51 protein-coding genes and 1 pseudogene (1 of these 52 running past the window's edge) are annotated in these 56405 nt (G+C 74.0%); 22 read left to right on the top strand and 30 right to left on the bottom strand.

The genetic code is table 11. The annotated features are described in order from the left end of the window. Positions 1-745 carry the 5' portion of a hypothetical protein gene (locus tag HN013_RS10385; RefSeq protein ID WP_171165453.1) on the bottom strand. Its footprint begins 317 nt before the window's first position, so only the first 745 of its 1062 coding nucleotides appear in the window; the start codon lies at positions 743-745; its stop codon lies off the left edge, out of view. 404 nt (positions 746-1149) lie between these two features. Between HN013_RS10385 and HN013_RS10380 the strand changes: the two are divergent. Together HN013_RS10380 and HN013_RS10375 are read left to right on the top strand one after the other, a co-directional pair. Further along, positions 1150-1629 (top strand): annotated as a pseudogene (locus HN013_RS10380) (L,D-transpeptidase); the annotation flags it as partial. A gap of 116 nt (positions 1630-1745) precedes the next feature. Beyond that, positions 1746-3371, top strand: coding sequence for a long-chain-fatty-acid--CoA ligase (locus tag HN013_RS10375; RefSeq protein ID WP_171165450.1), 1626 nt, complete (start codon positions 1746-1748; stop codon positions 3369-3371). Between the two features lie 20 nt (positions 3372-3391). Here HN013_RS10375 and HN013_RS10370 read toward each other — a convergent pair whose 3' ends face one another. The 4 genes from HN013_RS10370 to HN013_RS10355 all read right to left on the bottom strand — a co-directional run bounded on the left by HN013_RS10370 (position 3392) and on the right by HN013_RS10355 (position 6371). Beyond that, a complete protein-coding gene (locus tag HN013_RS10370) occupies positions 3392-3844 on the bottom strand; it encodes a DNA-binding protein (RefSeq protein WP_249374903.1) in 453 nt (150 codons plus the stop codon). Between the two features lie 76 nt (positions 3845-3920). Further along, entirely contained in the window at positions 3921-4553 is a 633-nt protein-coding gene (locus HN013_RS10365; RefSeq protein WP_171165446.1) for a pyridoxamine 5'-phosphate oxidase family protein, read from the bottom strand. A 103-nt stretch (positions 4554-4656) separates the two neighbouring features. Further along, positions 4657-5286 carry an MBL fold metallo-hydrolase gene (locus HN013_RS10360; protein ID WP_171165444.1) on the bottom strand — a complete coding sequence of 210 codons (630 nt, stop codon included), beginning with the start codon at positions 5284-5286 and terminating at the stop codon, positions 4657-4659. Further along, positions 5286-6371, bottom strand: coding sequence for an S-(hydroxymethyl)mycothiol dehydrogenase (locus HN013_RS10355; protein ID WP_171165442.1), 1086 nt, complete (start codon positions 6369-6371; stop codon positions 5286-5288). The genes HN013_RS10360 and HN013_RS10355 overlap by 1 nt, the downstream gene beginning before the upstream one ends. A 161-nt stretch (positions 6372-6532) precedes the next feature. Here HN013_RS10355 and HN013_RS10350 point away from each other — a divergent pair, with 161 nt between their 5' ends. Next, positions 6533-7477 (top strand): hypothetical protein, encoded by a 945-nt coding sequence (locus HN013_RS10350; RefSeq protein ID WP_171165440.1) that lies wholly within the window; start codon positions 6533-6535, stop codon positions 7475-7477. An 18-nt stretch (positions 7478-7495) separates the two neighbouring features. Here HN013_RS10350 and HN013_RS10345 read toward each other — a convergent pair whose 3' ends face one another. Further along, positions 7496-8737: an MFS transporter gene (locus tag HN013_RS10345; RefSeq protein WP_398979120.1), complete on the bottom strand. Its 1242-nt coding sequence runs from the start codon at positions 8735-8737 to the stop codon at positions 7496-7498. 196 nt (positions 8738-8933) lie between these two features. Between HN013_RS10345 and HN013_RS10340 the strand changes: the two genes are divergently transcribed. After that, a complete protein-coding gene (locus HN013_RS10340) occupies positions 8934-10160 on the top strand; it encodes an FAD-dependent monooxygenase (protein WP_171165438.1) in 1227 nt (408 codons plus the stop codon). Between the two features lie 63 nt (positions 10161-10223). On the opposite strand, the gene HN013_RS10335 is transcribed toward HN013_RS10340, so the two are convergent. The 7 genes from HN013_RS10335 to HN013_RS10305 form a co-directional block, all read right to left on the bottom strand. After that, positions 10224-10643, bottom strand: a complete 420-nt coding sequence (locus tag HN013_RS10335) for a cold-shock protein (RefSeq protein ID WP_171165719.1) — start codon at positions 10641-10643, stop codon at positions 10224-10226. A 95-nt stretch (positions 10644-10738) separates the two neighbouring features. Further along, the gene (locus HN013_RS10330; protein ID WP_171165436.1) at positions 10739-11677 is read right to left on the bottom strand and encodes a zinc-binding dehydrogenase; all 939 of its coding nucleotides are present in this window, start codon (positions 11675-11677) and stop codon (positions 10739-10741) included. A gap of 4 nt (positions 11678-11681) precedes the next feature. Continuing rightward, positions 11682-12845, bottom strand: a complete 1164-nt coding sequence (locus HN013_RS10325) for a glycine amidinotransferase (protein WP_171165434.1) — start codon at positions 12843-12845, stop codon at positions 11682-11684. A 35-nt stretch (positions 12846-12880) separates the two neighbouring features. After that, entirely contained in the window at positions 12881-14197 is a 1317-nt protein-coding gene (locus tag HN013_RS10320; RefSeq protein WP_171165432.1) for a peptide ligase PGM1-related protein, read from the bottom strand. After that, entirely contained in the window at positions 14194-14739 is a 546-nt protein-coding gene (locus HN013_RS10315; protein WP_171165430.1) for a MaoC family dehydratase, read from the bottom strand. Before HN013_RS10315 ends, HN013_RS10320 begins: the two co-directional genes overlap by 4 nt. A gap of 11 nt (positions 14740-14750) precedes the next feature. Beyond that, entirely contained in the window at positions 14751-15980 is a 1230-nt protein-coding gene (locus tag HN013_RS10310; RefSeq protein ID WP_171165428.1) for an aminotransferase class I/II-fold pyridoxal phosphate-dependent enzyme, read from the bottom strand. Then, complete coding sequence (locus HN013_RS10305) at positions 15977-16888, bottom strand: CoA ester lyase (RefSeq protein WP_171165426.1); 912 nt, start codon at positions 16886-16888, stop codon at positions 15977-15979. The genes HN013_RS10310 and HN013_RS10305 overlap by 4 nt, the downstream gene beginning before the upstream one ends. A gap of 312 nt (positions 16889-17200) precedes the next feature. On the opposite strand from HN013_RS10305, the gene HN013_RS10300 reads away from it, so the two are divergent. Further along, positions 17201-18754 carry a hypothetical protein gene (locus HN013_RS10300; RefSeq protein ID WP_171165424.1) on the top strand — a complete coding sequence of 518 codons (1554 nt, stop codon included), beginning with the start codon at positions 17201-17203 and terminating at the stop codon, positions 18752-18754. 89 nt (positions 18755-18843) lie between these two features. Next, entirely contained in the window at positions 18844-20070 is a 1227-nt protein-coding gene (locus HN013_RS10295) for an aromatic acid exporter family protein (RefSeq protein WP_171165422.1), read from the top strand. Between the two features lie 59 nt (positions 20071-20129). On the opposite strand, the gene HN013_RS10290 is transcribed toward HN013_RS10295, so the two are convergent. Further along, on the bottom strand, positions 20130-20990 hold the full coding sequence (locus HN013_RS10290; protein ID WP_171165420.1) for an oxaloacetate decarboxylase: 861 nt from the start codon (positions 20988-20990) through the stop codon (positions 20130-20132). Positions 20991-21358: 368 nt separating this feature from the next. Further along, entirely contained in the window at positions 21359-21901 is a 543-nt protein-coding gene (locus tag HN013_RS10285; protein WP_171165418.1) for a DUF4232 domain-containing protein, read from the bottom strand. Between the two features lie 373 nt (positions 21902-22274). Between HN013_RS10285 and HN013_RS10280 the strand changes: the two genes are divergently transcribed. Further along, complete coding sequence (locus HN013_RS10280; RefSeq protein WP_249374901.1) at positions 22275-23858, top strand: M28 family peptidase; 1584 nt, start codon at positions 22275-22277, stop codon at positions 23856-23858. Positions 23859-23988: 130 nt separating this feature from the next. Then, a complete protein-coding gene (locus HN013_RS10275; RefSeq protein WP_171165416.1) occupies positions 23989-25074 on the top strand; it encodes a branched-chain amino acid aminotransferase in 1086 nt (361 codons plus the stop codon). Positions 25075-25108: 34 nt separating this feature from the next. Here the strand turns inward: HN013_RS10275 and HN013_RS10270 are convergent, their stop codons facing one another. Continuing rightward, a complete protein-coding gene (locus tag HN013_RS10270; protein WP_171165414.1) occupies positions 25109-26605 on the bottom strand; it encodes a cell wall metabolism sensor histidine kinase WalK in 1497 nt (498 codons plus the stop codon). Further along, positions 26602-27273, bottom strand: coding sequence for a response regulator transcription factor (locus HN013_RS10265; protein ID WP_171165412.1), 672 nt, complete (start codon positions 27271-27273; stop codon positions 26602-26604). The genes HN013_RS10270 and HN013_RS10265 overlap by 4 nt, the downstream gene beginning before the upstream one ends. A 193-nt stretch (positions 27274-27466) precedes the next feature. Between HN013_RS10265 and HN013_RS10260 the strand changes: the two genes are divergently transcribed. Then, a complete protein-coding gene (locus HN013_RS10260) occupies positions 27467-29092 on the top strand; it encodes a glycosyltransferase family 39 protein (protein WP_312018557.1) in 1626 nt (541 codons plus the stop codon). Positions 29093-29122: 30 nt separating this feature from the next. Here HN013_RS10260 and HN013_RS10255 read toward each other — a convergent pair whose 3' ends face one another. Together HN013_RS10255 and HN013_RS10250 are read right to left on the bottom strand one after the other, a co-directional pair. Then, positions 29123-29662: a hypothetical protein gene (locus HN013_RS10255; RefSeq protein ID WP_171165407.1), complete on the bottom strand. Its 540-nt coding sequence runs from the start codon at positions 29660-29662 to the stop codon at positions 29123-29125. A 72-nt stretch (positions 29663-29734) separates the two neighbouring features. Beyond that, positions 29735-30148, bottom strand: coding sequence for a hypothetical protein (locus HN013_RS10250; RefSeq protein ID WP_171165405.1), 414 nt, complete (start codon positions 30146-30148; stop codon positions 29735-29737). 272 nt (positions 30149-30420) lie between these two features. On the opposite strand from HN013_RS10250, the gene ftsH reads away from it, so the two are divergent. Continuing rightward, a complete protein-coding gene (gene ftsH, locus HN013_RS10245) occupies positions 30421-32340 on the top strand; it encodes an ATP-dependent zinc metalloprotease FtsH (RefSeq protein WP_171165403.1) in 1920 nt (639 codons plus the stop codon). A gap of 45 nt (positions 32341-32385) precedes the next feature. Here ftsH and HN013_RS10240 read toward each other — a convergent pair whose 3' ends face one another. Further along, positions 32386-32676 carry a dsRBD fold-containing protein gene (locus HN013_RS10240; RefSeq protein ID WP_171165401.1) on the bottom strand — a complete coding sequence of 97 codons (291 nt, stop codon included), beginning with the start codon at positions 32674-32676 and terminating at the stop codon, positions 32386-32388. Positions 32677-32963: 287 nt separating this feature from the next. Between HN013_RS10240 and HN013_RS10235 the strand changes: the two genes are divergently transcribed. Continuing rightward, on the top strand, positions 32964-34577 hold the full coding sequence (locus HN013_RS10235; protein ID WP_171165400.1) for an adenosine deaminase: 1614 nt from the start codon (positions 32964-32966) through the stop codon (positions 34575-34577). Positions 34578-34757: 180 nt separating this feature from the next. On the opposite strand, the gene HN013_RS10230 is transcribed toward HN013_RS10235, so the two are convergent. The 4 genes from HN013_RS10230 to HN013_RS10215 are packed head-to-tail and all read right to left on the bottom strand — an operon-like array spanning position 34758 to position 38357. Continuing rightward, positions 34758-35741, bottom strand: a complete 984-nt coding sequence (locus HN013_RS10230) for a CapA family protein (RefSeq protein WP_171165398.1) — start codon at positions 35739-35741, stop codon at positions 34758-34760. A gap of 56 nt (positions 35742-35797) precedes the next feature. Then, positions 35798-36460, bottom strand: a complete 663-nt coding sequence (locus tag HN013_RS10225) for a methionine ABC transporter permease (protein ID WP_171165395.1) — start codon at positions 36458-36460, stop codon at positions 35798-35800. Continuing rightward, positions 36457-37482 carry a methionine ABC transporter ATP-binding protein gene (locus tag HN013_RS10220; protein WP_171165392.1) on the bottom strand — a complete coding sequence of 342 codons (1026 nt, stop codon included), beginning with the start codon at positions 37480-37482 and terminating at the stop codon, positions 36457-36459. The genes HN013_RS10225 and HN013_RS10220 overlap by 4 nt, the downstream gene beginning before the upstream one ends. A 5-nt stretch (positions 37483-37487) precedes the next feature. Further along, positions 37488-38357 (bottom strand): MetQ/NlpA family ABC transporter substrate-binding protein, encoded by an 870-nt coding sequence (locus HN013_RS10215; protein WP_171165385.1) that lies wholly within the window; start codon positions 38355-38357, stop codon positions 37488-37490. A gap of 447 nt (positions 38358-38804) precedes the next feature. Here HN013_RS10215 and HN013_RS10210 point away from each other — a divergent pair, with 447 nt between their 5' ends. Then, positions 38805-40151, top strand: a complete 1347-nt coding sequence (locus HN013_RS10210) for a hypothetical protein (RefSeq protein ID WP_171165384.1) — start codon at positions 38805-38807, stop codon at positions 40149-40151. Between the two features lie 65 nt (positions 40152-40216). Here the strand turns inward: HN013_RS10210 and HN013_RS10205 are convergent, their stop codons facing one another. Then, positions 40217-41017 carry a bifunctional 2-polyprenyl-6-hydroxyphenol methylase/3-demethylubiquinol 3-O-methyltransferase UbiG gene (locus tag HN013_RS10205; RefSeq protein WP_171165382.1) on the bottom strand — a complete coding sequence of 267 codons (801 nt, stop codon included), beginning with the start codon at positions 41015-41017 and terminating at the stop codon, positions 40217-40219. A 321-nt stretch (positions 41018-41338) separates the two neighbouring features. On the opposite strand from HN013_RS10205, the gene HN013_RS10200 reads away from it, so the two are divergent. The 3 genes from HN013_RS10200 to HN013_RS10190 are packed head-to-tail and all read left to right on the top strand — an operon-like array spanning position 41339 to position 45288. Next, positions 41339-42082, top strand: a complete 744-nt coding sequence (locus HN013_RS10200; protein WP_171165380.1) for an HAD family phosphatase — start codon at positions 41339-41341, stop codon at positions 42080-42082. Further along, on the top strand, positions 42079-44466 hold the full coding sequence (locus tag HN013_RS10195; RefSeq protein ID WP_171165377.1) for a glycoside hydrolase family 65 protein: 2388 nt from the start codon (positions 42079-42081) through the stop codon (positions 44464-44466). Before HN013_RS10200 ends, HN013_RS10195 begins: the two co-directional genes overlap by 4 nt. A gap of 42 nt (positions 44467-44508) precedes the next feature. After that, positions 44509-45288, top strand: coding sequence for an SDR family NAD(P)-dependent oxidoreductase (locus tag HN013_RS10190; protein ID WP_171165375.1), 780 nt, complete (start codon positions 44509-44511; stop codon positions 45286-45288). Positions 45289-45303: 15 nt separating this feature from the next. Here HN013_RS10190 and HN013_RS10185 read toward each other — a convergent pair whose 3' ends face one another. Next, positions 45304-46863: an FAD-dependent oxidoreductase gene (locus tag HN013_RS10185; RefSeq protein ID WP_171165373.1), complete on the bottom strand. Its 1560-nt coding sequence runs from the start codon at positions 46861-46863 to the stop codon at positions 45304-45306. Between the two features lie 165 nt (positions 46864-47028). On the opposite strand from HN013_RS10185, the gene HN013_RS10180 reads away from it, so the two are divergent. Both HN013_RS10180 and HN013_RS10175 read left to right on the top strand, forming a co-directional pair. Then, entirely contained in the window at positions 47029-48234 is a 1206-nt protein-coding gene (locus tag HN013_RS10180; protein WP_171165371.1) for a zinc-dependent alcohol dehydrogenase, read from the top strand. Continuing rightward, on the top strand, positions 48231-48914 hold the full coding sequence (locus HN013_RS10175; RefSeq protein WP_171165369.1) for an HAD family hydrolase: 684 nt from the start codon (positions 48231-48233) through the stop codon (positions 48912-48914). Before HN013_RS10180 ends, HN013_RS10175 begins: the two co-directional genes overlap by 4 nt. Positions 48915-49004: 90 nt before the next feature. On the opposite strand, the gene HN013_RS10170 is transcribed toward HN013_RS10175, so the two are convergent. Next, positions 49005-49160 (bottom strand): hydrophobic protein, encoded by a 156-nt coding sequence (locus HN013_RS10170; RefSeq protein WP_171165715.1) that lies wholly within the window; start codon positions 49158-49160, stop codon positions 49005-49007. A gap of 209 nt (positions 49161-49369) precedes the next feature. On the opposite strand from HN013_RS10170, the gene HN013_RS10165 reads away from it, so the two are divergent. Together HN013_RS10165 and HN013_RS10160 are read left to right on the top strand one after the other, a co-directional pair. After that, a complete protein-coding gene (locus tag HN013_RS10165) occupies positions 49370-49876 on the top strand; it encodes a DUF6328 family protein (protein WP_171165368.1) in 507 nt (168 codons plus the stop codon). 109 nt (positions 49877-49985) lie between these two features. Further along, positions 49986-50309 carry a plasmid stabilization protein gene (locus tag HN013_RS10160; protein ID WP_171165366.1) on the top strand — a complete coding sequence of 108 codons (324 nt, stop codon included), beginning with the start codon at positions 49986-49988 and terminating at the stop codon, positions 50307-50309. A gap of 41 nt (positions 50310-50350) precedes the next feature. Here the strand turns inward: HN013_RS10160 and HN013_RS10155 are convergent, their stop codons facing one another. Next, positions 50351-51349 (bottom strand): SMP-30/gluconolactonase/LRE family protein, encoded by a 999-nt coding sequence (locus tag HN013_RS10155; RefSeq protein ID WP_171165364.1) that lies wholly within the window; start codon positions 51347-51349, stop codon positions 50351-50353. A gap of 166 nt (positions 51350-51515) precedes the next feature. Between HN013_RS10155 and HN013_RS10150 the strand changes: the two genes are divergently transcribed. From HN013_RS10150 to HN013_RS10140, 3 genes are all read left to right on the top strand, one after another. Then, positions 51516-52046: a DUF1360 domain-containing protein gene (locus HN013_RS10150; RefSeq protein WP_171165362.1), complete on the top strand. Its 531-nt coding sequence runs from the start codon at positions 51516-51518 to the stop codon at positions 52044-52046. Between the two features lie 82 nt (positions 52047-52128). After that, positions 52129-53094 (top strand): SDR family oxidoreductase, encoded by a 966-nt coding sequence (locus HN013_RS10145; protein WP_171165360.1) that lies wholly within the window; start codon positions 52129-52131, stop codon positions 53092-53094. Positions 53095-53745: 651 nt separating this feature from the next. Continuing rightward, positions 53746-55065, top strand: a complete 1320-nt coding sequence (locus HN013_RS10140; RefSeq protein WP_171165713.1) for an MFS transporter — start codon at positions 53746-53748, stop codon at positions 55063-55065. Between the two features lie 206 nt (positions 55066-55271). On the opposite strand, the gene HN013_RS10135 is transcribed toward HN013_RS10140, so the two are convergent. After that, entirely contained in the window at positions 55272-55499 is a 228-nt protein-coding gene (locus HN013_RS10135) for a DUF6480 family protein (RefSeq protein ID WP_171165352.1), read from the bottom strand. Next, on the bottom strand, positions 55496-56405 hold a 910-nt coding region (locus HN013_RS10130; protein ID WP_171165350.1), incomplete at its 5' end, for a glycosyltransferase family 9 protein. The genes HN013_RS10130 and HN013_RS10135, both read right to left, overlap by 4 nt.

The following is a 56405-nucleotide window of genomic DNA, read 5'->3' as shown; positions in this document are numbered from 1 at the left end:
GCAGCAGCGCGTCCGAACGGGCCTGCGTCCGCGGGTCGGCGGCCTGCCGCCGGTGCAGCTCGGCGTACGCGAACAGCGGCAGCGCCAGCAGCGCCGACCCGGCGGGGGCCCACGACGCCACCCAGCGGGCGAAGTCGACGGCCGACACCGAGGCCGCGGCGCCGGCGGTGCACGCCTGGAAGAACTGGAGCATCCGGTGGAACGCCTCGCGGTTGCACTGGTCGCGTTCCCAGATCCGGGACAGCAGGCCCCACGGGCCCGGCGGCAGCATGATCTCCCACGGCTGGAGCTGGTGTTCCGGCCGCTCCTGGCGCTCGTCCAGCGACGCCAGGGTCAGCAGGCAGATCCACGGAACCGGGTCGCCGGGCGCCGCCTCGACCGCCAGCCGGCACGCCTCCCGGGCCTGGTGTTCCAGGTGGGGGGTGTCCGGATGGCCCTGGCGGTGCGCCCGCTGTGCCCGCTGCACCATCACCCGGGCCCACATCACCCGTGCGTCGACGCTGTGGCCCTCCTCCGCCGCCCACGCCTCCACGATCGTCGACCCCGCGGCGACCGCGCCGAGCACCTGTGTACGGGCCGTGCGCAGCGACCAGTCGGGGCCGGTCTGCGCCAGCAGGTCGCGCATCGCCATCCAGCGCCCCGCCCACACCTCCTCGACCGCGATCCGCAGGGCGTCGTCGAGCCCGGCCGGATGGTGCACGGGACGGAAGCCCCCGCCGGCGTGGGGGGCGGCCTCGCGCGCCATCAGCCCACCCCGTCGTGGAGGACCGGCCGGGACGCGGGCGGGCGGTGGGCGGTGGTCCGGGTGCGCGTGCGGGAGGGGCGGATGCTCGGTGGGCTGACAGCGCGTGGGGGGACGGCTGCTTCGGACATCAGGGTCACAAGGGGTCCTGGGCTGGAGAGCGAGATGATACGGGAGGACATGGGGAGAACGGACAAAAGCCGGACTGTGCACGGGAGTTCACGGCACGTGTCGGCATGAGAGTAACCCCCTGTCGACGGCTGGTCGACCGGGGGGCGGGGGAAGATCGCGTTCCGCCGGAAGAGCCGTGTGCGGTATGCAACCAAGTGGGGATTTCGGTGGTCTTACCGTGCATGACAAGGACACACACCCCTCTCCGGACACGGCTCGGCGTCCTCCTGGGCGCCGCCGGCCTCGCCGTCCCCCTGGCCGTGGTGGCCGGCGGGACCGCCCAGGCGGCGCCCGCCAAGGCCCCTGCCAAAACCGCCCCCGCCAAGGCCTCCGCGAAGGTCACCTGCCCGACGAACAAGGGCAGGATCGCCTGCGTCGACCTGACCCGGCAGGTGAGCTGGATACAGGACGGCAAGAAGGTCAAGTACGGCCCGGTCCACATACGCTCGGGCAGAAAGGGCTTCGCCACGCGCACCGGCCTGAAGAAGGTCTACTGGCGCGACAAGAACCACGTCTCCTCCCTCTACAACGTGAAGATGCCGTACAGCCAGTTCTTCGACGGGGGGCAGGCCTTCCACGCCATCAGCGGCAGCGTGTACTCGCCGCCCGGCTCCCACGGCTGCGTCAACATGCGGACGAAGGACGCTCAGGCGTACTGGAACCTGCTGCGCAAGGGCGACGACGTCTTCGTGTACGGCCGCAAGCCCGGCACCTGACCGTCCCCGCACCGACGGGCCGGGGGAGACCGGGGGAGAGAAGTCCCGGCTCGTCCCGTTCCCCGGCCCGCCGCTGCGCCGGTACGCTGCCCGGAGCCTCGACCGGGGGGAACGGGATGACCGCACCGCTCGCACAAGGTCCGCGCCTGCTGCACGAGTTGCCCGCCCACTGGGCCGCCCGCTCACCGGACGCCGAGGCCCTGGTCTCCGGGGCCGACCGCCGGACGTGGCACGAGCTCCGCTCACGCGCCGACCGCCTCCGCGGCGCCCTCCGCGCCGCGGGCGTTGGCCGGGGCGGCCGGGTCGCCGTCGTCGGCCGGAACAGCGCCTCCTGTCTGGAGGCCGTCCTCGCCGCCGCCGGCGCGGGAGCGGCCACCGCCGTGCTGAACTGGCGCCTCGCGCCGCCCGAACTCGCCTACGTCCTCGCGGACTCCGGCGCCGAGGTGCTGTTCGCCGACGCCGCACTGCTCGACCCCTTACGGACGGCCCTCCGCGACCTGCCCGCCCCGCCCAGCCTCGTCGTGACCGGAACCCCGGACGCGCCGGTGACCGGCGGAGCCGTCGCCTATGAGTCGCTGATCGAACGGGCGGAGCCGCTGCCGGCCCTCGACGGCCTCGACCCCGACGACACCTGCGTCATCCTCTACACCTCCGGCACCACCGGCTTCCCCAAGGGCGCCGAACTGACCCACCGGGGCCTGCTGGAGCAGGGGGCCGCGCTGCTCGCCGTCCTGCCCCTGGGACCGGAGGACCGCAGCCTGGCCGTCCTCCCGTTCTTCCACGTCGGCGGCGTCTGCTACGCCATCACCACGATGCTCGCCGGCGCCCCCACCGTCGTCCTGCGCGAACCGGCCCCCGACGCCATCTGCCGGGCCGTCGCCGACGGCGTCACCCACCTCGTGCTGGTGCCGGCCATGCTGCCCGGCATCATGCGGTCCGGCCCGGAGGCGGTCGCCGCGTTCTCCCGGCTGCGCCACTGCCTCTACGGGGCCTCTCCGATGCCCCTGCCGGTGCTGCGCCGGGCGCTCGACCTGTTCCCCCGCACCCGGTTCCTCCAGTTGTACGGCATGACCGAGGTCTCCGGCGCCGTCACCGCGCTGGCCCCCGAGGTCCACCGTGACCCCGCCCAGGCGCACCGCCTCACCTCCGCCGGGCGCCCGCTGCCCGGAGTCGAGACCCGCGTCGTCGACCCCGCCACCGGGGCGGCGGTCCTCCCGGGCCACCGGGGCGAACTGTGGCTGCGGACCCGTCAGCGGATGAAGGGCTACCTGGGGAACCCGGCCGCGACGGCGGAGACCATCACCGAGGACGGCTGGCTGCGCACCGGGGACCTGGCGCGCGTCGACGAGGACGGCTTCGTCTTCGTCGAGGACCGGCTGAAGGACCTGATCATCACCGGCGGCGAGAACGTCTGCCCCGCGGAGGTCGAGCGGGTGCTGGCCGAACACCCCGCCGTCGCCGAGACCGCCGTGATCGGCGTGCCCGACGAGAAGTGGGGCGAGTCGGTGCACGCCGTCCTGGCACCGGCTCCCGGGGCCCGGATCAACGCGGCGGAGCTCCGGGCCCACTGCCGGGAGCGGCTGGCCGGGTACAAGTGCCCCCGCTCGGTGGAGGTGGTGGAGGCGCTGCCGCGCAACGCCACCGGCAAGATCGACAAGAACGCCCTGCGGGCCGCCGCGCCCGGACCGGACGGCACCCCTCCCGAGGACGCCCGCCCCGGAACGGCCTCCGCCACCGGATGATCCGGGCGGGGCCCCACGTCCTACAGCTGCTCCCCGTCGGCCGCCGTGCGGTCGGCGAGCCGCTCGTAGCGCTGCCGCGCGGCCTGGGGCGTGCCGAGCCCGAGGCCGAAGGCGATCTCCGGCCAGGTCATGCCGCGCCCCCGGGCCATCCGGAGAAGCCCGGCCTCCAGCTCGTCCATCTCCCCGCGCATCAGCGGGACGAGGCTCAGAGCGGCCGTGATGTCGGCGCGGTCCACCTCCGGCTCGTCCTCCTGGAGCAGGGCGGCCCCGCTGAGCAGGAACGACACGAGCCGGACGGCCTCGTGCGGCCCGATGACCGAGGGGTGCGCCTGACGCCGGCGCTGGGTGTCCGTGGCCGCGTGCCGCTCGGCGATCCGGAACAGGGACGCGTGGACGCGTTGCGCCCGTGCCTGATCGGGGTCCGGGGGCGAGAAGGGGTCGGCCGTGGGGGTGGGGTCAGGGGTTGTCGCCATGTCCGCAAGCATGCGTTGGCGTATGACAGGGCGTCAAGGTGTTGTTGTGAACAGATTGTTTGCTCGCTGTGCGCGCTCAGCCGTAGAGGTGGTCGGCGTACCGCGGTCCGTAGTAGCGCTCCAGCTCCTCCATGGAGTCCTCGGGCCGCTCCAGGGCCTTGGCGATCCGTGCCCGCGGCGGGGTCTTCTCCGGCTGCCAGGTCTCCGGCTTCCACAGGTCGGAGCGGAGGAACGCCTTCGAGCAGTGGTAGAAGACCTCCTCGACCTCGACCAGCAGGGCGAGCAGCGGGCGGTGGCCCTTGACCGTCATCCGGTCGAGGAAGGGCGCCTCGCGCACCAGCCGGGCCCGGCCGTTGACGCGCAGGGTGTCGCCGCGGCCGGGGACCAGGAAGACCAGGCCGACGTGCGGGTTGGACAGGATGTTGTGGAAGCCGTCCATCCGTCGGTTGCCGGGGCGTTCCGCGATCGCGAGTGTGGTGTCGTCGAGGACGAGCGTCAGGTCGCCGGCCGGGTCGCCCTTGGGGGAGACGTCGCAGTTGCCGTCCGCGTCCGCGGTCGCCACCAGGCAGAACGGCGACTGTGCCAGCCACTGCCGGTCGAGGTCGCACAGTTGCGGCCGGACCTTGTCCCGGACGCGGGGCAGTGGTTCCCCGAGCAGTTCCGTCAGCTGGCCCGCGTCGGTGATCTCGACCAGGTCCGTTGTGTCCACGATGATTCCCCGCCCTTCGGTCCTGCTATGTGACCATTCGATCCTACGTGCGCCGACCGCTCCGGTCACGGGTCGGCCGGCGCACGCCGCGAGGAGGTCCGGCTCAGTGGCCGCGGGCGATCCACTCGTCGAGGTGGGGCGCTTCCTCGCCGATCGTCGTCGTCGCGCCGTGGCCGGTGCGGACGACCGTTCCGGGGTCCAGGGCGAGCAGCCGGTCGCGGATCGACGTGACGATCGTCGGGAAGTCGGAGAACGATCGTCCGGTGGCGCCCGGGCCGCCCTGGAACAGGGTGTCCCCGGTGAACACCGTGTTCAGGGCGGGGGCGTGGAGACAGACGGCGCCGGGCGCGTGCCCGGGGGTGTGCAGGACGGTCAGTTCGACGCCGGCCACCCGCAGCACCTGGCCGTCCGCCAGCCCGCCGTCCGGCGCCCGGCCGGGGTGGGTGAGGTCCCACAGGGGGCGGTCGTCCGGGTGCAGCAGGACGGGGGCGCCGGTGCGGGCGGCCAGGGCGGGGGCCGCTCCGATGTGGTCGTCGTGCGCGTGGGTGCACACGACGGCCAGCAGCCGGCGGTCGCCGAGCGCCCGCGCGATCGCGTCGGCGTCGTGGGCCGCGTCGATGACGATCGCCTCGCTGTCGTCGCCCACGATCCAGACGTTGTTGTCGACCTCCCACTCCCCGCCGTCGAGGGAGAAGGTGCCCGAGGTGACGAGGTGCTCGATCCGGGCCGGCATCAGAAGACCACCACCGAGCGCAGCACGTCGCCCTGGTGCATCCGGTCGAAGGCCTGCTCGACGTCGTTCAGGCCGATGGTCTCCGTCACGAAGGCCGCCAGGTCGAGCCGCCCCTGGAGGTGCAGGTCGACGAGCATGGGGAAGTCCCGGGACGGCAGGCAGTCGCCGTACCAGGAGGACTTGAGCGCGCCGCCGCGGCCGAAGACGTCGAGCAGCGGCAGGTCGATCCGCATCTCGGGGGTGGGGACGCCGACCAGGACCACCGTGCCGGCCAGGTCGCGGGCGTAGAACGCCTGCTCGTACGTCTCGGGGCGGCCGACCGCCTCGATGACCACGTCGGCACCGAAGCCGCCGGTCAGCTCCCGGATGGCCTCGACCGGGTCGGTGGTACGGGAGTTGACCGTGTGGGTGGCGCCCATGTTCCGGGCGGTCTCCAGCTTGCGGTCGTCGATGTCGACGGCGATGATGCGGGCCGCCCCCGCGAGCCGCGAGCCCGCGATCGCCGCGTCACCGACGCCGCCGCAGCCGATGACCGCCACCGAGTCGCCGCGCCCCACCTGACCCGTGTTGATGGCGGCGCCGATGCCCGCCATCACACCGCAGCCGAGCAGCCCGGCCACGGCGGGGGAGACCGCGGGGTCCACCTTGGTGCACTGGCCGGCGGCGACCAGGGTCTTCTCGGCGAACGCGCCGATGCCCAGGGCGGGGGTCAGCTCCGTTCCGTCGGGCAGGGTCATCTTCTGCCGGGCGTTGTGCGTGGCGAAGCAGTACTGCGGCCGGCCGCGCAGACAGGCACGGCACTGGCCGCACACGGCACGCCAGTTGAGGACGACGAAGTCGCCGGGCGCCACCTCGGTCACGCCCTCGCCGACCGCCTCGACCACACCGGCCGCCTCATGGCCCAGCAGGAAGGGGAAGTCATCGTTGATGCCCCCCTGCTTGTAGTGCAGATCGGTGTGGCACACGCCGCACGCCTGCACCTTCACCACGGCCTCGCCCGGTCCCGGGTCCGGCACCACGATGGTCTCCACCCGCACCGGCTGGTTCTTCCCCGGCGCCACCACGCCCCGGACTTCCTGTGCCACGGCACTGCCTCTCTCTTGATCATTATGTCTCGGACCACTCTCGCTCACGCGCCGTCCGGCGTCCAACGAACCGCCTCCGCGGCGCCGGGCTTGACCCTCTCACCGTGGCAGGCCCTGGACTGGGGGCGTCCCGTTCACCACCGGCCCATCGGAGGCCCCGCATGATTCCCTACGCCGGATCCGGCCCCTACTGCTACACCCACTCCCTGGTGATGCTGATCGGGCCGTCGGCCCCCGCCCCCGCCGTCGTCGAGACGCTGACCGGCTCGCCCTTCGGCGTCCAGCTGATGCCCGACGGCCTCCCGTTCTTCGACCCCTACGGCTGGGACCCGGAGACCGGCCTGGACGCGGCCGTCGACCTGCTGGGCCTGACCTGCGAGCACAGCGCCGGAGGCACCCCGGAGGAGGCCGCCGAGCGGTTGCGCGAGGCCTGCGCCCACGGGCCCGTCCTCGTGGGCCCCGTGGACATGGGGCTGCTGCTCTACCGGCCCGGCACCCCCGTCGTGGACGGCGGGGACCACTACGTGGTGGTTCTCGCCGTCGAGGACGGCACCGTGCTCCTCCACGACCCGCAGGGCCACCCCTGGGCCACCCTGCCGGTCGCCGCGTTCCTCGACGCCTGGCGGGCGGAGACGATCGCCTACACCGACACGCCCTACGGGCTGCGCACCGGCTTCGTCCGGGAGCGCGAGGTCGCCCCGGACGAGGCGCTGCGACGCTCCCTGCCCCGGGCCGTCGACTGGCTGGCGGGCCGCGACGACCTGCCTATGCCGCCCGGCTCGCTCGGCGGGGCCGCCGCGCTCGAGGCCCTGGCCGCCCAGGTGCGCCGGGGGCTCGACCCCGGGATCCGCGCCATGCTGGGCGACTTCTGCATCCGGGTCGGCGCCCGCCGCCTCGGGGACGCGGCCATCTGCCTGGACGCGCTGGGGCTCCCCGACGCGGCGGCCGTCGCCGTCCGGCAGTCCCGGATCCTGGGCAGCCTGCAACTCCCGCTCAGCACCGGGGACGACCCGGCCCTCGCCGACGGGCTGCTCCGGCTCGCGCCGACGTACGAAGAACTGCGCCTGGTCCTCGCGGCGGCGGTGGGCGCGGAGCGCCAGGCCTGAACCACTCCCCGGCGGCCGTCAGCGGCCGGAGCGCCGGACCCCGGGGCGTTCCGGCTCCGGCCGCGCGGCACCGCCGGCCCGTCCTCCGGCGACCGCCTCGGGCATCGCGGGCTCGCGCAGGGTGCGCAGCAGGAGCCAGCCGACGGCGGGCAGCGCGATCAGCGGCGTGAGGGCGACGCGCAGGCTCGTGGCGTCGGCGAGAGTACCGATGAGCGGGCTCGCGACACCGCCGACGCTGACGGCCAGCCCCAGGGTGACGCCGCTCGCGGTGCCCACGCGCCGGGGGAGGTAGTCCTGGCCGAGCGTGACGTGCAGCGAGAACGGCACGTAGAGCCCCGCCGAGGTGAGCGCCACGAACAGGTACAGCGGCGGGCCGGGAACGAGGACGACCCCGGCGACGGCGAGCACGGCCAGCGCGTACGACCACCGGACCACCGCGATCCGCCCGTACCGGCCGGCCAGCTTCCCGCCCGCCACCGTGCCCACCGCCCCGCCGAGATAGAGCACGAACAGGGCCGCCGTCCCCGCCGGTTCACCTCCCCCGGTGCGCTGCCGCACGTGCAGCGAGATGAACGTGCTCAGCCCGACGAAGACGACCGAACGGCACATGATGGCCCCGGACAGCCGGACGAACGACGCCCAGTCGTCCTCCCCTGCGGCCCGGCCCGCGGAGGCGCCCGCCGCGGCCGTCCCGGTGGCCCGGACCGTGCGTAGCGCCGCCGCACACAACGCCGCGCCCGCCACGGCGGGCAGGACGAGCAGCGGAGTGGCGCGCAGACCGCCGGTGGCGACGACGGCCGCGACCAGCAAGGGGGCGACGGCGAACCCGATGTTGCCGCCGAGGGAGAACCACCCCATCGCCACATGGCTGCCCCGACTGGCCGCGCGCGCGACGCGGGCCGCCTCGGGGTGGTACGCCGCGACACCGATCCCGGACACGGCGACGGCGGCCAGCGTGAGCGCGTAGGACCCGCCGACCCCGCTCAGAGCGACACCGACACCGCCCACCAGCGCGCTCACCGGCAGCAGCCACGGCATGGCCCACCTGTCGGTGAGCGCCCCGAACAGCGGCTGCACCACCGACGACAGCAGCGACGCGGCCAGCACGATGCCCGAGGCGGCGGCGTAGGTGTACGCCCGCTCGGAGACGAAGAAGGGGACGAGGGCGGCCACCGCTCCCTGGTAGACGTCCACACAGGCGTGGCCCGAGGACATCAGCGTGACGGTGCGGGGGCGGGGAGCGGTTCGGTTCTTCGGCACTCTTCGATCGTGACGACTCCGTCGCATGTCGCGCTTCCGATAATGTGCCAATCTGTGCCGGATTTCCGCCGTGTGCCAAACCTCGTCCGGATACCGCGCGCACGGCCACCGTCCGGAATGCGCCCCTATGCGCGCCGATGGGCCGGTCGCTACCCTCGGGGATCCGGGCGGGTCACGTCGTGCGGGAGGAGCGGGCATGGCCGGAAGACGGCCGCGGATCGCTGTCGTCGGCGGGGGGATAGGTGGCCTGGCCACCGCTGCCGCGCTGCGGCGGCAGGGTGTCGAGACCGTTGTGCACGAGCAGACGCCGGAGCCGGCCGCCACCGGCGCGGGTGTCGCGATCGGTGCCAACGGGCACCGCGTACTGCGCGCCCTGGGCGTGGACGGAGCACTCGCCGAGTCGGCCGTCGCCCCGCTGCGTATCGACTTCAGGCACTGGCGCACGGGCCGGTCGATGGCGGGGCTCCGGCTGCTCGGCTCCTACGAGGAGCGGTTCGGCGCTCCGTTCTGGCATCTGGAGCGGGCGGCTCTCCAGCGCGCCCTGCTGAGGAGTGCGGACGGGGTGCCGGTGCGCTTCGGCGCCCGTTGCACCGGCGTGGACAGGACCAGGGACGGCGTCGTGCTGCGCTTCGCCGACGGGTCCGAGGCCGAGGCGGACGCGGTGGTGGGGGCCGACGGCATCCACTCCGCGGTGCGGGGCGCGGTCTTCGGTCCGGACGGGGCGGTCTTCTCCGGCGCCAGTGGCTACCGGGCCCTCGTTCCGCTGGAGCGGCTGCCGCACCTGCCCGAACTGGCCGAGCCCGTCCTGTGGTTGTGGCTCGGCCCGGGCCGTCATGTGGTGGTCTACCCGGTCGCGGGCGGGCGGCTGCTCAACTTCCTGGCCGTGGTGCCGGACCCGGCGTGGACGGTCGAGTCCTGGGTCGCCGAGGGGAGCACGGCGGATCTGCTCGCGGCCTTCGAGGGGTGGCACCCGGCCCTCACCAGCATCCTGGCCGCCGCCGACCGCCCCGGCCGCTGGGCCCTCTACGACCGCGAGCCGCAGCGCGTCTGGACGCGCGGCCGGGTGACGCTGCTCGGCGACGCCGCGCACGCCATGCTGCCGCACCACGGGCAGGGGGCGAACCAGGCGCTGGAGGACGCGGCCGTGCTCGCCGCGCTGCTGGCGGGGGCCGACCCGGCGGACACGGACGGCGTGCCCGCGGCGCTGCGCCGGTACGAGCTGGTGCGCCGCCCCAGGACCCGGCTGATCCAGGCAGGTTCCCGGCAGAACCAGAGCTGCCTCCAGTTCCCCGACGGCCCGCGGGCCGACGCCCGGAACGCGGAACTGGCCTCGCTCCCGGACCGGCTCGCCTGGATCCACGGCCACGACGCGCTGGACGATCTGCGGGATCCGCGCGACGGGACCGCCGTCGCGTCGGGCTGACGCACGGACGCGCCGGCACCGCACCCCTCGGTGCGGCACCGGCGCGTCCGGCACTTCCCGCGGCTACGCCTCGACCCAGCCGTGGCCGGCGGCGAGGCGCACCAGGCGCTGGCGGACGAGCAGGATCTGCTCGGCCGTCATGGTGGGCGCGGCGCTGAGCAGCAGCTCGGTCACCTCGTCCAGGAACTCCTTCGAGGACAGCACGTCGCAGTCGCCGTCGTCGCCCGACGGGCCGAGGCCGAAGACCTCCGCCGTGGACTCGGCCGGGCGGGCCGACGGCCGGTCCAGCAGGCGGACCTGGGAGGCCTTGAGGCCCCGGTCGCCCTCTTCCACCGTGAACTCCACGAACGCCCCGGGGACGATCAGGCGCTTGTCCGCCTGGACGTCGTTGACGTGCACGAACACGTCCTCACCGCCGGTGTCCGGGGCGACGAACCCATACCCCCGGAATTCGTCGAACCGAATTATTTTACCCGTGACCACAGACAATTCCCCACCTACACCACGTGACATCAACGGCCCTGTCGCGGGCCCGTTGGGACCCTATCCAGCGTTCGCTCCAGGGCACAATCCCCCTGTCAACCCCTCCGAAGGAGGTCAATGAGCACCTTTCCCGTCGTCTCCCGCGCCGCCACGGCCTCGTGCGCCCGCGCCGTGCCGTCCAGCGGCACCACGCGGTCGACGTGCGGGACGAGCCGGCCCTCCCGGGCGAGGGCGAGGACCCGTTCCGCCACGTCGGCGAAGAGCCCGGGGGCTTCGAGGACCTGCTGCATCCACAGCGTCACCACACCGAGGGAGCGCCGGGTGAGCGCGTCGACGGCGACGACGGCCGGTTCCTCGCGGTGGCCGATGGAGACGATCCGGCCGAAGGGGGCCAGCGCGGCGAGGGCGGCGTCGATCCGCGGCCCGCCGAGGGAGTCGAGGTAGAGGTCAACCCCGTCCGGGAGGACGTCCGGCAGCTCCTCGGGGCCGCCGACCGCGTGGTCGGCGCCGGTCCGGCGGACGAAGTCCCGCTTGGCCGGGGACGAGGCCGTCCCCGCGACCACCGACGCGCCGAGCGCGCGGGCCAGTTGGACCGCCAGGTGCCCGACGCCGCCGGCCGCGGACGCCACCGCCACCCGCTCGCCGGGCCGCAGCCGGCCGGCCGTGACCAGGGCGGCGTACGCCGTGCACCCCTGCTCGACCAGGGCCGCCGCCGTACGGTCGTCGAGGTCGTCCGGCAGCTCCACCGTGTACGCGTCCCGCGCCACGGCCACCTCGGCGTAGCCGCCGCCGTCGCGCAGCAGCGCCGCCACTCGTCGGCCGTCCCGCCGCCGCCGGCCGACGACCTCCGCCCCCGGCACCGCGGGCAGCCGCGGCGGCCGGTAGATGCCCGCACGTACTTCCAGATCACCGTAGTTGACCCCCGCGAGGGTGACGTCGATGACGGATTCCCCCGGACCCGGGACGGGTTCGGGCAGCTCGGCGGTCTCCAGGACGTCCGGGCCGCCGAAACGGCGCATCACCACCGCCCGCATGCGGTCAGCCCCCCAGGTAGTCCTCGGGCGCGGAGCCCTCGCGGACCGTGTCGAGGGTGAAGCAGTGCAGCCCGCCGCCGAAGAGCCGGCGGTGGCGGTGGCGCACCGGCACCACGGTGAAGCGGTGGGCCTCCAGGGTGCGGATCAGCTCCGGGCAGGCGGAGTTGACGAGGACGGTGTCGGGGGCGACGGACAGGACGTTGAGGTCGATGTAGCGGCTGGTCAGCACCAGGTCCTCGTCGTCGTAGACGGGGAAGTTGTTGTCGCGCGGCTCGGGCGGGAAGATCATGTCCCAGGACCGGAGCTGCTTGGGCAGCCGTTCGGCGATCTGCGGGGTGCGCACCAGCAGCAGGCCGGGGCGGAGCGGCAGCACCGTGCTGTCGATGTGGCTGTCGGCCAGGGACTCCATCCGGTGCACCCGGAACCGTCCCTCCAGGTGGCGCTCCAGCCAGTCGCAGCCGAGGGCGTGGTTGGCCGTGGAGACGTTGACGAAGACGTCCCGTCCCAGCCGCAGGCACTGCGCGCCGTCGATCATCATCTCGTGGCCCACGTCGTACGGCGACGGCGTGGGGTCGGTGATGGGCTCCATCAGCTCACCCGGGGCGCTCTGCGCGGTGACGTAGGAGAGGTCGAAGGAGGCGTCGGTCATCAGCGGCCGGGGCATCACCGTCCAGCGCGCCCCGCGCCGGAAGTACTCGGCGAACACCGGCTTGAGCAGCTGCGTCTCGAAGTAGCGGGCCCGCACCTGCGGAGCCGTCTCGACGACCTCGTCGCCGAACACGATGCTGTTGTCGCGGACGTTGAGGGCCGGGATGACGGCCGCCCGGAAGGTGGGGGTGCGGACCTCCATCGCCTCGGCGAGCGGCGCGGGCCGGTGCACGGTGACGCCGAGGGAGGCGAGGGTGTCCGCGATGCCCTCGACGTCCTCCTGGAGCTCCTCGATGTAGCGCCGCTTGATGGGGCTGCGCCGGGCGCCGGTGTCGGTGCTGTCGGCGGTCTCTTCGGCGCCCGGCGCCCGGTGGCGGGGGTAGTACATCCGGCTGTACGGCATCTCGTCGTGGAAGAACAGGTCGAAGGAGAGCTCCCGTTCGTGGGAGGAGTAGTTCTCGGCCGAGCCGACGACCACTTCACGCAACGGGGACCAGCTGTCGAAGCTGTTCAAGGACATGGCGCGGCCTTTCGTTCGAAGAGAGGGAGAGAAGGTCAGGCGCGGACGGCGGCGAACAACGCCGGCAGGGAACTCCGCACGGCCCGGGCGGCGGGGCGGTCGGGGGCGATCACACAGGGGATCACCGTGCCGTCCGCCGGTACGAGGTCGCCGACGAGGACGACGCCCGTCCGGGTGTCGGGGTCGAAGGCGAGCCCGGCGCGGTCCAGCGCGTCGAGGGCCGCGCGGAAGGAGGGGACGGGCCAGGCGCCGGTCTCCAGGAGGACCCGCCGGGACCGGAGGCGTTCGCCCACCAGCCGGGCGGCGAGGGCGGTGTGGAGGTGGGACGAGCCCGTGAGCCGGCCGTTGGTCTCGCTGAACAGCAGCTCACCGGCGGGGGTGAGGATGGCGTCTGCGCTGATCGTCCCCCGGTAGCCCACCGCCCGGTACGCCTCGCAGAGCCGGCGTCCGCCGGCGGTGAGCCGGCCGAGGACGGCCGGTGGCAGGGCGGCGGGGACGGTCTCGCCGATCACCACGGGGTCCATGAGCATCTCCCCGTGGCCCGACAGGACGACCCCGGCGTCGTCGACCTCGAACTCGGCGTACACGGGCAGGGAGTCGGGGTGGTACCGCTCGACGACCGGGCGGTGCCGTCCGTCCGACGACAGCCACTCCCAGCGGTCGGTCACATGCTGCCGGGCGGCCTCCGGCCCGGACAGGACGACCGTGCGGGGCGCCCCCAGGGGCCTGACGTCCGGATCGGCGGTCAGGATCTCGTTGCCGAGGCCGCCACAGTGGAACTCCCGCTTGAGGACGGCGCAGTGGCCGTCGGCGAGCAGGCCCACTGCCGCCTCGGCCGCCGCCTCCGCCGTACTGGCGACCGTACCGGCGGGTACGGGCACGCCCGTCCCCGCCGCCACCGCGCGGAACGCCGCCTTGCTGTTGACCAGGGCGCTGCCGCCCTGCGCGTGGAACGCCCAGCCGGGCAGCGCCTGTTCGGCACCGAGCCGGCGGACGAGATCCGTGACGGCGGTGTCGGCGTACACCGGCACCACCCGCTCCACGGGCCGCCCGGCCAGGGCCGTACGGAGGGCCGCCACCGTTCCGGGGTCCGCGCGGCCAGCGGCCAGGACGTTCGCTCCCGCCGTGGTGACGAAGGTGAGGGAGTCACGGCGGGTGCCGGTGAGGCCGGTGACGTGGTCGAGGTAGGCGTCGTCCGGCGCGGTGGGCAGGAGCAGGACGTCGCCGTCCCGGGCCCACCAGAGGAGCCGCTGGGCGCCCCGGGCGGCGCGTTCCCGGTCCCTCGCGGAGCCGGCGTCCTGGCCGCCGGTCATCTCGGCGGCGCGGTTGTTGCCGATGAGCAGGGCCGTCATATGGACTCCCGCGGCGCTCCGGGACCGCCGGGAGCGGCGTCGCGGCAGGGGACGAGAAAGCTGCGTTCGAAGACGAGCACGACCTCTCCGGTGGACTTGGTGCCGGTGGTCCGGCAGGAGACGATGCCCTCGCCGGGGCGGCTGCGGGAGAGCCGTTTGCCGAGGATCTCGCTGCTCGCGTAGAGCGTGTCCCCGGTGAACACCGGGTTCGGCAGGCGGATGCGGTCCCAGCCCAGGTTGGCCAGGGCCTTGCCGCTGGTGCTGCGGGCCGTCATACCGCCGACGATGCTCAGGGTGACCAGACTGGACACCAGCGGGCGGCCCCAGACGGTGTCCGCGCAGTAGGCGGCGTCGATGTGCAACGGCGCGTCGTTCATCGACAACATGCTCATCAGGACGTTGTCCATCTCGGTGATCGTCCGGCCGGGCCGGTGCTCGATCACATCGCCGACGGTGAACTCCTCGTAGAGGAAGCCCACCACTTCCCGGTAGTGCTGCGGGCCCAGCCGTTCGTAGCCGCTGGGCGGGGTGTCGTCCGCCATGGGTGCCGTCCTCAGTCCGTCGCGGTCAGATCCTTGATGTGGCCGATGAACTCGTCGAGCTTCTCCCGGGACAGGTCCGCCCTGATCATGATGCGGAGGCCCGCCTCGCCCTTGGGGACGATAGGGAAGAAGACCGCGGAGCAGTAGAAGCCCTGCTGGAACATCTCGGCCGAGAGCTTGACGGCCGCCTCCGGCTCGCCCACGGTGATGCGGCGTACGGGCAGCCCGTTCCCGGCGAAGGAGGTGGGGAAGGCGCGGTCGAAATAGGCGATGTTGTCCTGCAGTTGCCGCTGGAGCCGTCCCAGTTCGGGGGAGCGGTGGATCTCCGCCGCCGCGAGCGAGGCGCCGACGAGGGGGAAGGACATGTTCTGCGACCAGCCGACCGGGCCCGCGTGCCGGTGCAGGAACTCGAACATCTCCCGGCTGCCCAGCATGGCGATGCCACCGCCGGTGCCGAACGCCTTGCCGAGGCTGGCGGTGATGACGGTCAGCTCGTTCATCTCCAACTGGGAGCGGGCGAAGCCCTCCCCGTGCTCGCCGAGGATGGAGAGCGAGTGCGAGTCGTCGAGGTAGAGGAAGAGGCCGTACCGGTCCTGGAGCCGCCGCAGTCCGTCCAGGGCCGCGGCGCCGCCCATGGAGTAGGCGCCGTCGGCGACGTAGGCGACCCGCGGGTACGTCCGGCAGATCTCCTCCAGCCGGTCGAGGTCGTTGTGGTCGCAGGTGAGCACCAGGCTCTCGTCGCCGCAGACGGGCTTCATATAGGACATGCAGAAGTGGCAGAAGCGGTCGAAGACCATGACCCGCGGCTCGCCGTCCGAGAGATGGCCGGAGGCGATCAGCGGCAGGATGCCCGCGGTGAGCGCGCTGCACGAGGCGCCCGGCAGGGCGTGGGCGCCGAAGAGCTCGCCCAGTTCCTCCTCCAGCCGCGCGAGCAGCCGGTGCCGCACCCGGGTGGTCGGCATGACGAGGGACGTGGCGCCGGTCTCCCGCAGCGCGTCGACCGCGCCCTGCACCACGGCCGGATGGTGGTTGAGCCCCAGGTACGAGCAGGAGCACATGTTCACGAACTCGTGCCCGTCGGGGGTGACGAGGTGGTTGTTGGCATCGGGGGAGTCGGCCACGACACCGATCAGTCCGGCCTGCGCGGCGCCCATCCAGGCCGGGTCGGCGGACTTGATCATCGTGGCGCTGTTGCGGTAGCGGTGCGGTCCGACGATGTCGAGCGGGGGTGTCTCGGTCACGGTTCCCTCTCCTGGGTCGCGGTGGTGGAGCGCAGGGCGTCGGGGCGCGGGTTCGGGGGGTGCGGCGGCGCGTTGCCGAACTCCTCGACCAGCCGCTGGGACGCCTCGAAGAACGGGAGGCCGACCATCACGCCGTCGACCAGGGTGATGTCCCGGCCGTTCGCCCGGCCGGCGGCCACGATCCGGCGGGCCCGGCGCAGCGTGCCGTCGTCCGGGGAGAACGCCTCGTTGATCAGCGGGACCTGCCGGGGATGGACGGCGATCTTGCCGCTGAATCCCATGTCCTTGGCGAGGGCCGCCTCGCAGCGCAGCGCGCCGTCGTCGTGCACCTCGAACAGGGGGGCGTCCATGACCTCGATCCCGGCCGCCCGCGCGCTGTTGACCAGCGTGGCCCGGGCGTAGGCCAGGGCGTCCCAGGTCAGCCGGGCCCCGGTGGCGAAGGCGTAGTCGGCGGAGCCGAAGACCAGGGCCCGCAGCCGGGGCGAGGAGGCCGCTATGGCACCGGCGTCGGTCAGGCCGCGCGGGGTCTCCACGACGGCGAAGTACTCGGTGTGCGGGCACTCCTGGCCCAGGACGTGTTCGACGATCTCGATGTCGCGCCGGGACTCCACCATGGGGATCAGCACGAGGGGCGGCTTGACCGCGTACTGGCATAACGCCAGCAGATCGCGCAGCCCGTCCGGCCCGTTGATGGCGTTGATGCGCACGGCGCAGCGGGCGGCGGCCGCGGAGGACGCCGTGAAGAAGCCCTCCGCGAGGCGCCGGGCCTCCTCCTTGCGCGCGGGCGGGACGGAGTCCTCGAGATCGACCATGGAGATGTCGGCGCCGGAGCGGTGGCCGGCGGCGTAGCGATGGACGGCGGTGGCGGGGGTGGACAGCAGGGACCGGCAGTAGCGCGAGTACTTCATGGGATCTCCGACGAGGGTCGGCAGACGAACAGGGCACGGCGACGTCGGTGATCCGCCCCCGTGGTTCCATCCCTACCGCACCCGCGCTGTTCGAGACCGGCTCGCGCGAAGTGAACAAGCAATTCAGAACAACGCTGAATAAACAGGATTGGTCATTCCCGATCGGGATGTCACTGTCGAATTGACGGAATTAATAGTGTTGTTGGCCATTACCCGACCGTTACGGTGCAGACCGACCCTTCGTTCGGTCGCTCCGCACCGCCGTCCGCCCCGCGTCCGGCACCGGACGGCCACGGCCGGAAAGGCAGGGCAGTGCCACGACAGGAACGACCCCTGGACCCGGGGGACAGCCCCTTACTGCGCTTCGCCGCCGGCCTGCGGGCCCTGCGCGAACGGGCCGGCGGCCCCACCTACCGGCAACTCGCGTTGCGCGCCCACTCCTCGGCGGCCAGCCTCTCCGTGGCCGCGGGCGGCCGAAGACTCCCGTCCCTCGCCGTCACCACCGCCTACGTACGGGCCTGCGGCGGCGACGTACGGGAGTGGGAGGCCCGCTGGCACGCCGTGGCCGCCGCCCTCGCCGACCCCCGCCGGCCCCCCTACGCCGGCCCCGCCGCGTACGCCCCCGCCGACGCCGACCGCTTCTTCGGCCGCGAACGGCTGGTGGACGCCCTGCTGGTACGGCTGCGCCGGGACCGGGTGGTCACTGTCACCGGGGCCTCCGGCGCCGGCACCACCTCGCTCCTCCAGGCGGGGGCCGTGCACCGGCTCACCACCGCCCCCCGGCCCCCGGCGGTCGTCACCTGCGTCCCCGGCACCGACCCCGTCCGTGACCTCACCCGCGGCCTCGCCGCGCTCCGGGACCCCGACGGCGTCCTGGTCGTCGACCAGTTGGAACGGCTCTTCACCCACGGCACGTCCGCCACCGAACGCACCCGGTTCCTCGACACCCTCCACGCCGCGCCCTGCCGGCTGATCCTCGGCGTCCGCACCGACGCGCACGACCGGTGGGCCGGCCATCCCCTGTTCGCCGGGGAGCCGTTGTCCGTGCCGCCACTGACCCCCGAGGAGGTCTCCCGCGCCGTCGCGGCCCCCGCCGCCCGGGCCGACTGCACCGTGGAGGAGAGCCTGCTCGGGGTGCTCGTCGCGGGCGCCGACCGGCAGCCCGGAGCCCTCCCGCTGCTCTCCTCCGCACTGCTCGCCGCCTGGCGCCACCGGGACGGCAACCGCCTGACCCTGGCCGGGTTACGCGCCGCCGGCGGGTTCGAGGGAACGCTCGCCCGGACCGCCGAGGCCGCCTGGGCGGAGCTCGGCGAAGGCCAACGGCGGCGCGCCCGGGACATCCTGCTCCGGCTGGCCGAACCCGGCGACGCCGGGGTCCCGCGCCCCGTCGACCGACGTGAGCTGGGCGAGGGCCCCGACACCGCGGCGGTGCTCGAACGGCTCGCCGCCGCCCGGGTGGTCACCCTCGACCACGGCCGGGCCGCCCTCGCCCACGGCGCCGTGCTCCACGGCTGGCCGCGCCTGGCCGCCTGGACCGCCGAGGACCCCGAGGGACTGCGCCGCCGCCACCGGCTCACCCGGGCGGCCCGCGCCTGGCAGGAGTCGGGCCGGGACCCGGCGGCGCTCTGGCAGGGCCGGCGCCTGGCCGAGGAACGGGCGGCCGGCTCCCCCGCCGGCCACCGGCCCGGCCCCTGGGAAAGGGCGTTCCTCGACGCCGGCACCGCCGCCGAACGCGCCCGCCACCGGGAGGACGCGGCCTGCCGGGCCAGGCTGCGCGTCCAGCGGTGCCTGATCGCCCTGCTGACGGCGCTCGTCGTCTCGCTCTCCGCCGTGGTCGCCGCCACCGTCCCGTTCGCCGTCCGCTGACGGCCCGGCCGGGTGCCGGGCCGCCGACCACCCGAGTGGCGTGCCTCACCCCGGGGTCTGCCACGCGAGTGATCGGGAAAGCGTCTACGGTGCGTGATCTCACCGAACCCCTGACCACCCTGGTCCGACGTGGCAGAGAGCCCGCGGTCGCGCAGACGGTGCGTTCCACGGCCGCCGCCGTCATCGCCTACGCGGTGGCCCTGACGCTCAGCAGCGAACCGGCGCCGCTGACCGCGCCGCTCACCGCCCTGCTCGTCGTCCAGGTCACCCTCTACTCCACCCTGACCACCGGCATCCGCCGGGTGAACTCCGTCGTCGCGGGCGTCCTGATCGCGATCGGGTTCAGCGTCCTGGTGGGCCTCACCTGGTGGAGCCTCGGGCTGATCATCCTGGCCTCGCTGGTCATCGGCCGCTTCGTCCATGTGGGGGAGTTCGTCCCCGAGGTGGCGATCAGCGCCATGCTCGTCCTCGGCGTCACCCGGGTGGCGGAGACCGCCTGGGACCGGGTGCTGGAGACCGTGATCGGAGCGGTCGTCGGACTGCTCTTCAATGTGCTGCTGGTGCCCCCGGTGTGGGTGGAACCGGCCGGGGACGCCATCCAGGACCTGGCCCGCCGGATAAGCGCCCTGATGCGGCACCTCGGCTCCGAGGTCGGGCGGCACACCCCGGTCGCCGAGGCCGCCGCCCGGCTGCACGAGGCCCGCAGACTCGACCACGACGTCGCCCAGGTCGATGTGTCGCTGCGGCAGGCGGAGGACAGCCTCCGGCTCAACCCCCGGGTCAAGGAGGGCCTGCTCTCCCGGATCGTGCTGCGGACCGGGCTCGACGCCCTGGAGATCTCCGCCGTCGTGCTGCGCGTGATGTGCCGCTCCCTCACCGACCTGGCCCGGGAGCGCACCGACGAACCGCTCTTCCCCGAGGACGTCGCCGCCGCCCTGACGGACGTGCTCCACCACCTCGCCCGCGCCGTGGAGAGCTTCGCCGTCCTGATCACCAGCCAGGTGAGCGCCAACGCCGAGGAGGCGGAGACCCGACTGGTCGAGGACCTGACCGTCGGCCGCCAGAGCCGCGACCGGGCCGCCCACCTCCTGCTCGACAAGGTCCGCGAGCACCCCCGCCAGTGGCAGCTGCACGGCTCCCTGCTGGCGGAGATAGACCGGATCTTCGACGAGCTGGACGTGGAGAAGCGGACCGAGCGGCTGACGGAGGAGCTCGACCGGCACTCACGGGCCCTCCGCGAGCGCTTCCCGCTCTTCCACCGGCTCAAGCGGCGGGTGATCCGCAGCCGCTTCGGCAGCCGGAGCACCAAGGCCTGACGGTCCCGCGGAAAGCGGAGACCCGCCGCACCCGGCCGGTGCGGCGGGCCCCTGCCGGGTCAGCCGACGGGCTCCTGCGCCCGGTCGTGGTGCCGGGAGATGTTCCTCTCCAGCAGCGCCAGGCACTCGGCCACCCCCACGCTGGACGGGGTGAACTCCGGCAGCCGCCCGTCGTCCCGCTTCAGCCCGGCCAGCGCCTCGTCCATGGCGGTCTGCGCGGCGAACAGGCACGGCGTGCTGTAGATGGCCACGTCCACCCCGAGCTCCGTCAGCTCCGGCAGTGACAGCCGGGGCGACTTGCCGCCCGCGATCTGGTTGAACAGCAGCGGCTTGTCCCCGATGACGTCGCGCACCTTGCGGATCCAGTCGACGCTGCGGACCCCGTCGACCAGGACCACGTCGCAGTCGGTCGCCGCCAGGGCCTTGGCGCGGCGCAGGATCTCGGGCTCCTCCGTGGCGTCGGTCCGGGCCACGACGACCATGTCGCGGCGCGCCTCCAGCACCATGGTGAGCTTCTCCAGGTACTCCTCCAGCGGCAGGATCTGCTTGCCGTCGACGTGCCCGCAGCGCCGCGGGCGCTTCTGGTCCTCCAGGATCACCCCGGACGCGCCGACCTGCTCCAGCGACCGCACCACGTGGCAGGCCGTCTCCGGGTCCACATAGCCGTCGTCGATGTCCACGAGCAGGTGCTGCGCGGGGAACGCCTGGCGCAGCCGCTGGACGAAGGAGACGAGGTCGGGCCAGGCGATGAAGCCGATGTCCGGCAGGCCGTAGTGGGAGGCGGCGAAGCCGAACCCGGAGACGAACATGCCGTCGTAGTGCCGGGCCGCCACGGACGCGGAGAACATGTCGAAGACGCCGATGAGGGGGGTGGTGCCGTCGGCCGCTATCGCGGCGCGTAGCCGATTCGGGTGGTTCACGGTACCCTCCGGGGTGAGTTGGGCAACGCGCCGGCCGACCGCTGCCGCCAAGCTCGTGACCGGCTGTCGCGCGTTGCTGGCCAGGACCCGGGTACCCGCCGTCGGAGAGACGGCGTGCCCGGGTTCTGCTGTGTGGGCGCACGGTGCACGTGATGTTGCCGTGTGATGCTGTGGTGCCGTGATGCTGTGATGCCGTGTGCGCCCGGAACCGGGCATCGCTCAGCGGAGCGACGCCCCTCACTTCTGGATCGGAGGTTAGTCAAAAGTTGGTCATGGAGCAATGCGAAAACGGCAAAGTCCCGGGCGATGCAATGCTTTTGCGCCGAAAAGCGTTCGCACCGCCCGGGACGGGTGACTGACGGGACGCGTCAGCCGCGTACCGGGACCTTGTGGGCCACGGCCGTGACGTGCAGCTCCCCGAAGTCCACCGCGTCATCGAGGGCGATGGTCCGGTGGGTGCGGGCGGCCGGCGGGGTGACTTGCAGATACGAGCTCTGCCGGGCCTCCGAGCCCGAATGGGTCCAGGCCACGTTGGCCTGGGCGGCCTGACCGGGCTTCAGATATATGAGCTGGTTGCCCGGGTCGTCGGCGTAATAGGTGCTGCCCCGGACGGTGTGCGTGGGCAGCGGCGTGTGGCGGGCGTCCTCCAGGCCCAGCCCGGGGTAACCGCGCAGCGCACAGGTCCCTCCGGACGTGTTCTTCAACTCCAGTGTGCCGCCCGCGTGGTTCATCCCGCCGCCCAGTCGTTCGGCGAAGGAGATCCGCAGGTCGGAGGTGCCGCACGTCGGAGTCCCGAGTGCGGTCTCCGCTCCGTCCCGGTCCGCCTGGGCCGTCCCGGAGGCGGCGATTGCGAGCGCGATGCCTGTGGCGGCGGCGGCGCTCACGAACCGTGTGGCGGTAAGGCGTGTCACGAGCTTTCCTTTCCCCGGATGTCGCTTGCGGTCATGCGCGTTGCGCCTACCCGGCGCGTGCGCCGGTGAACGCGCCGGAGCGAAGGGAACCGGCCACACCGTCGGCCGGAAATCCCTTCTGGTTCCCCCGTGTTGTCCTCCCGCGGAAATGCCCGGGAAACCCCCGGTCACGTGCGGATGGACAAGGCGTTCCGATTCTTGTGGCCCCCATGGGGGCGGTCAATCGGCGGGAAGAGGGAGGGCCGAACAGTACCTGTACGTACGGTACTTCGGCCCAAAACCGCCGCTCGGGACCTTGCCCGCCCCAACAGTCGCGTTAGGCTGCCCCGCCACATGCGGTTCAGGCTGTGTACCGGTACCCGGGGGGCTCCAGATGCCTTTGCGACGAATGCGATGGACGGCTCGACGCGCTCCTCACGGCGCCGCGCCCGCACCGGGAACAGCCGGCGGCCCACCGCCCGGCACGGCCCGCGCGCTGTGGCGCGCGGTCCTGACCAGGACCCCCCTCCGGACGGCGGCACTGGCCGGCGCCGCGCTCCTCGTGGCCACGGCGGCGCCCGCCACCGGAGCCACCGGATCCGCCGCCGGCCCGACGGCCGTACGGGAGGACGCCGAGCGGCTGGCCGGACGGCTGGCCGCGGACGTCACCGCGGCTGGCGCCTGGCGCCACCTGGAGGCGTTCCAGCGCGCGGCCGACGCGCACCACGGCGTACGCGCCGCCGGCACCGAGGGGTACGACGCCTCGGCCCGCTATGTCACCCGGCGGCTGACCGAGGCCGGGTACCAGGTCCGCGTCCAGCGCTTCTCCTTCCCCGACAGCGTCCCGGTGGCCGAGACCGCCGAGGTGACCGCACCCGAACGCCGCACCCTGCACCCGCTGCTGGCCCGGTTCGGCGCCTCCACGCCGGAGGGCGGCTGGCGCGGCCCCCTCGCCGTCCTGCCGCGGAACGCCTACGGGTGCGACCCCGCCGACTACACCGGCCCGGACATCCGCGACCACGCCGTCCTCGCCCGGTACGGCGGCTGCGACCTGGCCCGCAAGACCGAGCTGGCCGCAGCGGCGGGCGCCGCCGTCCTCCTGGTCAACGTCGACCAGCAGCCGCCGGCGATGAACATCCGGTCGACCGTCCGCCCGCCCGCGGTGGCCCGCGTCCCCACCGCCAACCTGCCGCGCGGCGAGAGCGAACAGCTCGCCGCGGACGCCGCCCGCGGGCGGGTCGAGCTCTCCCTCGACCTGCGGGGCCGCGCGGTCACCACCGAGTCGTACAACCTGCTCGCCGACACCCCCGCCGGACGCGCCGACCGCACCGTCGTGCTCGGCTCCCACCTCGACAGCGCCACCGAGGGCCCCGGCCTCAACGACAACGGCAGCAGTGCCGCCATGGTCCTGGAGACCGCCCTGCGGATGGCGCCCCACGGGCACGAGGTCCGCAACCGGGTGCGGTTCGCCTTCTGGGGCGCCGAGGAGGAGGGGATGGTCGGCTCGGGCCACTACGTGGACCGACTGACCCCGCGGGAACGCCGGGAGACCGCGCTCGTCCTCAACTTCGAGACCATCGGATCGCCGAACTACGCGCGCATGGTCTACCACGGCACCGGCGCGGTACCGCCCGGCACCGACACCATCGAGAAGGTCTTCACCGACCGCTTCGCGCGGCGCGGACTGCCCACCGTCCCGCTGGAGTTCGACGGCCGGTCCGACTTCGCCCCCTTCATGGCCGCCGGCATCCCCGCGGGCGGCGGCTCCGCCGGCTACAACCACCTCAAGACGCCCGAGTGGCAGCGGCTGTTCGGAGGAGTGGCCGGCGAACTCACCGACCCCTGCTACCACCAGACCTGCGACACGGTCTCCCACCTCGACCGGACGATCCTCGGCCAGTTCGGCGACGCGATGGCCTGGGCCACGGGCCGGTTCGCCGTCGACGTCTCCGACGTCGGCGCGGCCCGCGCCCGTTGACGTGGCCTGATACGGCGGCGGGCCGCCGAAGCGCGGGCCCGCCCGGCGTGAACGGCCATTAACATGACGGAACGGCCCGGCGGGCGGCGGGTGCCCGCCGCAGGGACCGTCCCAGCGTGAGGAGTTGGCCATGAGCACCGCCTTTCCCCTGTCCCGGACGACGAGTCCCGTGCCCGCGACCGAGCGCGCCGCACGGCTCGCGGCCCCGGGATTCGGCCGGTACTTCACGGACCACATGGCCTCGGCCCGGTGGACGCCGGACGCCGGGTGGCACGACCGCGGGATCCGCCCGCTCCAGCCGTTCACCCTGCACCCGAGCGCCGCCGTGCTCCACTACGCGCAGGAGATCTTCGAGGGCCTGAAGGCGTACCGCCACGCCGACGGCAGCGTCTGGCTGTTCCGCCCGGAGGCCAACGCCCGCCGGTTCGCCCGCTCCGCCCGCCGCCTGGCCCTGCCCGAGCTTCCCGAGGAGGACTTCCTCACCGCCGTCGAGGAGCTCATCCGTGCCGACGAGCCATGGGTCCCCGTCCCCACCGGCGAGGAGAGTCTTTACCTGCGTCCCTTCATGTTCGCCTCCGAGGCGTTCCTCGGCGTGCGGCCCGCCGCGGAGATCACCTATTCCGTGATCGCCAGCCCCGCCGGCCCCTACTTCCCCTCCGGCGTCACCGGAGTCACCCTCTGGGTGAGCGACCGGTACAGCCGCTCCGCCAAGGGCGGCACCGGCGCCGCCAAGTGCGGCGGCAACTACGCCGCCGGCCTGGCCGCCCAGATCGAGGCCCAACAGCACGGCTGCGACCAGGTCATGTACCTGGACAGCGCCGGCGAGGGCACCCTGGAGGAGTCCGGCACGATGAACCTCTGCCTGATCACCTCCGACGACGAGCTCGTCACCCCGGCACTCGGCACCATCCTGGAAGGCGTCACCCGCGACACCGTCCTCACCCTGGCCGCCGACTTCGGCCTCACCCCCGTCGAGCGGCCCGTCACCCTCCACGAACTCCGCTCCGCCGCCGCCGAAGGCCGCGTCACCGAGACCTTCGCCGCCGGCACCGCCGCCGTCGTTACCCCGATCGTCGGCTTCAAGGGCGACGGCTACGCCCTCACCGTCGGCGACGGCGCGCCCGGCAAGAAGACCCTGGCCCTGCGCGAGCACGTGCTCGACGTCCAGTACGGCCGCGCGGAGGACAAGCACGGCTGGCTCCGGCGGGTGCTCTGACGCGGCCCCGGCGACACGGGGACGAGCCCTTCCCTCACCGAAGCGCCGGAAGCCGCCCCACCGCCCGCGCTCCCCGCACCGCGTCCGCGAAGTGCAGTGTCCCCCCGTGCAGATGCGCGATCTCGCGGGAGATGGCCAGGCCGAGACCGGAGCCGCCGGACGACCGGGCGCGGGCGTCCTCCAGGCGGCCGAACCGCTTGAAGACGTACTCGCGTTCGGCGGCGGGGACACCGGGGCCGTCGTCGGTCACCTCGACCAGGACGGTCCCGGACGGGTCCGGACGCACCGTGATCCCGACGCCGGTCCTGGCGTGACGGCAGGCGTTGTCCAGCAGGTTGCGGATCAGCCGCTCCAACTGAACGGCGCTGCCGCGCACCACGGCCGGGTCCTCGCCGGTGGCGCAGTGGATCCGCAGCGGCCGCTCCCGGCGCCGGTGGCGGTACTCCTCGGCCAGGTCGTGGACGAGGCCGGCGAGGTCGACCGCCGCCTCGCCGGGCGGGACGCCCCCGTCCAGCCGGGCCAGCAGCAACAGGTCCTCGCTCAGCCGCTGCAACCGGACGACGTCGTCGAGCGCACTGCGGACCGCGGCGGGCCAGTCGGCCTCGCCGGGGTGGGCCAGGGCCGCTTCGAGCGAGGTGCGCAGGGCCGTGAGCGGGCTGCGGAGTTCGTGGGAGGCGTCGGCGACGAAACGCTGCTGGAGCTCGGCCGCGTTCTCCAGCCGGTCCAGGATCGCGTTCGTCGTCAGCGCCAGCCGCGTGATCTCGTCGCCCGACGGGGGCACCGGAACCCGGCGGTCCAGCGAGCGGGCCGTGATGTCCTCCAGCTCCCGGCGGATCGCCTCGACCGGGCGCAGCGCCCGTCCGGCCGTCGCCCAGGCGGCGACGGCGAGCAGCGCGGCGGCGACCGGTGGCCAGATGAACATGCCCCAGCCGAGGGTGGACGGGTAACCGGCGTCGTTCTGTCCCATGTGGGACTCCCACCACAGGCCGCACGGCAGGACGAGCGCGGTCCCCGCACCGGCCGCGAGCGCCAGCCGCCCCCGCGTGGACAGTGTCCGCCAGGAGGGCTCCGCCGCCGTCCAGGCCGCGACGGCGACGACCAGGGCGATGACGGGAGCGGCGAACAACAGCCCCCACAGGGCGGCGAACCGGGCGGTTCCCTGAGGGTCGCCGTGGTTGTACTGGCGGAGCCAGCCCGTGTGCGCGTGCAACTGCCAGGCGGTGAGGATCCCCGCGGCGACGGCGGCACGGAGCCGCGGCCCTTGACGCGGCCCGCCGGCCGCCCAGGTCGCGGCGGCGACCAGCAGGGTTCCCAAAGGAGTGCCCAGCACCCGGAGGCGGGTGATCACCGGGCCGACGCGGTCGGGCGGCCCGTACCGCCGGTGGGGGAGCGGGTGCGCGGCGGCGACGGCGTCCGCGTGGAGCAGCAGGAGGACGGACACCAGCAGCACGCCGGCCGCCGTCAGCGCGGCGACCGCGGTGGCTCTCGTCCGCGGGCGGCCCAGCGCCCGCCGCGGAGGACCGGCGGTCATCGCGCGCTCACCCGGTAACCGCCGCCGCGCACCGTCTCGATGGTCGTGCGCCCGAACGGCAGGTCCACCTTGCGGCGCAGCGCGCTTACATACACCTCGACGATGTTGAGGTCGCCGTCGTACTCCGCCGACCACACCTGCTCGGCGACGTCCGGCTTGGACACGACCTCGCCGGGCCGCCGCATCAGGCACTCCAGGACGGCGAACTCCTTCGCCGTCAGCCGGACGGGCACCTCGCCGCGCCGGCAGGACCGGTCCGCCGGATCGAGCCACAGGTCACCGACGCCGAGGACCGTCCGGGCCCCGCCGCCGCCCCGCCGCAGCAGGGCGCGCAGCCGGGCCTCCAGCACCACGTACGAGAACGGCTTGGCGAGGAAGTCGTCGGCGCCGGTGTCCAGGGCCTCGGCCTCGTCGTACTCGCCGTTCTTCGCCGTCAGCATGAGGATCGGAGTCGTGACGCCCTCCGCCCGCAACCGGGCGCACACCCGGTAGCCGTTGAGTCCAGGCAGCATGATGTCGAGCACGATCGCCCGATACGGGTGCTCGCGGGCCAAGTGGAGCCCGGTGAGCCCGTCATGGGCCACGTCCACGGCGTAACCGGCGGCGGCCAGCCCCCTTTGCAGGGAGGCGGCGAGCCGTTCCTCGTCCTCGATCACCAACAGGCGCATCGGGCCAGTATCGCCGGGACCGCCCCGGCCACCCTGAAGGAAGCTTCAGCTTCCTTCAGCGTCCCTTCAGCGGCGCCGGGCGAGCATCCAGGTCCCTCGCTCCCGACCGTCGAAGGACGCCATGCCGACCGCCGCGCTCCCTCCGCCCGTCGCCCCTGCCCCCGGGCCGCGTCCGCGCCGGACCGTTCCGCCGGTGGTCCGGCGCCCGGCCCTGACGATCGCGGTGCTCACCACCGGCGCCGCCGTCGCGCAGCGGATCCTGCTCGCGTCCGGCGTCGACGACCGGCTGTCCGGCCGGCATCCGTGGCCCTTCCTGCTCCTCGCCGTCCCCGCCTGGCTGGTGGCCCGGCCCTGGGCGGGGCGCCGGGTGCCGGCCGTCCTCGTCCGGTGGGCGGACGCGCTCCGGCGGATCCCCGCCCCGGCCGGCGCCCTCGCCGTGCTCGGCGCGGCCGCCGCCGTCTGGGCCGTGCTCCAGGACCACGAACCCCTCATCGGCCACGAAGAGGCGGTGTACGCCAACAAGGCCCGCTCCTGGCGGGACGGCACACCCGCCGCCGGCTGGGGGGACTACCGCCCGCCCGGCCTCGCCGCCCTCGGCCGCCTCGCGCTCGCCGTCCACGACGACGTGGGCGCCCTGCGCGCCGTCGCCCTCCTCCTGACGCTGTTCACACTGACGGTCACCTGGTGCGCCGCCGCCCGCTGGACCGGCCCCCGGCAGGCCGTCGTGGTGACGCTGCTCGTACTGGGCGGCCTCGGATTCCTGCGCCGCGTCCCGGAGTTCCTCAACGACATCGGCGCGACCGGCCTGTTGCTGCTCGTCGTCCTCCTCCTCGTCCGCGCGCAGGAGAAGCCAGGCCCGCTGACCCTGCCGGCCGCCGCCGTGGCGGCACTGGCCGCCTTCCACCTGCGCTACGGCGTGGTGGGCAACCTCCTCGCCGTCGTCCTCGCCGCCCTTCTCGCCTACGGCCCGCGGGCCTGGCTGGCCCAGGGCCGCCGGCTGGCGGTCGCGGGCGGCATCCTGCTCGCCGGGCTCGTCCCGCACTGCGTCCTCGCCACGCGCACCCGGGGATGGCCCCTGGGCCTGATCCTCGACGCCACCGGGCGGGCCAACCGCTCCTACCCGGGCGACGGACTCGTCTACTACCTCGCCGTCTTCCCGTACCGGCTGGCCGGTGACCTCGGCGCGGTGGTCATGACGGCCGGGCTCTGCTGTACGGCGGCGGCGGTCCGCCGGGTGCTGCGCGGCCGTACCGGACGGCCCGACGACCGGCGTCACGCCTTCCTGGGCCTGACGGCCGTCCTCGTCCCCGTCGTCCTCGGGCTGGCCACGGACGGCGAACCGCGCTTCGTCTACCTGCCGGTGGTGCTGCTCACCGTCCTGGGCGTCCGGTACACCGCCGAGCGGGCCGGCCGGGGTGCCGGGCCCCTGCTCGCCGCGGTGGCCGCGCTCGCCGCCGTGACCGTGGCGGCCACCGCCCAGTACGTGGCACACGCCGCGATGCCCGGGCCGATGGCGCAGCACGCGTCGACCGTTCCCGTGGCACGCGGCCTGGCGGGCCCGGGCCCCTGCCTGGTCGTCACGGCCTACGAACCCGAGACGGGCTGGTACTCCGGCTGCGACGCCGTCACGTTCGACCAGTACCGGACCGGTCCCCGCCCGCCCGCCGCGGTCCGGACCCACCTCGTCCTCTACGCCCGGGGGCGCCTCCAGCCCGGACCGGCGGTGCTGCGGAGGCTGATCGGCGACCGCGAGGCCACGGTGCGGGTGGTGGGCACGCGCGGCTCGCTGGGCGGGGCGAGGGTGATCACGCTGCGCTGAGCGCGTCCGGAACGGGGCCGCTCAGGGGGGTCACTTGTCGCGGAAGGTCTGAACTCCCTTGCGGCAACCGCGTATCCAGGCGTCCGGATAGGCGGTCTCGGCCTCCTTGGCGCGCTGTTCGCACCCGCCCCAGACCACTTCGCGGACGGCCGCGCCCTTGCCGCGGGCCTCCAGCACGTCCTGGCCGGTGTCGAAGCCTTCCTCGTAGGCGGACGCGGAGGTCTCCTCGTCGTCGTCCTCCTCCTCTTCCTCGCCGTCCGCCTCCTCTTCGTCCTCTTCCTCGTCGTACTCGTCGTCCGCGTCGGCCTCGTCGTCCCCGGCGCCCATGTCCTCCGCCTCGTCCCCTTCGCCGCCGTCCGCCTCGTCATCCGCGAGCGTCCCGCCGCCCGTTCCGCCGCTCGTCGCCGCCGTCTTCACGGAGCCCTCGCGGGCGCCGCCGTCGCTTCCGCAGGACGTGAGGAGCAGGGAGCAGGCGACCGCCGACACGAGGACCAGCGGCAGCGTCCCGCGCTGCCGTGCCCGCGTGAGCGGGGCGGGGTGCCGTTCCTCGTGAACCATCTGTTGTGCCATGCGATGTACGGTACGGGGCTTGCGTCCCCCGACGCACCGTAGGCCCCTCGGGCCGCTCGCGCACCACGCGGGCTAGCCGGCGGACGAGGTCCCCGAGACCGGCGTCAGCAGGAGACGCACCTCCAGCTCGTGCTCGCCCGGTACCGTGCCGTGCTCCTCCACCCCGAAGGCGGCGGCCAGCTCCTCCTGGACCTGACGCACGGGCTGTGCGGCGCCGAAGAGGTCCACGGAGACCGGGGTGCCGAGCGGGACGGGCGCGGTGTCGGTACGGGCCCGGCGGGCCCGGGTGTCGACCACCGTGCACCAGATGACGGGCTTGCCGGGAGCGGCCTCCTTGGCCACGGGCCCGCCCTTCTCGGCGAGGAGGGTGCCGGGACTGGCGGGAAAGGCGGCGTCGAGGGCGGCGATGACCGCGTCGGCGGTCTCCCGGCCGCAGCCGGTCAGGTGGACGCTGACGTGGTCCGCACTTTCGGTGGCGCTGGTCACCCGGAGCTCCTTTGCCTTCGTCGTGCCGTCGGCTGCTGCCGCCCCGCCGGTACTCGGCTCGACCGTACGGGACGGCCGGACGCGCGGCACACGGGGCGGGTCCGTCCGTGGCCGGGCCATCCGCGGCCCCGGCCGCATACCCCCTGAGCTGGGCCGCATGCCCCATGTGGCCCAGTGCGACCCCGTTCGGCCCTGCCGGGTGGGGCCCTGATCCCCGATCCTGGACGAATGGGGCGCCGTGGCCGCGTCGCCCGCGAGAGAGAGCAGGTTCCGTGATCACACGAATTCGCCTGCCGCACCGGCACCTGGCTCCCCCCGGGCGCCCCGGGCCCCCGCCCGAGCCGCCCCGGCGGCCCACCCCGCAGCCAGGGCCCTCCTGGGGCCGCTGGGTCCTGGCCTTCGTCCTGGTGACGTTTGTGATCGTCCTGCTGCTCGCCCGCGGGTTCCCCGGCGAGAAGTCCCACGAGGAGAGCTACAGCGAGTTCGTCGCCAAGGTGAACGCCGGACAGGTGCGGAGCGTCGACATCGGCGACAAGGGAACCGTGACCGGGCGGCTCAAGGACGGCACCGAGTTCACCACCCAGCTGCCCACCGCCCTCGGCGCCGGACAGCTCCAACAGCAGCTCCAGTCCCAGCACGTGGAGATCACCGCGTCCCGCAGCAGCCAGGGCAGCCCCTGGCTGTCCGTCCTGCTGGCCTTCCTGCCCCTGCTCCTCCTGGGCGCCTTCTTCCTGTGGGGCGCCCGTCGCGCCGCCGGGTCGCTGACCGGCGGCATCAGCGCCATCGGCCGGTCCCGGGCGAAGATCATCGAGGCCGAGCGGCCGACCACCGGCTTCGCCGACGTGGCCGGCTACGAGGGCGTCAAACAGGAGATCGGCGAGGTCGTCGACTTCCTGCGCAGCCCGGAACGCTACGCACGCGCCGGGGCGAAGGGACCACGCGGAGTGATCATGGTCGGTCCGCCCGGCACCGGCAAGACCCTGCTCGCGCGCGCCGTCGCCGGGGAGGCCGACGTGCCGTTCCTCTCGGTGACCGGCTCCGCCTTCGTCGAGATGTTCGTCGGCGTCGGCGCCTCCCGGGTCCGCGACCTCTTCGACGAGGCCCGCAAGCGCGCGCCCTCCATCATCTTCATCGACGAGATCGACGCCGTCGGCGGCCGGCGCGGCGGCGGCACCCGGCTCGGCGGCAACGACGAGCGCGAGCAGACCCTCAATCAGCTCCTCGCCGAGATGGACGGCTTCGACCAGGGCACCGGCATCGTCGTCCTCGCCGCCACCAACCGGCCCGACGCCCTCGACCCCGCCCTGCTGCGCCCCGGCCGCTTCGACCGGCAGGTCACCGTGCCGCTGCCCAACCAGGCCGAACGGGCGGCCATCCTCGCCGTCCACGCCCGCGGCAAGACCCTCGACCCGGGGATCGACCTCGACACCGTCGCCCGTGCCACCCCCGGCTTCTCCGGCGCCGACCTCGCCAACCTCGTCAACGAGGCCGCCATCAACGCCGTCCGCGCCGACCGCTCCGTGCTCACCGCACAGGACCTGGACACCGCCCGCGACCGGGTGCTCCTCGGCCGCCGGGAGACCTCCAACGCCCTGCTCCCCGAGGAACGGCGCTCGGTCGCGGTGCACGAGTCGGGCCACGCCCTGGTCGCCGCCCTGTGCGAGCACGCCGACCCCGTCGCCAAGGTCACCATCCTGCCCGCCGGGGTGTCCCTGGGCGTCACCGAGCAACTGCCCGAGGCCGAACGGCACCTGTACAGCGAGGGCTACCTCACCGACCTGCTCGCCGTACGGCTGGGCGGCCGGGCCGCGGAGCTGGTCGTCTTCGAGGAGGGATCGACCGGCGCGGCCAACGACCTGGCGGGCGCCACGCTCATCGCCACCCGCATGGTCCGGGAGTTCGGCCTGTCCAGCGCGCTGGGCCCGGTCGGGTACGCCACCTCCGGCCAGCAGATGCTCGGCGAGACGGCCGAGGAACTGCTGCGGCGGCCCTACTCGGAGCAGACCCAGCGGATCGTCGACCAGGAAGTGGCCCGGCTGCTGGGGCAGGCCGAGGAACGGGCGCTGGGACTGCTCCGGGAGCACCGCACCGCCCTGGACCGGCTGGCGGACCTGCTGGTCGCCAAGGAGACGGTGGACGGCGCGGTGGTCCTGGACGTGCTCCGGCGGGAGCGCGAGGGCCGCGAGGGGTGAAGACGCCGCCCGGGCCCGCGGGAGGACCCGGGGGCCCTGTGGGCCTCAGAGCTCCCATCCGTACATCGGCGACCGCCGCGGCTCCGGCCCCGCCCCGCGCGTCGCCACATCGCGCTCCGCGGTGCCGATCAGCTGCTCCCCGAGGTCGCGCAGGGCACGGCCCGCCGCGAACTCGTCGCCGATCACCGCGATGTCCTGATCACCCGGCGCGCACCGGGCGACGCCCTGGCCCGTGAGGGAGGTGGCACCGGTGTCGAGGACCGCGCGCGCCTTCGTCGTGCCGGCGTCGTCCTCGGAGACGTCCAGGCGGATTCTCCACTCGGTCGTGTGCTCCATGGCTCACTCCTCGGTCGAGTGTCCCCGCATCCATTCTGCCGCCGATGCGGGAAATCCGATCGCCCGGGCCCGCCCCCTGCGCGGACGGTGACGCTTCCCGCACGGACCGCAGCGGACCACCGCGTCCCGCGTCCCGCCCTCCGGACGGGACGTCGGTGCCGGTGGCGTCAACTGCGCAACGGGGAGAGGCCCGTTGTGCGTGTGATGTCGCGTTGCCGTGGTGAACGGCGGCGGTCAGACGGTAGACCAGTGTCGTCATCCCACAACGGGCGCCGCCGGGAGGTTCCGTGAGCCATCGACGAACGCTGCTGCGCGGCACCCTGGCCGCGGTCCTCTGCGCCGCCGTCCTGCCCGCCTGGGGGACACCGGGCCGCGACCGGCAGCGGACGGCCCCGCCGACGGGCACGGAGGCCGCCACCGCCGCGTACATGGAACGCGTCCGGAGCGACCGGCGGGCGCTGCGGGCGTTCCTCCACGCCCTGCCGAAGGGCGCCGACCTGCACAACCACCTCGGCGGAGCCGCCCCCACCGAGCTGCTGCTCGACCTCGCCGCGCAGGACGGGCTGTGCATCGAGAAGGGCTCGCTGCGCGCCGTGCCGCCGCCCTGCCCCGCGGGCGGCCGGCCGGCCGCCGACGTCCGGGAGGACCGGGCGTTCCACCGGCACCTCGTACGGGCCTGGTCCATGCAGGACTTCCTGCCGGGCCGGGAGTCCGGGCACGACCACTTCTTCGCCACCTTCGAGAAGTTCGAGCGGGTGGAGACCCGGCACATGGGACGGCTGCTCAGCGAGATCGCCGACCGGGCCGCCCGGCAGCACCAGTTCTACCTGGAGACGATGGTCACCCACGCCACGGCCGGGGTGGCCGCGCTCGCCGGACGGGCCGGGTTCGACCCGGACCTGTCCCGGCTGCGCGCCCGGCTGCTGGCCGGTGACGGGCTCCGCCGGCTCGTCGACCGGGCGCGGGCCGCCACCGACCGGGCCGTGGCCGAGTTCCGTACCGCCTCCCGCTGCGGGACGCGCCTGGCGCACCCGGGCTGCGGCCTGGAGGTCCGCTTCATCACCCAGGCCGACCGCTCCGCCGCCCCCGAGCAGGTCTTCACCGAGCTGCTGCTGGGCTTCGAACTCGCCCGCAGGGACCCGCGGTTCGTCTCCGTCAACCTGGTGGCCCCCGAGGACGGCGCCGTCGCCCTGCGGGACTACGGCCTCCACATGCGCATGCTGGACCGGCTGCACACCTGGTACCCGCGCGTCCCCGTCACGCTGCACGCCGGCGAGCTGGTGCCGGGCCTGGTCGGGCGGGAGGAACTGCGCTCCCACATCCGCCAGGCCGTGCTCACCGGCCACGCCCGCCGGATCGGCCACGGCGTGGACATCGGCTGGGAGGACGACCCGCACGAGCTGCTGGCCACGATGGCCGCCCGGCGGGTGCTGGTGGAGACGCCGCTCACCAGCAACGCCCAGATCCTGGGCGTCGAGGGCCACCGGCACCCGTTCGCGCTCTACCGCGAGCACGGGGTGCCCGTCGCCCTCGCCACCGACGACGAGGGCGTCGAACGCAGCGACATCACCGCCGAGTACGAGCGCGCCGCGACCGCCCACCGGCTCGGCTACCGGGCGCTCAAGGACCTGGCCAGGACCTCGCTGGAGTACGGCTTCCTGCCCGGCCGCAGCCTCTGGCGCGACCGGGACGGCTTCACCGCCGTGTCCGAGTGCGCCCACGACCGGCCGGGCGCGCCGCGCCCCCGGGCGGAGTGCGCGGCCGTGCTCGCGGCCAGTCCCAAGGCGGCGGTGCAGTGGAAGCAGGAGTGCGCCTTCGCGCGGTTCGAGGACCGGTTCGCTCGGCGGGCCGTCCCGCCGCCGCGGGCGGTCACGGGCCGGGTGGGTGACGCCGCGCCGTAGTGGGTGACCGGTGGGTCTTTGGCCCCTGCCCCGCCCTTTCACCGTTTCTGCTGGGAGGGCCCCGCACACCCTGAAACCGCGCTGCGCGCGGTTGTCCTCAATCGCCGGACGGGCTGAAGTCAGCCCGTCCGGCGATTGAGGACGCGCGCCGCAGGGGCCAAGTTCCCCACCCGACACCCCTCAGGGAGTGTCCGCCGCCCAGTCCACCGTCAGCCGCCCCCCGTCCGCCGGGGCGACGGCCGTCCCCAGGTCCGCCGACGCGCGCGAGAACCGGTGCCGGATCCACGCGCGGCCGCCCTCGGACGCCGACTCCGTGTGCCCGTACTCCAGTTGGAGCGGGACGGCCTCCAGCCGGACCGGTCCGGTGTCCTCCAGGGTGACGAGGAACAGCAGGCCGAGGTCGTTGCGGAGGACCGGGTCCACCGCGTAGTCGTCGACGAAGTCCCCCATGTCGTACAGGGTCCGCCGGCCGGCGCCGTGGAAGACGTGCGCGGAGTGCCCGGCGACGAGACCGGCACCCGCCGCGTGCAACTGGGCGGCGGCCTCGCGGACGTAGGCGGGCGGCGCGGACGTCATGTTGGGTCCCCAGTGCGGGGTGACCAGCACCGCGTCGGCCTCCCGGGACGCCGTCGCCACCGTGTCCCGGAGCCAGCCGGGCAGGCCGTGGTGGAGGTCGGCCCAGGCGACCCCCGGGCGGTCCGGTCCCGCGGCGAAGTCCTCGGGGTGGTCGGTGGCGCCGATCACCGCCAGGCGCCGCCCGCCGGCCTCCAGCACCGCGCCCGCCCGGGCCCGCTCCACGTCCCGTCCCGCGCCCACCACCGCGATCCCGGCGTCGGCCAGCAGCTCCAGGGTGTCCGTCAGGGCGTCGAAGCCGTAGTCGAGGGCGTGGTTGTTGGCCAGGTTCACACAGTCCACGCCCAGCTCGGCCAGGGCCCGCGCGGCCACCGGTGGCGCCCGGAAGAAGAACGGCTTCCCGGGGGCCTGCCAGGGCTCACCGCGCGCGGAGACGCAGCACTCCAGGTTGAGGACGACCAGATCGGCCGCCGCGAGCGTTTCCCGGAGCTCCGCGCACAGCAGGGTCCCGGGCTCCGGCGCCGCCTCCAGCCGTTCGGCGACGCCGCGGCCCAGCATGGTGTCCCCCGCCAGGGCCACGGTCACTGCCACTGCCGTACCTCCTGCCTCCCTTCAGTCTCGGCACGGCGTCCGCCGGTGCGCAAGCGTCAGCGGCGGAGCACCTTGCGGGCCAGGACATTGCCCAGCACCTGGGCGACCTGGACGAGGGCGATGAGCACCGCCACGGTCACCACCATGACCGACGTGTCGAAGCGCAGGTACCCGTACGTCATGGCGAGGTTGCCCACTCCGCCGCCGCCCACCGTCCCGGCCACCGCCGAGAAGTCGATCAGGGCGACGAGCATGAACGTGAACCCGAGCACGAGCGGCCCGAGGGCCTCGGGGACCAGCACGGTGACGACGATCCGGAGCGGGCCCGCGCCCATGGACCGGGCGGCCTCGATGACGCCGGGTTCGACGGAGAGCAGATTCGTCTCGACGATCCGGGCGACGCCGAAGGTGGCGACGACCACCATCGGGAAGACCGCCGCGTCGGTCCCGATCGTCGTGCCGACCACGCCGCGCGTCACCGGGGACAGCGCGACGATCGCGATGACGAACGGCACCGGGCGGATGATGTTGATCAGGGTGTTGAGCACGGCGAACACCACGCGGTTCGGCAGGACGCCGCCCTTGCGGGTGGCGTACAGCGAGAGGCCGACGGCCATGCCGAGGACCACGGACAGCGCCAGCGTGAGCAGCACCATGTAGACCGTCTCGCCGGTGGCGTCGACGACCCGGGGCCAGAACTCGTTCCAGTCGACCTTCATCGCGCACCCGCCGTCGTCGTGGGTTCGTCCACCCGGGCCAGGGCGGCCAGGAAGGCGTCGATGTCGCCCTCCGCGCCGCGCAGTTCGAGGGTGACGCCGCCGAGCGGCGCGTCGCCCACGTCGGTGACGCCCGCGTGGGCGATCGTGAAGTCCACCCCGTGCTCGCGCAGCAGGCGCGACAGGTGTCCGGCGGCGGCCTCGTCCCGGGTGACCGGTACGGTGACCAGCCGTCCGGAGTGCCGGGCCCGGAGCCGTTCCAGGGCCTCGCCGTCGGGCAGGTCCTGGAGCGCGGAGCGCACGAACACCTCGGTGACCGGGTGCCGGGGCCGGGAGAACACCTCGTAGACCTCCCCGCTCTCCACGACCCTGCCGTCGGACATCACGGCCACCCGGTCGCAGAGGGAACGGACCACGTCCATCTCGTGGGTGATGAGGACGATGGTGATGCCCAGTTCGGCGTTGACCCGCCTGAGCAGGTCCAGCACCTCGCGCGTCGTCCCCGGGTCCAGCGCGGAGGTGGCCTCGTCGCACAGCAGCACGCCGGGGGAGGTGGCGAGCGCGCGGGCGATGCCGACGCGCTGGCGCTGGCCGCCGGAGAGCCGCTCGGGATACTTCCGGGCCTGGTCGGCCAGGCCCACGAAGCGCAGCGCCTCCTCGGCCCGCCTCCTGGCCTCGGCGCGGGGCGTCCCCGCCAGCCGCAGCGGATAGGCGACGTTGCCGAGGACGGTGCGCGAGCGGAAGAGGTTGAACTGCTGGAAGACCATGCCCATGGACCGGCGCACGGCCCGCAACTGCCGCTCGGTGAGCCCGCCGAGGTCCCGTCCGTCCACCAGGACCTGCCCGGAGGTGGGGACTTCGAGGTGGTTGATGAGCCGCAGCAGGGTGCTCTTGCCCGCGCCGCTGTGCCCGACGATGCCGAAGACGCTGCCCTTGGGGATGGTCAGGGAGACCCCGTCCACCGCCGTGAACACGGCTCCCTTCCCGCCCGGGTAGGTCTTGCCGACGTCCCGCAGTTCGATCACGGCCGTCAGCTCCCCTGCTTCGTGAGGCGGCCGAGTTCCTGCTCCAGCTCGGTCCGGGGGAGGTCCACGACGTACCGGGCGCCGCCCGAGGACTTCCGCACCGCCTCCTGGACCTTCGGGGACCGGTAGATCCGTACGATCTCCCGCAGGTCCGGGTCGTCCTTGTCGGCGGCGCGGGCCGCCACGACGTTGACGTAGGGGCGGGTGGCCGCGCTCCCCGGGTCGTCGCGGTATATCGCCTGCTCGATCTTGTAGCCCGCCTGTTCGGCGACCCCGGAGTTGATGACCGAGGCGGCGGTGTCCTTGAGGGTGCGCGGCGTCTGCTGGGCGTCGACCGGGGTGATCTTCAAGTGTTTGGGATTGTCGGTGATGTCGTCCGGCGTGCCGTAGATGCCGGCCTTGTCCCGCAGGCCGATCAGCTTGGCCTCGCGGAGCACCAGCAGGGCCCGCCCCTGGTTCGACGGGTCGTTGGGGATCGCGATCCGGGCGCCGTCGGGGAGGTCCGCGACCGACTTGTGCTTGAGCGAGTACAGGCCCATCGGCGCCACGGAGGTGGAGGTCAGCGGCACGATGTCGGTGCCGTTCTGCTGGTTGAACTTGCTGAGGAACGCCAGGTGCTGGAAGGCGTTCAGCTCGATGTCCCCGTCGGCCAGCGCCCTGTTGGGCAGCTGGTAGTCGTCGAAGTTGACGATCTTCACATCGAGGCCCTTCTCTTTTGCCTCCTCGGCGAGGACGTCCCACTCCGGGTCCGCGCCGTTCACCCCGATGCGTATCCGGCCCTCGGCGGACGAGTCGGACAACCCGCAGGACGACAGCAGAACAGCGAGAGCGGCGGCCGCGGACATCGCCGCGGCGCGGCGGAGGGCGAGTTTCATCGAAGGCTCATTCCGGGTGGTGCGAGGGATGGACAAGTGCTGGTGATCGTAGGTTCGAAACCGGAAAGGGCCTGGCAATGAAAGGAAGGGTTCACTTCATTGCAATAGAACCAAGGAGTGCGCGGGACTTGGTTCCGGGCTCGGCCAAGGCGTCCGCTCCATTTGTGGAGATGTGGATGCGGGAGGGAGAGAACTTCGCCTTCCGGGCTAGCTTGTCGGCGTACAGACAAATTCAGGCAGAGTAATGGTCCGCCCTCAACGGCGTTCCGCGCATATGCCCCTGAGCGGGCTGTTGCTCCGCACCTCAGCCAAGACGCCGAGACAGACCGGGAGCACGCCTTGTTCCGCTCTCACTTCGCGAGACCGTTCGCGGTCATAGCCGCCGCGGGCCTCCTGATATGGCCCTCCGTCACCAGCGCTCCTGCCGCGGGCAGGGACACCGGCCAAGTGGCACAGAAGACTCCGACCCACAAGTTCACCAGGACCTACATCGTCACCGATCCCGCTCTGATCCGCTCACCGCAGCGCATCGTCGACGCCATGGCGCCGGACGGAACGCTCGACAGACTGGGACTCAAGCCCGTCGACGCACCGGGAGGCCCCGCGGCCCCGCCGTCCGCGGCCGCCGAACAGCCGGCGTCCTACGTGGTGGACAGCTCGCGGTTCCCCAACGGATCCAAGCCGGCCGACCCCTACGAGTACATCAACGCCAAGCAGTGCCGGGCCCACCTCGACGAGGCGGTCCGGCCGCAGGGGTGGATCAAGAACCGCTACTCGTACTGCCAGACCTACGCGTTCGTACGGGCCGCCGTCGAATGCGAGCTGATTGTCCGCTGCCGCGTCAAGGGCTACCTGGTGGCCACACCCATGCTCTTCGGCTTCGGGAAGATCGGCCCCTACAAGGGCACGGGCAGCAATCGCTGGGCTTCCTTCACCATGCGCCTCAACCCGAAGAAGATCTCCGGCGCCTACCGCACGGAACCGGCCACCCTGTCCGTGAAGATGAGCTGCAAGGGGTACGTCAACCACCGGCGCAACGACGCCGCCTGTCACCCCGGGAGCCGCAACGGCCGCACCGCGCTCGTCTCCACCCTGCGCCAGAACGACAAGTTCGTCATGGACCTGGTCTCGGACGCCAAAACGCCGAGCACCTGGGCCGGGCCGCAGATCGGGGTGGGAGTGTTCAAACCCCTGATCGACATCACCATCCCCGGGTACGAGGACATCGGCTCCCCGCACGGGCGGGAGGGCGGCATGCGGTTCGACAGCGCCTGGTACCTGGCACCCAACTCGCCCAGGGAGCAGATGGGTTCGGTCTTCGACCGCGCGCGGCCCGGCATGTCCTACGACGAGGACGACGACGGCGTCCACGACGTCGCCGAGCACATCCGCGGCGCCCGCGCCAACCCGGCTGCCACCGACCCCTACGCACCCGGCAAGCGCCTGGCCGGAGCCACCCGCGACGACCCGCTCCGCCGCCTGGCCCCGTCCGCGGGGCAGTACCAGAACGACCGGTACAAGGCGAACCGCTACGAGACACGGGCGTTCTGCACCAGCCCGTTCATGCCGGAAAAGCCCAAGAACGGCAAGTGGGAGTGCGACGAGTATCCCTTCGCCTCCACCTATGAGGGGTCCGCGCGGTTCAGGCCCCAGTACGACGGCAAGTACCACAACTGGTGGTCCGCGGCCTGGGTGCTGAAGGCCGACAACGGCGAGGCCGGGAACCGGCTCGGACGCTGGTACACCAACGACCGCATCCTGGACAACGAACCCTTCTTCGTTCCCGTCGTCTGATCCCCGCACCCTGTCGCCCCCCGGACCGGTACGAGCCCGGGGGGCGACGCGGTGGGCCCGGCGGCTCAGCCGCCGTCCGGCTCCGGAGCGCGGCGGACGCGCAGGACGTCGTGCGCGTGGCCGATGACGTACGTGCCGTCCGGCCGGGCGAAGTGCTCGTCCACATACGCGGCCAGCTCGGCGCGGGCGGGCAGCGGGTCGAGGTCCCGCAGGGTGGGCACGTTGACCATGAACTCGGCCGTATCCAGGGCGTCTTCCCGGCGGCCGGCCCGGTAGTGGTTGTCGAGCGTGTCGACGGACCAGCCGGCCACCCGTTCCGCCTGCCGCTCCAGGAGCCGCCGGACGGCGGGCCGCAGGTCGAAACGGACCCCGGTGAAGTGCCGGACCATCCGCATGCACGCGTTGCCGGGGTTCTGGAGCATGACCAGGAGCGTGCCGCCGGGGGCCACCCACCCGAAGACCCGCTCCAGCGTGGGCAGCCACTCCTCCTCGGGCAGGTAGTACAGCACGTGCGAGAGGAGGACGAGGTCCGCCCGCACGCCCGGCTCCGCCCGGTCGAGGGGCTCGGCCACCACAACGGCGTCGGGGCACGCCCGGTGCAGCTCCTCGCGCATGGACGCGTTGGGCTCGACGGCCACCGTCCGCTCGAACGACCGGCTCAGCCAGGCGGTGGTCCCCCCTTCACCCGCACCCACGTCCAGGAACACCCGCCGCCGCGCGAGCTCGCCGACGACCTCGGTCAGGAGACCGTGGGTGAGCGACTTCTCATCCGTCCCGGCCAGGAACAGCTCGAACGCCCGGCGGTACTCGGCACTCGTCACATCGAGCACCCGCACCGGGCGGGAACCCGCGGGCAGTACGGACATCCGGCATCAGCCCTTCCAGCAGCTTCTCCGACGCTCCCGTGCCACTTCCGGCCGGGGCGTCCGGGCACCCGGGCACGTTACCGCCCGCCGGTGCCGACAAGACGCGATGGAGCTCCCGTCTGCCGAGGAGACCGCAGAGGCGGTCCGCCGGATCCATGAGCGGCCGCGGCACATCGCCGTAGGCGAGCCGGTCCCTGCCGCGACGGGACGGGCGGCCCGAGCGGGTGCGCCGTCCGCGCGGGCCCGTACCCCGCGAAAGCGAACGAGTGATTCACCCGTCCCCTGGGCAGGCGGGGCGGCAACCCGGGAAAGGGGAACACCGTGACCGCTCTCGGCCTGCCCGCCACCGTCCGCGCCTGCCTGTTCGACCTCGACGGCGTGCTCACCCGTACGGCGACCGTCCACGCCGCTGCCTGGAAGGAGATGTTCGACGCCTATCTGGCCCGGCGCGACGGACCGGACTTCCGGCCGTTCGACCCGGTGGCCGACTACGACGAATACGTCGACGGCATGCCGAGGGCCGACGGCGTGCGCTCCTTCCTCGCCTCGCGCGGCATCACCCTCCCCGAGGGCGCCGACGACGACCCGCCCGACCGGGAGACCGTGCACGGCCTCGGCAACCGCAAGAACGCCCTGGTGCTGGCGAAGATCAAGGAGGAGGGCGTGGAGGTGTACCCGGGCTCGGTCCGCTACGTCGAGGCCGTCCGCGCGGCCGGTCTGCGGCGGGCCGTGGTCTCGTCCAGCGCCAACTGCCGGGACGTCCTGGTCGCGGCGGGGATCGAGGACCTGTTCGAGGTCCGGATCGACGGCGTCGTCGCCGCCGAACGGCGGCTGCCGGGCAAGCCGCACCCCGACACCTTCCTCGCCGCCGCCGAGGCGCTGGGCGTGGCCCCGGCCGAGGCCGCGGTCTTCGAGGACGCCCTGGCCGGCATGGAGGCCGGCCGGGCCGGCGACTTCGGGCGCGTCGTGGGCGTCAACCGGGCGGACCAGGCGGAGGCGCTGCGCCGGCACGGCGCCGACCTCGTCGTCGACGACCTTTCGGACCTTCTGGGGGAGACAACGTGATCACTCATCCGGCCTATCTCGTCGAGCCCTGGTGCCTCCGCGAGACCGAGCTCAACCTGGACGTCCTCGCGCAGAGCGAGTCCGTGTTCGCGCTCTCGAACGGCCACATCGGCTGGCGCGGCAACCTGGACGAGGGGGAGCCGCACGGACTGCCGGGCAGCTACCTCAACGGAGTCTTCGAGTTCCGCCCGCTGCCGAACGCCGAGGCGGGCTACGGCTACCCGGAGTCCGGGCAGACCATCATCAACGTCACCAACGGCAAGGTGATCCGGCTGCTCGTCGACGACGAGCCGTTCGACCTGCGTTACGGCAAGCTCCACCGCCATGAACGGGTGCTGGACTTCCGCACCGGACTGCTGCAGCGCACCGCCGAGTGGACCTCGCCCAGCGGGCGCAGCGTCCGCGTCCGCTCCACCCGGCTGGTCTCCTTCAGCCAGCGCGCGGTGGCCGCGGTGGCCTTCGAGGTGGAGCCGCTCGACGGCGACGTCCGGATCGTCGTCCAGTCCGAGCTGGTCGCCAACGAGCAGCTGCCCGACCTGGGCGGCGACCCCAGGACCGCGGCCCGGGTCAAGGACCCGCTGGTCCCGGAGCAGTGCGCCGCCCACGGATCCCGGCTGCGGCTGCTGCACCGCACCGGCCGCAGCGACCTGAAGGTCGCCGTCTCGGCGGACCACGTGGTCGACGGGCCCGGGAAGATCGAAACGTCCGCGGAGAGCAGCGAGAACCTGAGCCGGCTCACCGTCGCCGCGCGGCTGGGCTCGGGCGAGCGGCTGCGGGTCGAGAAGTTCGTCGCCCACGGCTGGTCCGCCGTCCGCTCGGTGCCCGCCGTGCACGACCAGGTGGACGCGGCGCTCGCGGGCGCCGTCAGCACCGGCTGGCGGGGGCTGCTGGAGGAACAGCGCCAGTACCTGGACCACTTCTGGGCCCGCGCCGACGTCGAGGTGGACGGCGACGCCGAGATCCAGCAGGCCGTCCGGTTCGCCCTCTTCCACGTCCTCCAGGCGGGAGCCCGCGGCGAGGCCCGCGCCCTGCCCGCCAAGGGCCTGACCGGCCCCGGCTACGACGGCCACTGCTTCTGGGACACCGAGACCTTCGTCCTGCCCGCGCTCACCTACACCGCGCCCCAGGCGGTCGAACAGGCCCTGCGCTGGCGCCTCAGCACCCTGCCCGCCGCCCGGGAACGCGCCCGCCAACTCGGGCTGCAGGGCGCGGCGTTCCCGTGGCGGACGATCGACGGCGACGAGTGCTCGGCCTACTGGCCCGCCGGTACGGCCGCGTTCCACGTCAACGCCGACATCGCGGACGCGGCCGTGCGCTACGTCTCCGCCACCGACGACGTCGTCTTCGAACGGGAGGTGGGCCTGCCGCTGCTGGTGGAGACCGCCCGGCTGTGGCGCTCGCTGGGCCACCACGACCACCACGGCGACTTCCACATCGACGGGGTGACCGGCCCGGACGAGTACAGCGCGATCGCGGACGACAACCTGTACACCAACCTGATGGCGCAGCGGAACCTGCGGGAGGCCGCCGCCGCGGCCGAACGGCACCCGGACACCGCCGGGACCCTGGGCGTGGACGACGAGGAGACCGCGGCCTGGCGGGACGCCGCCCACCGGATGACCCTGCCCTACAACGAGGAACTGGGCGTCCACGAACAGTCGGTGGGCTTCACCGGACACCAGGTGTGGGACTTCGCGGGAACCAAGGAGGACCAGTACCCGCTGATGCTCCACTTCCCCTACTTCGACCTCTACCGCAAACAGGTCGTCAAACAGGCGGACCTCGTCCTGGCCATGTGCATGTGCAGCGACGCCTTCACGGACGAGCAGAAGGCCCGCAACTTCGCCTACTACGAGGCCCTGACGGTCCGCGACTCCTCGCTGTCGGCCTGCGGCCAGGCGGTGATGGCCGCCGAGGTGGGACACATGCGGCTGGCCTACGACTACCTGGGCGAGGCGGCCATGATGGACCTCTCCGACCTGGAGGGGAACACCCGCGACGGCATCCACATCGCGTCGCTCGCCGGCACCTGGTTCGCCCTGGTCGTGGGGTTCGGGGGGATGCGCGACTACGGGGAGTGCCTGGCGTTCGCCCCCCGGCTGCCCGAGCAGCTGGGCCGGCTGGCCTTCACCATGCAGGTCAGGCAGCGCCGGCTGCGGGTGGAGATCACGGGGACGACCACGACGTACACACTGCTGGAGGGCGAGACCCTGGACATCCGGCACTACGGCGAACCGCTCACGGTCGTGCCCGCCGCACCGGAGTCCCGCGAGGTGCCCAAGCTGCCCGTCCGGCCCGCGCCCGACCAGCCGCACGGCCGCAGCCCGGCCCGCCGCCGGACGGTGGGCCACGCCGAGCCGGAGGCGGCCCCCGGCCACCTCTGACCCCCGGCGGGCCACCGCCCGCCGCCGTCTAGGGTGCGGGTCATGAGCACACCGGACTACCTCTCGGAACTGTTCGCCCTGGACGGGCGGGTCGCCCTGGTGACCGGCGGGAGCTCGGGCATCGGCCGGGCCGTCGCGGTGGCCCTCGCCCGCGCCGGGGCGGCCGTCGTGGTGGCCGCCCGCGGGGAGGCCGGACTCGACGCCACCGTCCGGGAGATCGAGGGCCACGGCGGCCGGGCGTCCCGCGTCCGCGCGGACCTCGGCACCCGTGACGGCGTCCGGGCCGCGGCCGACGAGGCCGCCGCGCTCTTCGGCGAGCCCGACATCCTCGTCAACAGCGCCGGCGTCAACCTGCGGCCGCCGATGGGCGAACTGGGGGAGGACGTCTGGGACACCACCATGGCCCTGAACCTGGAGGCGCCCTTCCTGCTGGGACAGCGGTTCGGCCCCGGCATGGCCGGGCGCGGCTTCGGCCGCATCATCCACATCTCCTCCCAGCAGGCCCACCGCGCGTTCGTGCGGAGCGGTGCCTACGGAGTCTCCAAGGGCGCCCTGGAATCCCTCGCCCGCTCCCAGGCCGAGGCCTGGTCGCCGTACGGCGTCACCTGCAACGCCCTCGTCCCCGGCTTCGTGATGACACCGCTCAACGAACGGCTCTCCTCCGACCCGGAGAAGGTCGAGGCCCTCGCCGCCCGCACCCTCGTCGGCCGCAACGGCCTCGCCGGGGACTTCGCGGGCGCGGCCGTCTTCCTGGCGAGCCGCGCCTCGGCGTACGTCACGGGGCAGGCGGTCTTCGTGGACGGGGGGTTCTCGGCCCACTGAGACCGGGGCGCCGGTTCACTCCCCGATGTCCCGCTCCTCCAGCGGCCGCACCGCCGGGCCCTGGAGGACCGAGCCGTCCGGGGCGAAGCGGGAACCGTGGCAGGGGCATTCCCAGGCCCGTTCCGCCGTGTTGAAGGCGACCAGACAGCCCAGGTGCGTACAGCGGGCGGAGACCGCGTGGAGGGCGCCGTCCTCGTCCCGGTAGACCGCGCAGTGGTGTCCCTTGAGGCGCACCACCTCGCCCGTGCCGGGGGCGATGCCGGCGACGGTGTCCGCGCCGCCCGGGCGGAGGCGGTCGCCGACGAAGTGCCGGGCGACCCCGGCCTGGTGCCGGAGGAAGGCGGGGGCCTCGCGCAGCTGGGTGCGGAGCCGCCGCGGGTCGTAGAGGCCGGCCCACGGTGGACGGTGGCCCTCGACGAGATCGGCCAGCAGCCGGCCCGCCATGACGCCGCCGCTCATGCCCCAGCCGCCGAAGCCCGTGGCCACCCAGGTGTGGCGGGCGCGCGGATGGAAGGCACCGACCAGGGGGACGGTGTCGGTGGAGTCGTTGTCCTGGGTCGCCCAGTGCCGGCCGAGGACGACCGAGGGGAAGTGTTCCCGGGCCCAGGCCGCCAGCCGTTCGAAGCGGGCGGCGACGTCGGCCGTGCCGGGCGCGAAGCTCTCCCCGGTGACGATCAGCAGCCGCCGGCCGTCGGCGTACGGCGCCGTGCGGACGGACCGTTTGCCGCCCTCCTCGGTGATGTACATCCCCTCCGGGTCCTGCTCGGCGGGGATCGTGCCGGTGACCACCAGTTCCCGGCGCGGCGACAGCCGGGCGAACAGCAGGGCGCGGTCGAAGACCGGGTAGTGGGTGGCGACGACCACGTCCCGGGCCGTGACCACGGCGCCGTCGGCCGTCGTCACCCGGCACGGCGAGCCCTCGTCCAGGCCCGTGACGCGGGTCTGCTCGTGGATCGTCCCGCCGCGCGCCACCAGGTCCCGGGCGAGGGCGAGCAGGTACTTGCGGGGGTGGAACTGCACCTGGCCGTCCAGCCGCACACCCGCCTCGACGCGGTACGGCAGCCCGGTCCGCTCCACGTAGACGGCGTCGAGCCCGGCCTGTGTCGCGGCGTTGACCTCCTCCCGCACCGCGGCCCGGCCCTCCGGACGGGTCACATAGCTGACGGCGGGCCGCCGCTCCAGCTCGCAGTCGGTCTCCAGCAGCGCGGCCACCTCGGCGACGCGCTCGACCGCCTCCAGCTGCGACCGGGCGTACAGCCGGGCGCCCTCCGGGCCGCGGGTGCGCCGCAGCCGGGCGTAGACCAGGGAGTGCAGGGCGGTCACCTTGGCGGTGGTGTGCCCGGTCACCCCGGCCGCGATCCGGTCCGCCTCCAGGACGGCCACGGAGCGTCCGGCGCGGGCCAGCTCCCACGCGGTGCTCAGCCCGGCGACGCCACCCCCGACCACGACCACGTCGACGTCGGTCCCGGTGCCGGAGAGCGGGGGGTACGCGGAGTCCGGGCCGGCAGGGACGGTGGACAGCCAGTAGGACTCGGGATCCCCCTGGAGCAGGGGTGAGCCGGAAGGGTTCGCCATGAGGAGACGGATTCCCTGACGCGGTGGCGGTACCCGGGCCCGCACCCGGGGTTCGTCCGTTCGGCCCCACCCGCCCGGCCGGTGCGCGGTTTGCCCGTCCGCCGCCGGGGAACCCGGGACCCGGAATCCGGCCTTCGGCGACGAGGCGGCACGAAGGAGACGACCATGCGGGCCCTGACCTGGCACGGAAAGCGGGACGTCCGGGTGGAGACGGTCCCCGACCCCCGGCTGGAGGAGCCCACGGACATCATCGTCCGCATCACCTCCACCGGCATCTGCGGTTCCGACCTCCACCTCTACGAGATCCTCGGGCCCTACCTAGACCCCGGCGACATCCTCGGCCACGAGCCGATGGGCATCGTCGAGGAGACCGGCCCGGACGTGACCGCCGTCGCCCCCGGCGACCGCGTCGTGGTGCCCTTCAACGTGTCCTGCGGCACCTGCTTCATGTGCGGCCAGGGCCTCCAGTCGCAGTGCGAGACCACCCAGGTGCGCTCGCGCGGCAAGGGAGCCGCGCTGTTCGGCTACAGCAAGCTCTACGGCCAGGTGCCCGGCGGGCAGGCCGAGTTCCTGCGTGTGCCGTTCGGCAACACCCTGCCGGTCAAGGTCCCGCACGGGCCGCCGGACGAACGGTACGTCTACCTCTCCGACGTCCTGCCCACGGCCTGGCAGGCCGTCGAGTACGCGGCGATCCCGCCCGGCGGCAGCGTCACCGTCCTGGGCCTCGGGCCCATCGGCGACATGGCCGCCCGCATCGCCCTGCACCGCGGCGCCGGCCTCGTCGTCGGCGTCGACCTGGTGCCCGAACGGCTGGCGCGGGCCGCCGCGCGGGGGGTGACCACCCTGGACCTGCGCGCCCACACCGAGCGCGGCGACGACGTCGTCACCGCCATCCGGGACCTCACCGAGGGGCGGGGGACCGACGCCGTCATCGACGCCGTCGGCATGGAGGCGCACGGCGCGCCCGTGTGGAAGTCGGCCCAGCAGCTCGTCGGGCTGCTGCCGGACGCCTGGGCGGAGAAGCTCATGGACCGGGCCGGCGTGGACCGCCTGGCCGCGCTGCACACGGCGATCGAGGCGGTACGGCGCGGCGGCACAGTCTCCCTGTCCGGCGTCTACGGCGGGATGCTGGACCCGATGCCGATGATGACCATGTTCGACAAACAGCTCCAACTCCGCATGGGCCAGGCCAACGTCCGGCGCTGGGTGGACGACATCCTCCCGCTGCTGGACGACGCCGACCCGCTCGGCGTCGAGGGCTTCGCCACCCACACCCTGCCGCTGGAGGAGGGTCCGGACGCCTACCGCACCTTCCAGGCCAAGCAGGACGGCATGGTCAAGACCCTGTTGCGGCCCGGGGCCGCGGCATGACCCGCGACCGGCCGCTCGCGGCCGTCCTCGACGTCGACGGCACCCTCGTCGACACCAACTACCTGCACACCGTGAGCTGGTGGGAGGCGCTGCACCAAGCGGGGCACCGGGTCGCGATGACCGACATCCACCACACGGTGGGAATGGGCTCGGTCCGTCTCCTGGACCGGCTGCTGGGCGAGGACCGCGACCGGGACGCCGACGAGGCCATCGGCGCCGCGCACAAAACCCTCTACGCGACCTGGTTCGACCGTCTGCCGGTGGCCGAGGGCGCCGCGGACCTGCTGCGCGCCCTGGCCGGGCGCGGCTGGCGCGTCGTTCTCGCCACCTCGGCCCAGGGCTCCGAACTGGCCGCGCTGCGGCGGGCGATCGGGGCGGACGACGCCATCCTGGCCGCCACCAGCGCCGACGACGTCGAGGCGAGCAAACCCGCCCCGGACCCGGTGTGCCAGGCCCTGGAGCAGGCCGGGACCGAGCCCGGACGGGCCCTGTTCGTGGGCGACACCGTGTGGGACGTCCGCGCGGCCCGCCGGGCGGGAGTGGACTGCGTCGCGCTGCTGTCGGGCGGCATCGGCCGCGCCGAACTGGAGGAGGCGGGGGCGGTCGCCGTCTACCGCGATCCGGCGGCGCTGCTGGCGGGGCTCGACGACAGTCCGTTCGCCCGTCTGGAGCGCGGCTGACCGCACGCGGCCCGACGGCCGGACGTACTCCGGTCGTTCACCGCCCGCCTCCGGTGACCCGCGTCCGGGCACCCCGGACGCGGGCCCGCGCTACCAGCGGTACCACCGGCCTCCGCCGGAGCGGACGAGGAAGCCGAGCAGCCAGATGACCAGCACGGCCAGCGCGATCCACCACAAAATCTTCACCGCGAAGCCCGCGCCGAAGAGAACGATCGCGAGGATCAGGACCAGGAGCAGCGGCACCACAGTGATCACCTCCTGTCGGTCGCCCGCCACTGGGGCGGCCTGTGCACCTCCAGTGTCCTCCGTCCGATCCGTTTTGTCCTGATCGGTCGCGTCCGGAACACCGGAGTGCGGGGGCTGCCGGGGCACCCGGAGCGGAACGGGCGCCGCCCCGGGGCGTGCATACCGGGAGGGCGCGCGGGTACCCGCCCGTGGCCAGAGGAGGACGCCCCATGCCCACGCCCGGAGAGCGCGACGCCCGTGCGCGGAGCGGGGGCCGCGACGAGTCCCCGGAGGAACGCGCGGACCGGCGCTGGAACGAGCTCCTGCAGGAGGTGCGCGTCGCGCAGACGGGCGTACAGATCCTCTTCGGCTTCCTGCTGACCGTGGTCTTCACCCCGCGCTTCGCCACCCTGGACTCCGCGGACCGCACCATCTACGTCATCACCGTCGTCCTCGGGGCGGCCACCACCGGGTCCCTGATCGGCCCGGTCTCCTTCCACCGGATCGTCACCGGACGGCGGCTGAAGCCCGAGACCGTCATCTGGGTGTCCCGGCTGACCGTCGTCGGCCTCGTGCTGCTCCTGGCCACCGTCACCTCGGCCCTGCTGCTCATCCTGCGCGTCGCCCTGCGGAGCCCGGTGGTGCCGTGGGTGGTCGCCGGGCTCGTCGTGTGGTTCGTCCTGTGCTGGTTCGCCCTGCCCGCCTGGGCGTTGTACCGCTACCGCACCCGGAAGTGAGCGGGCCCCCGGTCGGTCCCCTTCCCCCGGCGGGGTCCCGCATGGCGTGGCACGGTGAGGGCAGGCGAGCCGAGGGGGGCACGAGCGACGGAAGCGAAGGAGAGGCACCATGCCCGCAGGATCCAGCCCCAAGCGCGAGCGGCAGTACGAGCACATCAAGGACAGCGCCGAGGCACGGGGCGCGAGCGAGAAGCGCGCCAAGGAGATCGCGAGCCGCACCGTCAACAAGGAGCGGGCCCGCGCCGGCGAGTCGAAGACGGCCAGCCGGACATCGCTGCGCGACATGTCGTCCTCGAAGCGCGGCGGCCAGCGGTCGCACACGGGGGCCAAGGGCCCGACCAGGGACCAGCTGTACGAAGAGGCGAAGAAGAAGAACGTCGACGGGCGGTCGCACATGACCAAGGACGAACTCAAGCGGGCGCTCGGACGCTGATCCCCGCCCCTCCCGGGGAGGCCCCTCCCGGGGAGGGGCGGTCACACCCTCACCACCCCCACCGCCGACTCCACCAGGCTCCCCAGGTACAGCCGCCCCGCGTGCTCGCACACGCTGGTCACCATCCGGTACCCGCGCCCCGGCCGCCGGAGGTCGTGGACCACCCGTCCCGCGGCGTCCAGCGCCATCACCCAGGCCGTCGGCCGCGGCCCAGGAATCAGCGCCGACGGCAGCGACCACAGGGCGCGCCGGAACACCGGGGGCGCCCGGTGCAGCAGGTCCAGCGCGGGCTCGCGGGGGCCGGCCAGGGCCACCCAGATCAGTCCCCCCGGGCCGGTGGACAGATTGTCGGGGAAGCCGGGGAGGGCGTCGGCGAACACATCGCGGTGGCCCGCCCGCGGGCCCGTGAGCCACACGCGGGTCAGCCGGTACGCCCCCGTCTCGGCCACCACGACGAAGGACCCGTCCGGCGCCAGGGCCACGCCGTTGGCGAACTGGAGCCCGTCCAGCACCACTTCGGGCCGCGCGGCCCCCGGCTCGTACCGGAGCAGCCGTCCGGTGCCGGAGTGCTCCAGCAGGTCGCCCATCCAGTGCTCCAGCGGGAACCGGGCGCTCGCGTCACTGACGTACACACAGCCGTCCGGCGCGGCGACCGCGTTGCTGCACACCCGCAGCGGACCGCCGTCCGCGCCCAGCAGGGTCTCCGTCCGTCCCGACCCCGGGTCGAGGCGCAGCAGGCCCCGCTCCGCGTCGCACACCAGCAGACGCCCGTCGGGGAGCGGGCACAGACCGAGCGGGCGGCCCCCGGTGCGGGCGAGCGTCCGCACCGGGCCGCCCTCCGGGTCCACGGAGAGGATCCGGCCGTCCGCCACCCCGGTCAGCAGCCTGCCCGAGGCCTCGTCCCGGCGGACGTCCTCCGGGCCGGTGCCGCCGAGCGGCAGCCGGCGCACCGGCGGCAGCGGGACCCGGCCGCGGTGCGCCCGGGACGGCCGGGGCGGCCGCCAGACGACGGGACGGACGGGAGGTTTGCGCGCGGCCATGGCGAGAACCCTTTCCGGCGGGGCGGGGCCGGGAGCGTACCCCCGGGCCCGCCCGGGAAACGGCCGTGACCGGCCGACGTGCGCGGGCCACCGCCCCGTGCCACCGTGGGCCCGCCACGGGCCCCGAACCGACCCGACCGACGCGTGTGACGATCAGGAGGCAGCCATGCCGAGTCCCGGGGACGCCCACGACCGCCTGCGACGGGCCGCCGACGAGGAACGCGAGGCCTACACCGGGGGCGCGGACCACCCGGTCGGCGGCTACGCGGGCGCCATGGGCGTCTACGTCGCGGGCATCGCCGCGCTGGCCGGCGTCGCCCGCCTCGCCCGCCGCCCGGTGCCCGAGCCCGGCCCCTGGGACGTACTGCTGTGCGCCGGGGCCACCCACCGGCTGTCCCGGCTGGTGGCGAAGGACCCGGTGACCAGCCCGCTGCGGGCGCCCTTCACCCGCTTCCGGGGCACCACCGGCCCTGCGGAACTGGACGAGGAAGTCCGCGGCAGCGGCGGCCGCAAGGTGGTCGGCGAGCTGCTGACCTGCCCGTTCTGCACCGGGATGTGGATCGTCACCGGCCTGGCCGCCGGACTGGTCCTCGCCCCGCGCCCCACCCGGCTGGCCACCGCCGCCCTGACCGCGCTCACCGGCTCCGACCTGCTGCACTTCCTGCGGGTGCGGATGCAGCAGGCCGTCGGCGAGTAGCCGCCCGACGGCCCCCGGGCGGGACCGCGGCCCCCGGGAGAAACTGGAGGGAAGTGCGAGACGCGAGCGCTAGGAGAGTTCCATGACGCATCCGTCCCACGACCGCCTGGACGGCCGTTCCGCGCTGGTGACCGGGGCCTCCCGGGGCCTCGGCCTGCTGATCGCCCGCGAACTGGCCCGCCGCGGCTGCAAGGTGCTCATCTGCGCCCGCGACGGGGAGGAACTGGGCCGCGCCGAGCGCATGCTGCGCGCCGAAGGGGCCCAGGTCCGCGCCCTCGCCTGCGACGTCACCGGCCCCTCGGCCGCCCGCCGGCTCGTCGACGCGACGACGGCCGCGTTCGGCGGCATCGACATCCTCGTCAACAACGCGGGGAACATCCAGGTGGGGCCCGTCACCGCGATGACCGAGACGGACTTCCGCGACGCCATGGAGACCATGTACTTCGCGCCGCTGCGACTGGTCCTGACCGCCCTTCCGGCCATGCGCGAGCAGGGCGACGGACGCATCGTCACCATCGCCTCGCTCGGCGGCCGGGTCGCCGCGCCGCACCTCCTGCCGTACGCCGGCGCCAAGTTCGCGCTCACCGGGCTCTCCCAGGGGCTGCGCGCGGAACTCGCGGCCGACGGCATCAGCGTCACCACCGTCCTGCCCGGCCTGATGCGCACCGGATCGCACACGGCCGCGCGCTTCAGCGGCCAACCGACCAGGGAATACGCCTGGTTCGCCGTCTCCTCCGGACTCCCGCTGCTCTCGATGAGCGCCGAGCGGGCGGCCCGCGCCATCGTCCGCGCCGCCGAACGCCGCCGCCCGGAGCTGGTGCTCACCCCGGTCGCCAAGGCCGCCGTCCGCCTGCACGGCATCGCCCCCGCCACCACCACCCGCGCCCTCACCCTCGGCGCCCGGCTGCTGCCGCGCGGCGGCCCCGGACCCGCGCACGACGTGCCCGGCCGGCAGGCCGCCCGCAGGCTCGGCTCCGCCGCCGTCGACCGCCTCACCGTCCTCAACGACCGCGCCGCCCGCCGCTACAACCAGCGGGCCGAGCCATGACCCGTGACGAGGACGGCTGCGACGCGTCCCGCTGGGTCCCCGCCGGCGCCGGCCCGGACGCCCTGCGGGTGGCGGGCCGGTTGCTGGAGTGAGCGGCCCCATCCCCGCCCTTTCGCCGTTTCCCGGGGAGGTCCCGGACCCCCGGTGAGCGTGCCTGCGGCGCGCGTCCTCAAACTCCCCCAGAGGGGGCACCCCCAACGGGCTGAATAGCCCGTCCGGCGTTTGAGGACTGGGGGTACCCCCTCTGGGGGAGCGCGCAGCGCGCTTCTGGGGGTGCGGGGGCTCGCCCCCGCAAGAAACGGTGAAAGGGAGGGCCCGGGGCACCCCCACTGTGACCCGGCCCACTGCCCCGCGACCACGCCCGCCACCTGCGGTTTCACCCGTGGTGACCCACCGCACAACCCTCACGCTTCTCCCGGCGGGGAAGCGCTTGTGACGATGTCGGGGACGCCGGAGCACCGCCCCCCGCGGCGGGCCGCTGCCGGCCTCCCGGCCCCCGCCCCGCGCACTCCGCCCGGCGGGGTTCTCGACGCCCGGACGCCCGGGGCGCGAAACGTGCCGGCCCGCCGCCCCCTACCCCCACGGACCGGACCCTTGCGCCCCACGCCAGCCCAGCCCGCCGCCGCCACCACGACCGACCCCGCCCCCCGCGTGCGCCCGGTCCGCGCCCTGCTCGCCCGCCGCTCGGCGGGCGCCAAGGGCGACCGGTCGCCGTGGCGCTGCCTGCGCGGCCGCAGCATGCGCTGGTGGTCGGCGGCCAACCTGGTGTCGAACCTCGGCACCTGGATGCAGCTGACCGTGCAGAACCTGCTGGTCCTCCAGCTGACCGGGTCCGCCGCCGCGACCGGCCTCTCGCTGTCCGTACAGGCCGCGCCCGGCCTGCTGTTCGGCCTGCTCGGCGGTGCCGTCGTCGACCGTCTGCCGCGCAAGCTCACCGCCGCCGTGAGCCAGGCCCTGCTGGCGCTGGTGGCGTTCACCACCGCGGCGCTGGTGGGCCTCGGCATGCTGACCGTGCCCGTCCTGATGATCCTCGCCGCGGTCACCGGACTGATCGCCACCGTCGACGGTCCGGCGACGTCGCTGCTCGGCAACGACCTCGTCCCCGAGAAGGACGTGCCCTCGGCGATCGCCCTGGGCTCGGTCGTGCACAGCGTCGGCCGGCTGGCGGGCACCGGCCTCGCGGCCGTCGGCATCGCCACCATCGGGACGGCGGGCGCCTACGCCGTCAACGGCGTGTCCTTCCTCTTCGTCACCGCGGTCATCCCCTTCCTGCGCCTCCACCCGGACGCCCGGGCGGCGGCCGAGGCCGCCCCGCGGGAGGAGGGCGCCACGGCCGGACGCGGTGGTCTGGCGTTCTTCCTCAGCCGCCGCACCCTGGTCGCCCTCGCCGTGATCGCCGCGGTCAGCGCCGTCCTCGGCCGCAACTACCAGCTCACCCTCGCCACCCTGGTCACCGGCCCGCTGCACGGCGGCGCCGGGGCCTACGGACTGGTCTCCGCGCTGCTCGCCGCGGGCGGCATCGTCGGCGCCGTGGTGGCCGGGCGGCTGCAGAAGCCGACCGTGCGACTCGTCGCGCTGCTCGCCGCCGCCGGGGCGCTGCTCCAGATCGCCGCGGGCCTGAGCCCGATGCTGATGATGCTGCTGGTGATGGTCATCCCGATGGCCATCGTGGAGTCCGTCTCCGACACCGCGACCACCACCGTCCTCCAGACCGATCCGCCGCCGCACATGCGCGGCCGTGTGCTCGGCGTCTGGCGCAGCGTCAGCACCGCCTGGGGCCTCGCCGGCCCGCCGCTGCTGGGCCTGCTCGTCCAGGGCGCGGGCGAGCGCGGTGCGCTCGTGATCGGCGGTGTGGTCATCACGGCCGTCATCGCCGCGGGCGCACTGGCCCGCCGCCGGCAGCGCACGGCGTCCACCCGTCCGGCCCCGCCGGTCGCCGTGCCGGAACCTGCCTTCCAGACGGCGGCCTGACCGCTCCGGGGGCCCGGGGCGCGGGACGGTCCCGGAATCGTTTCGCCCCGTCCGCAGGGCGCCCGGACCCACCGCGACGGCGTGGCGGAGGCTGCGCGTCGCTGTCGCCCCGGACCGCGACGGGCGCGCATGTGACGCGTATGTGACGCACGTCAGTCACGGCCGCCGGTACGACAACCGGCGCAGCCGCGCCGTGCCCCGGCGCGTCAGATCAGCGCCGCCCAGATGATCACCGTGACGACGAAGACCAGCACGAGCGTGCCGATCGCGATGAGCGGGCCCTTCGCCCAGCCGCGGGTCGGGTTGTAGGTCTCCCGGGGGCCGGCCCCGCCCGTGCTGTCCTCGCCGGGCGGGGTCTCGCCCGGCGGTACGCCGCCGCCGGGCTCCAGACCGGGCGTGCGGGCCGGGTCCGGGTCGGGGTTGGTGGGAATCATGGCGGTTCGCCTTCCTGTCGCGTCCCCCGCGTTCTCCCGTTGCCTTCAGGGTGCCGCCTGGCCGGGGGCGCGGCCACCACGGGAGGCGCGGTTCGTTCCGCGTGGGCCGCCAGCGCCTCCGCGACCTCCTCGACGCCGATGCGCAGCAACTGGGGATCCGGCCGTCGGCCGTGCGGGTCGCCCGGGGGGCCCGGGTGCCACAGGGCCGTGTGGCGCGGCGCGGGCGGCGGGCCCCACAGCGCGGGAGGGACGGGACCGAAGAGGGTGACGCTGGGGGTCGCGTGCGCCACCGCCAGGTGGGCGATGCCCGTGTCCCCGCTGAGCACCGCGCGCGCCTCGGCGACCAGCGCGGACAGCGCGGGGAAGGCCAGCCCGCCGGCCAGCGGCTCGGCCCCGCCCCTCGCCACCTCGGCCACCAGGTCCTCCTCCCCGGGACCGCCCGTGACCACCACCCGGTGACCGGCCGCCAGCAGCGCACGGACCACCGCCGCGTACCGCGCGGCCGGCCAGCGGCGGGCCGCGGAGGCCGCGCCCGGGTGGACGACCACCGCGCCGGGGGCCGGGGACGGGCCGGCCGGGCGGGGGAGGGCCAGGTCGGCCGCGTCGGCCGGGATGCCGTAGGAGCGCAGCAGACGGCACCAGCGTTCGCGCTCGTGCTCGTCGGGGCGCCAGGCGGGGCCCTCGACCTCCGGGGTGTCCGGGTGCGCGAAGGCCAGCAACCGGCCCGGCCGCAGGGCCGAGAGCAGCCGGTGGCTCGGCGGCCCGTTCCCGTGCAGGTCGACGGCGATCTCCGGCGGCGGTCCCGGCCACGGCAGGGCGGCCGGCACCGCGCGGCCGGGGGCGGACGCGGGCAGCAGCAGGTCGACGGCGCCCGTCGCCGCGGCCGCCGGGGCGAGGTCCGCGGGG

The sequence above is a fragment of the Streptomyces sp. I05A-00742 genome, assembly GCF_013055795.1.
Taxonomy (GTDB): Bacteria; Actinomycetota; Actinomycetes; order Streptomycetales; family Streptomycetaceae; genus Streptomyces.
Note: the sequence above shows the minus strand (reverse complement) of the source record. Positions and strands in the feature narration are given on the sequence as shown.

What these genes read in the sequence shown, in the direction of transcription:
- HN013_RS10240 (WP_171165401.1), bottom strand. Translation starts at nt 32,676, where the DNA reads ATGGAGCACACGACCGAGTGGAGAATCCGCCTGGACGTCTCCGAGGAC.
- HN013_RS10135 (WP_171165352.1), bottom strand. Translation starts at nt 55,499, where the DNA reads ATGATTCCCACCAACCCCGACCCGGACCCGGCCCGCACGCCCGGTCTG.
- HN013_RS10340 (WP_171165438.1), top strand. Translation starts at nt 8,934, where the DNA reads ATGGCCGGAAGACGGCCGCGGATCGCTGTCGTCGGCGGGGGGATAGGT.
- HN013_RS10145 (WP_171165360.1), top strand. Translation starts at nt 52,129, where the DNA reads ATGACGCATCCGTCCCACGACCGCCTGGACGGCCGTTCCGCGCTGGTG.
- HN013_RS10225 (WP_171165395.1), bottom strand. Translation starts at nt 36,460, where the DNA reads ATGAAGGTCGACTGGAACGAGTTCTGGCCCCGGGTCGTCGACGCCACC.
- HN013_RS10215 (WP_171165385.1), bottom strand. Translation starts at nt 38,357, where the DNA reads ATGAAACTCGCCCTCCGCCGCGCCGCGGCGATGTCCGCGGCCGCCGCT.
- HN013_RS10180 (WP_171165371.1), top strand. Translation starts at nt 47,029, where the DNA reads ATGCGGGCCCTGACCTGGCACGGAAAGCGGGACGTCCGGGTGGAGACG.
- HN013_RS10330 (WP_171165436.1), bottom strand. Translation starts at nt 11,677, where the DNA reads ATGCGGGCGGTGGTGATGCGCCGTTTCGGCGGCCCGGACGTCCTGGAG.
- HN013_RS10325 (WP_171165434.1), bottom strand. Translation starts at nt 12,845, where the DNA reads ATGTCCTTGAACAGCTTCGACAGCTGGTCCCCGTTGCGTGAAGTGGTC.
- HN013_RS10175 (WP_171165369.1), top strand. Translation starts at nt 48,231, where the DNA reads ATGACCCGCGACCGGCCGCTCGCGGCCGTCCTCGACGTCGACGGCACC.
- HN013_RS10360 (WP_171165444.1), bottom strand. Translation starts at nt 5,286, where the DNA reads ATGCCGGCCCGGATCGAGCACCTCGTCACCTCGGGCACCTTCTCCCTC.
- HN013_RS10205 (WP_171165382.1), bottom strand. Translation starts at nt 41,017, where the DNA reads ATGTCCGTACTGCCCGCGGGTTCCCGCCCGGTGCGGGTGCTCGATGTG.
- HN013_RS10315 (WP_171165430.1), bottom strand. Translation starts at nt 14,739, where the DNA reads ATGGCGGACGACACCCCGCCCAGCGGCTACGAACGGCTGGGCCCGCAG.
- HN013_RS10320 (WP_171165432.1), bottom strand. Translation starts at nt 14,197, where the DNA reads ATGACGGCCCTGCTCATCGGCAACAACCGCGCCGCCGAGATGACCGGC.
- HN013_RS10150 (WP_171165362.1), top strand. Translation starts at nt 51,516, where the DNA reads ATGCCGAGTCCCGGGGACGCCCACGACCGCCTGCGACGGGCCGCCGAC.
- HN013_RS10275 (WP_171165416.1), top strand. Translation starts at nt 23,989, where the DNA reads ATGAGCACCGCCTTTCCCCTGTCCCGGACGACGAGTCCCGTGCCCGCG.
- HN013_RS10255 (WP_171165407.1), bottom strand. Translation starts at nt 29,662, where the DNA reads ATGGCACAACAGATGGTTCACGAGGAACGGCACCCCGCCCCGCTCACG.
- HN013_RS10305 (WP_171165426.1), bottom strand. Translation starts at nt 16,888, where the DNA reads ATGAAGTACTCGCGCTACTGCCGGTCCCTGCTGTCCACCCCCGCCACC.
- HN013_RS10270 (WP_171165414.1), bottom strand. Translation starts at nt 26,605, where the DNA reads ATGACCGCCGGTCCTCCGCGGCGGGCGCTGGGCCGCCCGCGGACGAGA.
- HN013_RS10155 (WP_171165364.1), bottom strand. Translation starts at nt 51,349, where the DNA reads ATGGCCGCGCGCAAACCTCCCGTCCGTCCCGTCGTCTGGCGGCCGCCC.
- HN013_RS10190 (WP_171165375.1), top strand. Translation starts at nt 44,509, where the DNA reads ATGAGCACACCGGACTACCTCTCGGAACTGTTCGCCCTGGACGGGCGG.
- HN013_RS10370 (WP_249374903.1), bottom strand. Translation starts at nt 3,844, where the DNA reads ATGGCGACAACCCCTGACCCCACCCCCACGGCCGACCCCTTCTCGCCC.
- HN013_RS10165 (WP_171165368.1), top strand. Translation starts at nt 49,370, where the DNA reads ATGCCCACGCCCGGAGAGCGCGACGCCCGTGCGCGGAGCGGGGGCCGC.
- HN013_RS10375 (WP_171165450.1), top strand. Translation starts at nt 1,746, where the DNA reads ATGACCGCACCGCTCGCACAAGGTCCGCGCCTGCTGCACGAGTTGCCC.
- HN013_RS10280 (WP_249374901.1), top strand. Translation starts at nt 22,275, where the DNA reads ATGCCTTTGCGACGAATGCGATGGACGGCTCGACGCGCTCCTCACGGC.
- HN013_RS10185 (WP_171165373.1), bottom strand. Translation starts at nt 46,863, where the DNA reads ATGGCGAACCCTTCCGGCTCACCCCTGCTCCAGGGGGATCCCGAGTCC.
- HN013_RS10265 (WP_171165412.1), bottom strand. Translation starts at nt 27,273, where the DNA reads ATGCGCCTGTTGGTGATCGAGGACGAGGAACGGCTCGCCGCCTCCCTG.
- HN013_RS10350 (WP_171165440.1), top strand. Translation starts at nt 6,533, where the DNA reads ATGATTCCCTACGCCGGATCCGGCCCCTACTGCTACACCCACTCCCTG.
- HN013_RS10160 (WP_171165366.1), top strand. Translation starts at nt 49,986, where the DNA reads ATGCCCGCAGGATCCAGCCCCAAGCGCGAGCGGCAGTACGAGCACATC.